The sequence below is a fragment of the Paraburkholderia sp. GAS333 genome (assembly GCF_050435665.1).
Taxonomy (GTDB): Bacteria; Pseudomonadota; Gammaproteobacteria; order Burkholderiales; family Burkholderiaceae; genus Paraburkholderia; species Paraburkholderia fungorum_A.
The window spans coordinates 1,434,823-1,492,493 of record NZ_JBNDKS010000001.1 but is presented as its reverse complement, the minus strand read 5'-3'; the positions used below and the strand labels follow the sequence as shown (position 1 = coordinate 1,492,493).

The following is a 57,671-nucleotide window of genomic DNA, read 5'->3' as shown; positions in this document are numbered from 1 at the left end:
TTTTAATATCGCTTTATCTATACCTGTACAAGGGTATTCACTCATTCCGACACATCTTTTCTGATCCGGGCATTCCGCTAATTCGGCGGCCGATTCCAGATCGGGAAATGGAAGGGCAATCGCACCGGTTCAATCAGTTTCGCGTGGCGTATTGATTTACGCGACGCGGATACCGGCGTTGCGCGCCCATCCGGCGGACTGACGTGCAACGTAATTTCAACCTGGCAACGGACGACACTTGACTGACGAACTGAGGGGCCGCGCATGCTGAGCGTTCTATCGAGAATCATCGACATCGCCATGGTCGCGCTTGGCGCCGCCATCGCGGCGGCCGTGCACAGCGGGAAAGTGGTGTGGCTGGACGACATGCAAAGCGTGTCGCTCGCGTTCGGCTGCCTGCTGATGGTGGTTTTTTTCCCGGCGCTGGGCATCTATCAATCGTGGCGCGGCAAGCCGCTCTACGACCTGCTGTCGCGCGTCACGGGCGGCTGGCTGATGGTGGAGATCACCGGCGTGCTGATCAGCTTCAGCCTGCACCGCTCGGACGGTCTGTCGCGTCTATGGCTCGTGTACTGGGCGCTCGCCACGGTGGTGCTGCTGATCATCACCAAGGTCATCGTCTATTCGATTCTGCGCGGGCTGCGGCGCGAAGGCTTCAACCAGCGCGCGGTGGCGATCGTCGGTGGCGCGCCGTATGGACGCTTTCTGATCGAGCAGATGCGCAGCCGCCCGGAAGCAGGGTTTAGTCCGGTTGTCGTGTTCGACGAGGACGGCACCATCAATCCGTACGAAGACCCGGATGCGGCCAACGCAATCGACGGCGTACCCGTCGAGCGCGACTATCAACGGATGATTCAACTCGTGCGTCAGCGTTCGATCCGCGAATTGTGGCTGGCGCTGCCGATTTCGAAAGAGAAGGCGATCCATCGCTTCGTGATGGATCTTCGCAACGACTTCGTCAATATCCGTTTCATACCGGACGTGCGCAGCCTCACGCTGTTCAATCAGCCGATGGTCGAATTGCTCGGCGTACCCGCGATCAACCTCGCCGCGTCGCCGATCACCGATCTGCGCGTGCTGCCCAAGCGTGTATTCGACCGGCTGTTCGCGCTTGCCGCGTTGACCGCGCTGTCGCCGCTGATGATCGTGATCGCCGTGATGGTGAAAGTCAGCTCGCCTGGGCCGGTGTTTTTCCGGCAGAAACGCAAGGGCATCGACGGCAATCAGTTCGAGATCTACAAATTCCGCTCGATGAAGATGCACAAGGAAGAGGCCGGCAAGATCACCCAAGCTACGCGCCGCGACCCGCGTATCACGGCGGTCGGCGCGTTCCTGCGGCGCACGAGCCTCGACGAATTGCCGCAATTCATCAACGTGCTGCGCGGCGAGATGTCGGTGGTCGGCCCGCGTCCGCATGCGCTCGAACACGACGACATCTACAAGGATCTGGTGAAGGGCTACATGCACCGCTACCGGATCAAACCAGGCATCACAGGCTGGGCGCAGATCAACGGCTATCGCGGCGAAACCGACCGCATCGAAAAGATGATGGGGCGCGTCAAGCTCGATCTGTACTACATGCAGCACTGGACCTTCTGGCTCGACATCAAGATCGTCGTGCTGACGCTGTGGAAGGGCTTCGCGGGCAGCAACGCGTATTGAGTCCAGGCCGTGCAGAACGCTTTACGCATGACTGCATGGGCCGTACTCCTGAATCAACTTCACCGAATCAACCCTTTTTTCCGAGGTGCAACACATGAACCTGACGATCATCGGTAGCGGCTACGTAGGCCTCGTGACGGGCGCATGTCTGGCCGACATCGGCCACGATGTGTTCTGTCTCGACGTCGATCAGCGCAAGATCGACGTGCTCAACGGCGGCGGCGTGCCGATCCATGAACCGGGTCTGCAGGAGATCATCGCGCGCAATCGCAAAGCGGGCCGCCTGAAGTTCTCGACCGATATCGAAGCGGCGGTCGCGCATGGCGATATCCAGTTCATCGCGGTCGGTACGCCGTCCGACGAAGACGGTTCCGCCGATCTGCAATACGTGCTTGCCGCCGCGCGCAATATCGGCCGGCATATGACGGGCTTCAAGGTGATCGTCGACAAATCGACGGTGCCGGTCGGCACCGCTTCGCGCGTGCGCGACGTGGTGGCCGCAGAACTCGCATCACGCAAGGTCGATCACATGTTCTCGGTGGTGTCGAACCCCGAGTTCCTGAAAGAAGGCGCGGCGGTCGAAGACTTCACGCGGCCCGATCGCATCGTGCTCGGTTGCGATGAAGATGTTCCCGGCGAGAAGGCGCGCGAACTGATCAAGCGCCTCTATGCGCCGTTCAACCGCAATCGCGAACGCACGCTGTACATGGACGTGCGCTCGGCGGAATTCACCAAATACGCGGCCAATGCGATGCTCGCCACGCGTATCTCGTACATGAACGAACTGGCGAATCTGGCCGATCGCGTCGGTGCGGATATCGAAGCGGTGCGTCGCGGTATCGGCTCCGATCCGCGCATTGGTTACGACTTTCTGTATGCCGGTTGCGGTTATGGCGGCTCGTGTTTTCCGAAGGACGTGCAGGCATTGATCCGCACGGCGGCCGACCAGGGCTCGAATCTGCGCATTCTCGAAGCGGTCGAAGCCGTCAACGACACGCAGAAAAAGATTCTCGCGAACAAGATCGTCGCGCGTCTGGGCGAAGACCTGTCGGATCGCACGTTCGGCGTGTGGGGCCTCGCGTTCAAGCCGAATACCGACGACATGCGCGAAGCACCGTGCCGTCCGCTGATCGCGGAACTGCTGCGGCGCGGCGCGACGGTGAAGGCGTACGACCCGGTTGCGATCGACGAAGCGAAGCGCGTGTTCGCGCTCGATCTGAAGGACGTGCCGCAACAGCACGCGCGCCTGCAGTTCGTGAACGACGAGATGGAAGCTGCCGACGGCGCCGATGCGCTGGTGATCCTCACCGAGTGGAAAGTCTTCAAGAGCCCGGACTTCGATTCGCTGAAGCAGATCCTGAAGACGCCGCTGATTTTCGACGGCCGCAACCTGTACGAACCGGATGCGCTGCTCGAACTGGGTATCGAGTATCACGCGATCGGCCGTCAGCACGCACTGCGCAACGCGCCGGCGCGAGTCGGCGCGAACGGCTTGCCGCTCGCGCACGCGGGTGTCGATGCCGATGCGCTGAAAGCCTCGGCGTTCAGCAACTGATCTCGTCGAGTCACATCGAGTGTTACCGGGTCGCCGCGCCACCATTCGCCTCACCAGGGAGCCTGCCATGTTCGCCAACGTTCTGATCGTCTGCCACGCCAACGTGTGCCGTTCGCCAGCCGCCGAGATGCTGTTCAAGGCTCGTCAGCGCGCGGCCGCGGAAGCGGGGCGGTCCACAGCGCCGATCGCGTTTCATTCGGCGGGCCTGCGTGCGATGAACGGTCACGGCATGGACCCGGTGATGCAACGCCTGCTCGCCGAGAAAGGCGTCGCCTCCGGCATTCACTACTCGCGGCGTCTCGACCGGCAACTCGTGCGTTCCGCCGATCTCGTGCTCGTCACCGAGCGTGCACAGGTGAGCCACGTCGAAGCGCTCGATCCGGCCTCACGCGGCAAGGTCTTTCCGCTCGGCAAATGGGAAGACGATTCCGATGTCGCCGATCCATACGGTGGCGAGGAAACCGCTTACAGGGAGAGTCTCGTGCTCATCGAACATCTGGTCATGGGATGGCTGAAAAAAATATGCTGATGAAAAAACTCATTGCAAACTCATTCGCGAATCGCGATTCGAAACCCGGTTCGCCGGTTCATTCGACCGTCGGATCGAAACTCGCCGCTACGCTTTTGCTGACGTCCTTTCTGTCGGCCTGCGCCACCGCACCGGGTAATTACCTCGACACGTCGCGTCTGCAGGACGATGGGCACGCGCCCACCGAGACCTACCCCGTTCATCTGATCGACGCGAATCTGATCGTTGCGCAGGCGCAAGCCGCTGCGTCGAAAACGCAGGTGCTGCCGACCTCGGCCATCAGCGATCCTTCGCAATACCAGTACAAGCTCTCACCGCAGGACATTCTCGGCATCACCGTGTGGGATCACCCGGAGTTGACGACGCCGCAGGGCAGCACGCTGTCGTCGGGCGGCAATACCACGCAGTCGATCGGCGGCGCTCTGCAGCAGCCGTACACGGCTGCGCTGCCCGGTCAGGCCGATCCGTACGGTCAAACCATTTCCTCCGACGGCACGATCTTTTTCCCGTTCGTCGGCCGGATTATGGCTGCCGGAAAAACCACCAGCGAGTTACGCGAGCAACTCTCGCGCGGCCTCGTGCGCTATATCCGCAACCCGCAGGTCGACGTGCGCGTGCTGTCGTATCGTGGGCAAAAAATACAGGTGACCGGCGAAGTGAAGACGCCCGGTCCGCTCGCGATCAGCGACGTGCCGCTCACGCTGGTCGACGCGATCACGCGTTCGGGCGGCACGAATTCGGACGCCGACATCCAGCGTGTGCGTCTTACGCGTAACAACAAGCTCTATGTGCTCGACGCCGACCGCATGCTCGATCGCGGCGACACCACGCAGAACGTGATGCTGCAAAACGGCGACGTGATCAACGTGCCGGACCGTACCGACAGCCGCATCTTCGTGATGGGTGAAGTGAAGACGCCGATCCAGTTGCCGATCATTCGCGGCCGCATGACGATTGCCGATGCGCTCACGCAAGGCGGCGGCATTCTCGACACCGACGCCAATCCGCGTCAGATCTTCGTGATGCGCGGCATGAAGGACCATCCGACCACGCCGGAAGTGTTCCGCCTCGACATGACGCAGCCGGACTCGATCATGCTGTCGTCGCAGTTCCAGTTGCAGCCGCTCGACGTCGTGTATGTCGGCACCGCCGCTTCGACCACGTTCAACCGTGTGTTGCAGCAGGTTCTGCCGAGCGTGCAGACGCTGTTCTATCTGAAACAACTGACGCGCTGAACGTCTGAGCCGTAGACAGGCCCGCATCGCATTGCCAGTCGAGGATGCGATGCGGGACCGAAGCAAACGCCGAGGCCGACCGCTGACGCACAACGCTGAAGCAGAAGCTTAAGCAACCGATACGGGATCGAATTGTGAGCAATCAAATCTCTCCACACATGGCTGCCGGTCCGATCAAGACCGAAGAAGAAGACATTGTCCTCGGACAACTGGTGCAGGTGATCATCGACGACATCTGGTGGTTGCTGGCCATTGCCGGGGTGATCGTCGCGCTGGCGGCGGCGTACTGCTACCTCGCCAAGCCGACGTATTCGGCTGACGCGCACGTGCGTGTCGAACAGTCCGACAACACGTCGCAGGCGCTCACGCAGACGCAAACGGGCGCCGCGATCAGCAGCGGTTCGACCTCGTTGCCGACCGACGCCGAAATTGAAATCATCAAGAGCCGGGGCGTGGTTGGACCTGTCGTGCAGCAGTTGAAGCTGAACTTCAGCGTCACGCCGAAGACCTTCCCGCTGCTCGGCAGCATCGCAGCGCGGATGGCGACACCGGGTCAACCTGCGCGTCCGTGGCTCGGGCTCAAGTCGTATGCGTGGGGCGGCGAAATCGTCGACCTCGATTCGATCGACGTGATCCCGGCACTCGAAGGCCAGAAGCTCACGCTGAAAGTGATCGACGACCAGCACTACGAATTGCGCGCGGAGAACGGCGCGTTGCTGCTGACCGGCCAGGTCGGCCAGCAGGTGCAGGGCGGCGGCGTCACGATGCTGATCAACAAACTGGTCGCGCGCCCGGGTCAGGAATTCACGGTGATGCGCGCGAACGACCTCGACGCGATCACCGCGTTCCAGTCGGCGATTACCGTGCAGGAGCAGGGCAAGCAGACCGGTGTGATCCAGATTTCGCTGGAAGACAAGAACCCCGAACACGCGGCGCTGGTTGCCAATGCGCTCGCGCAGTCGTATGTGCGTCAGCACGTCGAAAGCAAGCAGGAAGACGCGATCAAGATGCTCGCGTTCCTGAAGAGCGAGGAGCCGCGTCTGAAGTCCGACCTCGAACGCGCCGAAGCCGCATTGACCGCGTATCAGCGTCAGTCGGGTTCGATCAATGCGAGCGACGAGGCGAAGGTGTACCTCGAAGGCAGCATGCAGTACGAGCAGCAGATTGCCGGCTTGCGTCTGCAGATGGCGCAGTTGACCGAACGCTATGGCGACGACCATCCGACGCTGGTCGCCGCGCGCCAGCAGATGGCCGAGTTGCAGGCCCAACGCACGAAATACGCGGACCGTTTCCGCGATTTGCCCGCGACCGAAGTGAAAGCCGTGCAACTGCAACGTGACGCGAAAGTGGCCGAGGACATCTACGTGCTGCTGCTCAATCGCGTGCAGGAGTTGTCGGTGCAGAAGGCGGGCACGGGCGGCAACGTGCATATCGTCGATGTGGCGCTGCGTCCGGGCGCCCCGGTCAAGCCGAAGAAGATGCTGATCCTGTCGGCGGCGGTGATTCTCGGGCTGATCGCCGGAACCGGCTTCGTGTTCCTGCGCCGCAATATGTTCAAGGGCATCGACGACCCGGATCACATCGAACGCGCATTCCATCTGCCGGTGTTCGGTCTGGTGCCGCAAAGCGCGGAACAGGCACTCCTCGAAAGCGGCTTTGAGCGCGGCGGTGACCGTCTGCGTTCGGTGCTCGCCAGCGCGCGGCCGAAGGATGTCACGATCGAAAGTCTGCGCAGCCTGCGTACGTCGATGCAGTTCACGATGATGGACGCGCGCAATCGCATCGTCATGCTGACGGGCCCGATGGCCGGTGTCGGCAAGAGCTTCCTGACGGCGAACCTCGCCGTGCTGCTCGCGAATTCCGGCAAGCGGGTGTTGCTGATCGACGGCGATATGCGGCGCGGCGTGCTCGAACGCTACATGGGCGGGGCGCAGGATATCGGCCTGTCCGAGTTGCTGAGCGGCCAGATCTCGCTCGAAGAAGCGATCCGCAGCACGAGCGTGGAAGGGCTGAGCTTCGTTTCCTGCGGCCGCCGTCCGCCGAACCCGTCGGAGCTGCTGATGTCGCCGCGTCTGCCGCAATACCTCGACGGCCTCGCGAAACGCTACGACGTGATCCTGATCGACACGCCGCCTGTGCTGGCCGTGACCGACGCGTCGATCATCGGCGCCTATGCCGGCTCGACGTTCTTCGTGATGCGCTCCGGCATGCACAGCGAAGGCGAAATCGGCGACGCGCTCAAGCGTCTGCGTGCCGCAGGCGTGCATGTGCAGGGCGGCATTTTCAACGGCATGCCGGCACGCACGCGTGGCGGTTATGACCGTGGTTATGCAGCGGTTCAGGAATACCTGAGCACCTGATGAAGCACCTGGGCGCCCGCGCCCAGCACCCAGCGCAACGACGATAAAAAAGGACATCACGATGAAAGTGACGGTACTGGTTCCAACTTACCGCCGCCCGGCCGATCTGGCGCGCTGCCTCGCGGCGCTGCAACGGCAGTCGCGCGCGCCGGACGAAGTGGTGGTGGTCGCCCGCGCCGACGACGATGCAACGCATACGTGTCTGCGCGATCCGGCGGTGTCCGGCAAGCTGCCGCTGTCGGTGGCGCTGGTCGACGTGCCGGGTCAGGTCGCGGCGCTCAATCGCGGGCTGGACGCGGCCACCGGCGACGTCATCGCAATTACCGACGACGACGCCGCACCGCACGTCGACTGGGTCGGCCGCATTGCCGGCGCGTTCGAAAACGACGCGCGTCTGGGCGCCTTGGGCGGGCGCGACTGGGTCCACGAAAAAGGCCGCGTGCTGGACGGCGAGCGGCCGCTGGTCGGCAAGGTGACCGCGCACGGCAAGATCATCGGCAATCATCATCTGGGCGTGGGCGGCGCACGCGAAGTCGACATCCTGAAGGGCGCCAACATGAGCTATCGGCGCGACGCGGTGCGCAACATCCGTTTCGACGCGCGTTTGCGCGGCGCGGGCGCACAGGTTCACAACGACATGGCGTTCAGCCTCGCCGTGAAAAACGCCGGCTGGAAGTTGATGTACGACCCGCGCGTGGCCGTCGATCATTTCCCCGCCGAGCGTTTCGACGACGATCGCCGCGACGCGCAAACCATGAACGCATTGCGCAACGCCGCGTTCAATTTCCATCTGATCCTGCGCGACCAGTTGCCGCCGCTGCGCCGCGAAACCGCGTGGTGGTGGTGGACGCTGGTCGGCACGCGGGTGTATCCGGGGCTCACGCATGCGGCGCTCGGGCTGCTGTCGAAGCAGGCGGCGCTGAAGTTGTCGCGCTGGCGGGCGGTTCGCACGGGCGCGCATGAAGCGCGCCGTGCGCTGTCCTGACGCGCATGAGACCGGCTAACGCGTTCGTCACGCCCAATACGCCCACGACGTCCTCGACGTTCGCGCATCGGCACACGGCCCGCCCCAAGGCCGCCGATGCCCCTTTCCACCGGCAGAGCGGAGTGTCTGCATGAGTACGAAAGTTCACGTTCACCTGTTTTACGGCGCGGACCCGCGCTATTACCGGCCCGGCGACGATATCGGCTGCCTGTACGGCTATCACCACGCGCAGTCCGACGCGTTCGCGCTGACCTATTCGCAGGACGCCCGCGAGAGCAAGCCGGTGCGGTTGATCCGCCGCGGCCTGAAGGCGATGCTCGGATTCGACATCATCCATACGTGGCGCAACCGCGCCGAGATGCTGCGCTCGGACGTGATCTGGACGCATACGGAACAGGAATGGCTTTCCGCCGCGTTAATGCTGCTTCTGAGCGGCCGCAAGGCCGGGGTAGGGGCAAGCCCGCTGCTGCTAGCGCAAAGCGTGTGGCTGCTCGATAAGTGGCCTTCTTATGGAATCGTGCGTAGCTGGCTGTATCGCAAGCTGATGACTCGCGCCGATCAGCTGACCACGCTCGCCAGCGAAAACGCCGAACTGTGCCAGCAATATTTCAACCGCGACGCCAAGCCGCTGCTCTACGGGCTGAACACGCAGGACTTCCCGGTCAAGTCGCCGTCGGAGTGGAAGCCGCACTCGCCGATCCGCATCGCCGCAATCGGCAACGACCGCGACCGCGATTGGGAGACGCTGATCAAGGCGTTCGGCAACGATCCGCGTTATACGGTCAAGCTTGCGACGCGGCGGCGGATTCCGTCGTCGCTGCGTGCACCGAATGTCGAGATCGCGCTGTTCTCGGGCATCAAGAAGCAACATGAGCTTTACGACTGGGCCGACGTGATCGTCGTACCGCTGCGGCCGAACACGCACGCGTCGGGTATTACCGTGATGCTGGAAGCGGCGGCGGTCGGCAAGCCGATGGTGGTGACGAATGTCGGCGCATTGCAGGATTATTTTCCGTCCGATGAAGCGGCTTATATCCCGCCGTTCAATCCGCCGGCCTTGCGCGATGCGGTCGATCAGCTCGCGGCGTCGCCCGCCGAAGCGCTGCGCCAGGCGCAAGCCGCCGCAGCAGGTCTGCTCGCGCGCGATCTGACCACGCAGCACTACGCGATGCAGCACGTGCGCATCACGCAGGAGATGCTGCGCGCGCGGGCCCGGACCCAGCCTGAAGGGCAAGCCCAACAGCAAGCCCCGGCGCAACGTGCCGCCACGCGCGAATCGCGCGGAGGACTCTGAACGATGTCGACGATTCCGCGAGCCGAAGCCGCTGTCGCTGTGCGTGCCGCGTCCGGCGGTGCGCAGGAATGGCTGCCGCCGCTGTTGCTGTGGCTGATCACGGCGGTGCTGATCATCGCGCATCAGGGCACCGTGCTCACGCTCGCGTTTCCGGTGCTCGCGATCCTGACAGGCCTGTGGCTGTATTTCAAAAGCCCGGCACGCTACATCGGTTTCATGTGGTGGCTGTGGTTCCTGAGCCCGGAAGTGCGGCGTCTGGCCGACTGGTCGAAAGGCTCGTTTACGCCGACCAGTCTGATCCAGGTCGCGCCGCTCGCGGTCACGATGATCAGCGCGCTGTCGCTGCTGCGCTATTACCGCCTGCTTGCGCAACGGCGCGGTCTGCCCGTGCTGCTGATTCTGCTCGGCCTGATCTACGCGTTCATGATCGGCGTGATGTCGAGCGGGCCCCTCGCGGCCACTTATGACCTCGCGAACTGGCTCTATCCGATCCTGATCGGCTTTCACATCATGGCGAATACGCGGCAGTATCCGCAGTATCGCGACACTATCGTCAACACGTTCATCTGGGGCATGCTGGTGATGGGCGGCTACGGGCTGATCCAGTTCTTCATCATGCCGCCGTGGGACGCGTTGTGGATGCTCGGCTCGCAGATGAACTCGCAAGGCGATCCGGTGCCGATGGGCGTGCGCGTGTTCAGCACGATGAATTCGTCGGGACCATTCGCGTTTGCGATGATGGGCGCGATGGTGTTCGTGATGGCGGCCACGCATCGCGTACGGTGGATCGCCGCGGCGCTCGGCTTCTTCTCGTTCGCACTGAGCCTCGTGCGCTCGACGTGGGGCGGCTGGGTCATCGCGCTGCTGATCCAGCTCGTCAAATCCAACAACAAGGTCCGCGTGCGGATCGTCGCCAGTGCGGTGCTGCTCGCCGGATTGTGCGTGCCGCTGCTTGCGGTCGGCCCGGTCGCCGAACGGATGCAGGCGCGCCTGTCCACCATCGTCAACCTGAACGACGACCAGAGCTACGCGGCGCGCAACGAGTTCTACGCGACCTTCGCGAAAACCGCCTTTACCGACGTATCCGGCGAAGGCATGGGCGCGACCGGCACCTCCACCAAACTCTCGAACGACGGCGGCCAGCTCGGCCAGTACGGCAACTTCGACAGCGGCGTGATGAACATCCCGTTCGTGCTCGGCTGGCCCGGCACGCTGCTCTACATGTCCGGAATCATCTGGCTCGTGACGCGCGCGGTGCTCGCGTCGTTCAAGCTGCGCGACGACAAGTTCGTCTCAGCGTGTCTGAGCCTGAGCCTCGCGACGTTCGCGATGCTGGTGTTCACCAACTCGCTGGTGGGCACCGGCGGACTGCTGCTTTTCATGAGTGTTTTTTCGATTCTTTCCGCGGTTCATTACGAAAAGATGAACCGCCGACGCACGCTATTTCTCCACGGAGGCACTGATTGAGAGTCGCCATTGTCACGCACGTTGTGCGCCATAACGACGGCCAGGGGCGCGTCAACCACGAGATCGCGCGCGCGGCCCTCGACGAGAACATCGGCGTCACGCTGATCGCCTCGCATGTCGCGCCGGAATTGCTCGCTCATCCGAATGTCCGCTGGGTGCCGGTGAAAATCGGCCGCTGGTGGCCCACCAATCTGCTGCGCCAGCAGGTCTTCGCATTGAAGAGCGCGCTGTGGCTGCGCGCCCATCGCCGCGAATTCGACGTGCTGCACGTGAACGGCTTCATCACGTGGATGCCCGCCGATGTCAACACGTCGCACTTCGTGCATAGCGGCTGGTTCGGCAGCAAGTACTACCCGTTCGGTCTCACGAAGGGCGTGTGGTCCGCGTATCAGTCGGTCTATACGCGTTGCAATGCGTTGCTCGAAGGTTGGGCATACCGTCGCTCGAAGGTGATTACCGCGGTGTCGCAAAAGGTGGCCGACGAGATTCGCGCAATCGGACTCACGCCGGACAACCGCGTCGATGTGATTTACAACGGCGTCGATACGCAGGGGTTTGCTGCGGCCACCGGCAATCGCGAGAAATTCAATTTGCCGAAGGACGCGTTCCTGCTGCTGTTCGTCGGCGATCTGCGCACGCCGCGCAAGAACCTCGGCACGGTGCTGGCCGCGCTGAAGCATCTGCCCGAGCACGTGCAGATCGCAGTGGCCGGTTATCTGCCGGGCAGTCCGTATCCGGAACAGGCGAAGGCGCTGGGCATCGCGCATCGCGTGCATTTTCTCGGGCTCGTAAAAGAGATGCCGGTGCTGATGCATTCGGTCGATGCCTTCGTGTTTCCGTCGCGTTATGAAGCGATGAGTCTGTCGCTGCTCGAAGCGATGGCGGCAGGGCTGCCGGTGGTCACGGCACGCACGGCGGGCGGCGCCGAAATCATCACGCCCGATTGCGGGATCGTGCTCGACGATCCGGACGATCCGAAGGCGCTGGCCGGCGCGGTCGCCCGTCTCGCGGACAACGACGACGCGCGGCGCGCGATGGGCGTCGCCGCCAACCAGCTCGCCACCGGTTTCGGCTGGGCGCGGATGGCCGAGCAGTACATCGCGCTTTACCGGCAGTTGGCGGGGCAGCAGAAAAACCGCCTGCGTAGCGAGGCGGAAGCGTCGGCGGTTGCAAAGACCGACGCATTGACGCTGAACACGCTGGCCGGACAGAAGAGCGCCGACTGACAGCGCCGCCTTTTATACAGCTTGTTCAGCGCTTGATCCATACAACTCTCAGAACGCACAGGGGCAATAACCATGACGACTAGCTCAATCAAATCGCTGCAGATCGGGATGCACTGGTTTCCCGAGCGCGCAGGCGGCCTCGACCGCATGTACTACTCGCTGGTCGGTGCGCTGCCGGGCGCGGGCGTCGCAGTGCGCGGCGTGGTCGCGGGTTCGCCGAAAGTCGCGGCCGATACCGGCGGCGCAATCAACGGCTTCGGTTCGGCCGCGCAATCGCTGCCGTTACGTTTGATGGCGGCACGCCGCGCGCTGCGCCAGGAAATCAGCACGTCGCGTCCCGACGTGATTTCGTCGCACTTCGCGCTGTACACGTTTCCAGGTCTCGACGTGACGCGCGGCATTCCGCAGGTCTCGCATTTTCAGGGACCGTGGGCCGACGAGAGCCATGTCGAAGGCGCGGATTCGCTCGGCCAGCGCGCGAAGCGTTATCTGGAGCAATCGGTGTATGCACGTTCTTCGCGGCTGATCGTGTTGTCGGAAGCATTCGGCAAGATTCTGACTACGCGTTATCGCATTGCACCGGACCGCGTCCGCGTGGTGCCGGGTTGCGTCGACGTCGAGCAGTTCAATCTGCCGATCACGCCTGCTGAAGCGCGTCTGAAGCTACAGTTGCCGCAAGACCGGCCGATCGTGCTGGCGGTGCGGCGGCTGGTGCGCCGCATGGGTCTGGAAGATCTGATCGACGCGGTGAAGCTGCTCAAGCACACCGCGCCCGATGTGCTGCTGCTGATCGCGGGTAAAGGGCGGCTCGAGGGCGAGCTTCAGGCGCGCATCACCGAAGCGGGTCTCGAAGACAACGTGAAGTTGCTCGGCTTCGTGCCCGACCAGCATCTGGCGGCCCTGTATCGCGCGGCGAATATTAGCGTCGTGCCGACGGTCGCGCTCGAGGGCTTCGGTCTGATTACCGTCGAATCGCTGGCGTCGGGCACGCCGGTGCTGGTCACGCCAGTGGGCGGTTTGCCGGAAGCAGTGGCGGGTTTGTCGCCGAATCTGGTGCTGCCGGAGACGGGCGCGAAGGCGATTGCGGATGGACTGGCGGGCGCGCTGAGCGGCAAGCTCAAGTTGCCGGACGCCGAAGCATGCCGCCGCTATGCGCGTGAGAACTTCGATAATTCGGTGATCGCGAAGCGGGTTGCGTCGGTGTATAGCGAGGCGATTCGCGCGGGTGAGATGCATTAAAACCAATGACGTGCTGCGGAGTGATGCAGCACGCCTTCAGCAAATATTCATCGAATAAAAAATGGCCCGATCGTAATTCGATTCGGGCCATTTCTTTTGCGGCCACCTGCGTGGCCGCTCGCGTGATCTTGCTACTCGGAATCAGAACGTCTCGTGATGCTCGTTACGGCCGATATCCGCATGAACCATCATGTGGCAAAGCTGTTCCAGCGTGGTTTGCGGTTGCCAGCCGAGCGTGTCACGCGCTTTATCCGCGCAGCCGATCAGCAATTCGACTTCAGCGGGACGATAGAACTTCGGATTCACGCGCACCAGCGTCTTGCCGGTCGCCACGTCGATACCGGTTTCGCGTTCTTCCTTGCCCGACCATTCGATCTGATAACCCGCCGCGGCAAATGCCATGCGCACGAAATCGCGGACCGTTTCGGTGCGGCCGGTGGCGAGCACGAAAGTATCCGGCTGATCGGCCTGCAGCATGCGCCACATGCCTTCCACGTATTCGAGTGCAAAGCCCCAGTCGCGCTTCGCGCTCAGGTTGCCGAGTTCGAGCGAGTCCTGCTTGCCGAGCTTGATCTTCGCGACCGTGTCGGTGATCTTGCGCGTGACGAATTCGCGGCCACGTAGCGGCGATTCGTGATTGAACAGAATCCCGCTGCTCGCAAACAGGTTGTACGACTCGCGATAGTTGATGGTCGACCAGTGCGCGAACAGCTTGGCGACACCATACGGGCTGCGCGGATAGAAGGGCGTCTCTTCGCGTTGCGGCACCGCTTGCACGAGACCGAACATCTCCGACGTCGACGCCTGATAGAAACGCGTTTTAGGGCTCAGAATACGCAGCCCTTCAAGCAGATTCAGTGCGCCGATACCGGTCACTTCGGCGGTGGTCACCGGCTGATCGAACGACACACCGACGAAGCTCTGTGCGGCAAGGTTGTACAGCTCGTCGGCCTGGGTGTTCTCGAGCAGTCGCAGCGTGGAACCGAGGTCGGTCAGATCGTGTTCGACCAGACGCAGATTCGGATGATCGACCACGCCAAGCTCACGCATGCGCCAGAAATTGACGGAACTGGTGCGCCGGTAAGTGCCGGTGACGTGATAGCCCTTTTCGAGCAGCAGTTTGGTCAGATAGGCGCCGTCCTGCCCGGATACGCCGGTAATGATCGCTTTGCGTGGTTGGCTCATAGCTTGCCTTCAATATTGGTTAATTAAAAAAATATTCACGCCGTGCTGCCTGGCGCATTTCATCGGCACACCCGGAAGCGCATTTCAGAAGCGCGTTCAGCCAACTTTCGCTTCACTCACCGCGCTTGAAAAAGAGCTTCAGGGCGCACCGTCCAGCAGTCGCCGCACCAGCGGTTCGACGACCTCAAAATCCTGTTCCGCTTTCAACCGGTACAAATCCGGCTTCGGATGCGCGCCGTCGGACATCAGCGTCTTCCAGTCCGGCAGGCTGCTCACATAAGCGAACTGATCGACCAGCGGTACTTTCTGCTCGATGGCCACGCGCCGTGTCATCGCGACCATCGCGGCGAGCCGTGCGTTGAGCCGGTTATCGGGCATCGGATTCGATGTCTGCAAAACCGGCTGTTTGCCCAGCGCGAGAGCGGTTTTTACGAGCGACGTTTGCGTTGCGTAAAACTGCTCGGGCGTCTGGTTCTGCATGACTTCGTTAATGCCGTAATTGATCAATACGATTTGCGCCGGCGATGCCGCGAGACGCTGCGGCCAGGGCAAGCCCGCTGTCGGCCCCGCACGCCGGTTGCCCGTGCCGTCGCGCAACTGCGTGGCCGTCGTGCCGCCCACACCGTCATTCGTGACGCGTACCTGAGCGCCGTGACGTGCCTGCAATTCATCCTGCAGATACGACACGGCGTTTTGCGGCTGCGGGCCGCAATGTCCGTTGCTGCAGGTAATGCCGAGCGTGGTCGAATCGCCATACGCTTCGATCAGCACCTGCTTTGACGGTTTTTGCGCAGTATCCGCATGGGCGGCGAGCGTGGTGAGCGCCGACGCCGCCATGCAGATGCTTGCCGTCAACGTCGTCAATCCCGCCAGCCATTTTCGCCGCCTCATGCGCGGCTTTGCGGCGTTTGGCGCGCAACGCTTGCGGTGGCGACGCTTTCACTGGCGGCCCCGTGTACACGCGCCTGCGCTTTCTTCTGCGCCGAGCCGAAAATCAGGCGCTTTTCAAACGCGAACCACGTGATGGTTGCGTACAGCAGCGTGATCGCAAGCGCGAGCGCGGCGGTCGCATAGCGGTTCATATGCAGCGGCCACAGCATGTACAGCACGCTCAGGTGAATCAGATAAATCGTGTAGCTGATCGTGCCGATATAGACCAGCACCGGATTGCACAGCAGCCGTTTGACGATGCCCTTGCTTTGCAGGGCGATGACCACGACTGAAGTACAAAGCACCAACGAAACGCTGTAGAGACCCGCGTTCGACAGCGGCGTATTAGCCGCGCGAAAACGCGGGTAGTGCAGATGCAGCCACGCGAGCACGGCCAGCGCAGCGAAAAATCCGAGCACCGCGAGCCCTTTGAACGGCTCGAGTGCATTGCGATCGCGTCGCACCGCCACCGCCAGCAACGCACCCGCCGCTAGCAGATCCATGCGGAACGGCGTGAGGTAATAGATCGGCCAGAACGAATCGAACCATGGCGTAGCGACTGCGCGCAGCACCGGCACCAGCACGATCAGTGCGGCGGCGACGTAGCCGAGCACGCGCTCGGGCACCAGCAGGATCACGAACGGCCAGAAAATATAAAACTGTTCTTCGACGGCTAGTGACCACAGCACGTTCAGGCTGTCGTGGCCGCTCTGATTCAGCGCATCGCCGATATTGGTCGCGAAAAACGTGTACCAGTACCAGTGTTGCGCCCAGCCGAGGCCGAACAGAATCGACGACACCACCATCAGCAGCACATACGGCGGCAGGATGCGCCGTGCACGGCGTGCGTAGAAGTAGCCGAAATACGATTGTTCGCGAGCCTTGCGTTCGAGCAGGATGCCGCTGATCAGAAAGCCGCTCAAAACAAAAAACAGATCGACACCCATCCACAGCGGCGCTTTCAATGCGTGCTGCGCGAATACCGCGAGCACGGCGATGGCGCGCAGGCCGTCGAGTTGCACGATGCGCGAGTGGGTGGGCGCGAGGGGCAGTGCGCTAGCAGTCATGAACCGTCCATGGTGTAAAGCGGATGGGCCGGACGAGAGACCGCGCGAGTTCCCGGCATGGCGGGGAGCAGGCGCGCTCATTTCGCGTCGCAACAGAAGTGCAATCGATTCTAGGGAAAATAAAATCGCGAAAAAACGGGAATGAATTGGATAAATGAATCAGATTGCAACAGGGTGTTTCGTTATCCATTCAAAACGAATTTATATGCTTGCGCGAAGCCGATGTTGCAGTGCGTAATAAATTCTCGGATAGCGCGCCCAGATCGGTAAAGATGGGTTAAAACCGCCGCAGGACGATGCGATCCGCAATGCATTTCGTTTTATTCGATTTTTAAATCGATTTCTTTCACGTTGCCTGAAGCGCCGAATATTTTTGAATTATTTTCGATTTTCGTCGCGGTGTTTTTTCCGCGTAATGTGAGCCGTGCGCAAGGACGGCGATGGATGGCGCGTGGGCCGCATCTGGCGGCGTTGATGCCGGCTTCTTTCGCGCTGCATTGATGTGCTGTTGAAGCGCTGTTTTGCATACGTACCGTCCTGCACGAATCGGCCACACGTTCTTGCGTGGTCTCTGACGGATCGACCCGTCACATCACTGGATTTTTTAACCGCGCGGGCCTGGGCCCGACGCGCGACATGTCGTTGACTGGAGAACTTACTTTGCCCCGTTTCACGTTAAAGAGCTGGCTAGGAGTGCTCGCGTGTGCCACAGGACTGGCGGCCGTATCAGTCAGCTTCACGGCTCGCGCGGAGACGGCTTTGAACGCGAAGACGTCGTGGATCGGCAATACGTTCGGTTTCGGCGACGGCACGTGGGCGCAGATCAACATCACCGCGATTGCGGTCGCGCCTGACGGCAAGGTCTACACGAACGCACCGTGGGACGAAAGCGGCGCCGAGGCCAGCGTGTATCAGAACGGCAAGATGCTCGGCTTCGCGGGCGGCACGCATGGGTGGGGCAACGCCGGCGGCAGCGCGATCGCAGTGAATCGCAAGTACGCGTTCGTGGCGATCGCGGTCGGCAACGAAAAAGGCCGACTGGTGCAACAGGGCGTATGGCCGGAAAAGGGCAAACAGTGGTTCGGTATTTCGCGGCGGGACATCGCCGATATGAAACGCGCCGCGCCATTCCAGCCGGCGGCCGCGAAGGCCGATCCGCATGCGCAACTGGCGGCCGCGTTCCTGATGATGAACGAAGTGCCAACCGGTACGAGCGCGGAAATCGGCGGCCTCGCGGCGAACGACACCACGTTATTCGCGGCCAATACCGCACACGATCAGATCGAGGTGTACGACGCCGAATCGATGCAGCAGAAAGGCAAATGGAACGTGCATGAGCCTGGTCGCATCGCGCTGGCGCCGGATGGCACGCTGTGGGTGCTGAGCGGCACGCTCACCGATCGCTCGCCGAAGGTCGAGCATTACACGGCTGCGGGCAAACGCATCGACGAAAACTTCACGCTGCCGTCAGATACGGTGGCCGTCGACATTGCCGTGGATGCGCAAGGCCGCGTGCTGATAGCCGATAACGGCCCACGTCAGCAGGTTTTGTTCTTTGCGAAGGGCAATGGCGGTTACAAGGCGTCGGGTTCGTTAGGCGAGCGCGGCGGCATTTTCAGCGGCGTTGCAGGCAAGCCCGGACCGCAGCGTTTCAACGGACTGACCGGCGTCGGCGTCGATGCGCGCGGCAACGTCTATGTATCGACCAATGGCATTGGTCCGCGTTACGACCCGATCGGTGCGGGCCTCGGCGCGACACTCGAAAGCTATGCGCCGGACGGCAAGCAGAACTGGCAGGTGCAGGGGCTGCTCTTCGTCGATGGAGCGTGGATCGATCCGTCGCGGCCCGACAGCGTTTATACCGGCAACAAGCGCTTCGAACTCGATCTGTCGAAGCCGGCGGGACAGGACTGGAAATATGCAGGCTTTCTGTCGAATCGCTTCAAATATCCGGACGACCCGGTCTTTCATACCGATCAATATCCAGGCCTGCCGATCGCCCGCAAGCTCAAGGGCCGCACGTTCCTGTATCTGACGGACATGTACGCGGATCACCTGAAGATCTACCGCTTCGATCCGCAGCACGACGGCGAGACCGCGATTCCCTCCGGCTTTATCGCCGGACGCGAGCGCGCGGTCGCGAAGGTGCCGAATGCGCCTCCGGGCGGCGACTGGATCTGGCGCGATGCCAACGGCGACGGCAAGTTCGATACCGACGAATTCACACTCAACACCAGCGGCACCAAACTCGCGGGCGGCTGGGGCTGGTGGGTCGACACGGCCGGCGACATCTGGCGCACGCGCGATAACAAGGGCATCTATCGCTTCCGTTTCGGCGGACTCGACGCGAAGGGCAACCCGGTCTATTCGTATTCGAACATGACGCAGTACCCGGTGCCGCAGCCGTTCAACGAACTTCACCGCGCGATCTACGAACCCGAGACCGACACGATGTACGTCACCGGCTACACGCCGGAGATGCCGTTCGATCGCGGCTTCTGGAAAGAAGTGGGCCGCGTGCTGGTGCGTTACGACAAATGGTCGAGCGGCAACCCGGTGCAGCGCTACTCGATCACGTTGCCGTGGCAAACGCAGAGCAAACCCATCGCGACGATCATCGGCCTGACGGTCGAAGGTCAATACATTTTCGGCGTCGAACCGGTTGGCGCGGTGCACGTGTGGGACAAGGACAGCGGCCGCGAACTCGGTGTGATCCGGCCAGGCGCGGAAGTGGGACGCGCGTCCGGCTGGGTCGACGTGCCCAACGGTATCAGCGCGGCTAAACGCAGCAATGGCGAGTACCTCGTGTTCGTCGAAGAAGACGCGCGCGGGAAAGTGATGATGTACCGCTGGAAACCGTGAAGCACATGCACAAGCACATGCATCTGCACATGCTCCGGCAATGCGAACGCAAACGTAGTCAACCCCAAGGCATCCGATGGACAAAGGCATTCTCAAGAACGTAGCGATCAACTTCTTCGGGCTCGTACTGCCGACCTTCGTCTCGCTCGTGACCGTGCCGTCGTATATCAAGCTGCTCGGCGTCGAGCGCTACGGCGTGATCAGTCTCGTGTGGACCCTGATCGGCTACTTCGGGATTCTCGATCTCGGCATGAGCATGGCTGCGCAGAATCACATCTCGAAGGCGCGTGCATCCGGCGACAAGGAAGAAAGCGTGCGCGTGTTCTGGAGCGCGACGTGGCTCAATCTCGCGACCGGCGTGATCGGCGGATTGATCATTTATTTCGGCGCTTTTCTTTACACCGCGTATTTCACGAAGGTGTCTCCCGAGTTGCAGCACGAGGTGTACATGGCGCTGCCATGGCTCGCAGTGGCGATTCCGATTGCCAACGTGTCGTGGGTGTTTGCCGGGGCGATCAACGGCGCTGAACGATTTGGCGTCTACAACACGAATCAGACGATCGGCACATTCCTGTTCCAGTTGCTGCCGCTCGGCGCAGCGTTGTGGCTGGGCGCGACGTTGCAAAACGTGCTGGCTGCGGCGGTATTCGCGCGAATTCTCGCCGCGATTCTGTTGGGCCGGTCCGCATTGAAGGTATTGGAAATCCGTCGCGTCATGCCGCCGCAATTCGGCGTGGCGAAGGGGCTGTTCAACTTCGGCGGCTGGATGCTGATTGCCAGCGTCACCACGATGATCGCCGACTCGCTCGATCGCGTGATGCTCGGCACGAGCCTCGGTGCGCGTTTCGTCACGTACTACACGGTGCCGCAGAACCTCGTGACGCGTCTGAACATCGTGCCGACCGCACTGGTGCGCACACTGTTTCCGCGTCTTTCTGCAGTAGGGCGCGCGGATGCCGACACCATCACGCAGCAATCGCTCGAGTTTCTGAACGGCGTGTTCACGCCTGTCGCGCTGGTCGCGATGCTGGTGCTCGAACCGTTTTTGCACCTGTGGGTCGGCAATGAAATCGCGACCGTGGCCGCGCCGGTGGGCCGCATCATGATCGTTGCCGTGTGGCTCGTCGGTCAGGCGAACGTGACGCGAATCCTGATCCAGTCACAGGTTAATCCGGCCACGGCCGCCAAGGTCGGCCTGTTCGAATTGCCCTTATTTGCGGGGGCTTTGTGGTTCGGCATCACGCATTTCGGTCTGACCGGCGCAGCGGTGGCGGTCGCCGCGCGCGCGCTGTTCGACTACGCGGTGCTGCTGCATTTCTCGGCGATCCGCGCCCGCCAGATCGCGCTCGACATGCTCGCGCACCTTGCTTTCCTGCTGGCCAGCCTGTGGCTCGCCAGCTTCCTCCCGAGTCTTGCCATGGCGATTGCCGCCGGCCTTCTGATGGTTGCCGCCAACGTCGCCTGGTCGATCACGATGACTCCCGCCTTGCGCAATCTTGCGCGTTCACTGCTGTTGCGACTGAATCCGAGGAAAAGCGCATGAACCACGAAGTCCTTGAAGAAGCCGTGCTGAGACCCGCGACGCGCAGCGCCCTGAGCGAACTCACGAGCGTGCCCTGCGTTCAGCCGACGACCCGCCGCGCCGCGATGCGCGCCGATAAAACCGTGCGCATTGCAATCGTGCACGACTGGCTTGTCACCTATGCCGGTGCGGAAAAAGTGCTGGAGCAGATCGTCGCGTGTTTTCCAGACGCCGATCTGTTCAGCCTCGTCGATTTTCTCGACGACCGCAGTTTCCTGCGCGGCAAGTCTGTGACGACTTCGTTCATCCAGAAGCTGCCGATGGCGCGCAAGAAATACCGTTCCTATTTGCCGCTGATGCCGCTCGCGATCGAGCAGCTCGACGTGTCCGCGTACGACGTGGTGATCTCCAGCAGCCATGCGGTTGCGAAGGGCATTCTCACCGGTCCCGACCAGGTGCATATCAGCTACGTGCATTCGCCGATCCGCTATGCGTGGGATTTGCAGCATCAGTATCTGCAGCAGTCGAAGCTGACCAACGGCCCGAAATCCGCACTGGCGCGGCTGATTCTGCATTACATCCGCAACTGGGATATCCGCACGTCGAATTCGGTGGATGGCTTCGTCGCCAATTCCGAGTTCATCGCGCGACGCATCAAGAAGGTGTATCAGCGCGAGGCACAGGTGATTTTCCCGCCGGTCGATGTCGAAGCGTTTTCGCTTTGCACGGAGAAAGAGGACTTTTATCTGACCGCGTCGCGGATGGTGCCGTACAAGAAAATCGATCTGATTGTCGAAGCGTTTGCACAGATGCCGGAGCGCAAACTGGTCGTGATCGGCGATGGCCCCGACATGGAAAAAATCCGTGCGAAGGCGGCGCCGAACGTGGAGATCATGGGCTATCAGCCGTTCAAGGTGCTGAAGGACCGGATGAGCCGCGCGAAAGCCTTCGTGTTCGCCGCCGAGGAAGACTTCGGCATTTCGGTCGTCGAAGCGCAGGCGTGCGGCACGCCGGTGATTGCGTATGGCAAGGGCGGGGCGCTCGAAACCGTGCGCGATCTGTCCGAAACGCGGCCAACCGGCATGTTCTTCGACGAGCAGAATACCGACTCGATCATCTCGGCCGTCAAACGTTTCGATGACAACATCAAGCGTTTCTCCGCGGCAGACTGCCGTGCCAATGCCGAGCAGTTCTCCGCCGCGAATTTCCGCGAACGCTTTTTCTCGCATGTGCGCGCGGCGGTGCCCGCGTTGCGCGGCGCGAAGCTGCCCGCGTACGTGCCGTATAAAGCCGCACCTGTTGCCAGTGCGCCGCGCATTCTCGCCGTCGATCAAAGCGGCGTGCTAGGCGGCGCCGAACTGTCGCTGCTGGAAATCGTGAAGGCGCTGCGCTCGCGCATCGAGGTCGTGCTATTCGACGATGGCCCGTTTCGCACGGCGCTGGATTCGGCGGGCGTCACTGTGAACGTGCTCGATGCGGGCGCGCTGAAAAATGTCCGCAAACAGGGCGGTTCGCTGCCGAAGGGGCAGGCGATCAAGGGGTTGTTGTCGCTCGTGCGCGCGACCGCGCGACGCGCGCGCAACGCCGATGTGATCTACGCGAACACACAGCGCGCGATGGTGATCGGCGCGGTTGCGGGCAAGCTGGCGAGGCGGCCCGTGGTGTGGCACCTGCGCGATATCGTGAGTCCCGAACATTTCGGCAGCAAGCAACTGGCCATCATCAAATGGTGCGCGCGGCTCGGTCTCTCGCATGTGATCGCCAATTCGGCGGCGTCGGCGCGCGCGTTTGCTGAACTCACCCAGTTCGATGAAAAGCGTATCGACGTGGTGTTCAACGGCATTTCGTCGGAGCCGTTCGACGCGTTGCAGAACGTGCCGCAAGACGAACTGCGTGAATTGCTCGGGCTGCCGCAAGACGCGTTTCTGGTCGGCTCGTTCAGCCGACTCGCGCGCTGGAAAGGGCAACACGTGCTGCTCGAAGCGATGGTTCTGAATCCGCAGATGCACGCCGTGCTGGTTGGCGCGCCGCTGTTCGGCGAGGATCAGTACGAGGCTGAGCTGCATGCGTTCGTTGCCGAGCACAATCTGGGCGACCGGGTGCATTTCCTCGGCTTCCAGCACGATATTCCGGCCTGCATGTGTGCGGTCGATGCAGTCGTTCACACGTCCATCACGCCTGAGCCGTTCGGTCGCGTGATCGTCGAAGGGATGCTGGCCCGGCGGCCGGTTGTGGCGGCTCGCGCGGGTGGCGTGCTGGAGATCATCGACGACTACGAAAACGGTGTGATGTGCACGCCGGGCGATGCGCACGGTCTCGCCGACACGCTCGCGGAACTGCGCTCGAACGACGAACTGCGTAACAGGCTGGTCAGGAACGGCTACAAGACGGCGCTGAGCCGCTTCGGCACCGGAACCTATGTCGAAGGCGTCGCGCGGATTCTGAAGGGCGTGGCGGGGCGTTAAACGGATTTTGGGGGGGCTCTTGACGGGCCCTTCCGTGAATTTCTTTCCGTGTGGCGCGGCGATCTCGCCGGAGAGGTATCGGAGGCAAGCACCGACCGTGCTTCACGTCGATGTGAACGGTTTTACGCGGGGGTAGGCAGGGGCTCGGCCAGTTCTTGTCGTTGGCGCAGCGGAGCGAAGATCCATGGACCTTCGCTCCGTTTTTTTATTGCCGTGATCGGCGGTTGTGATCAAGGGCCGAGGTTCGGGGCTGTAAATCGGAACTGCAATTCGGGGCCGAGGTTCAGCCCCGCAATGTCAGGCCGCTTTCTTCGCGGCCTTCGGTTTGAAACTGGCCGACCACTTCATCGCCGGCAACTCCACCAGCCGGTAGAACACGTAGGCAACCGGCACAGCCACCAGCATGTAGGCGAACGACGGCCAGATCGACATCTGCAGCGACGAGCGGAACAGCAGCGACGACAGCAAGACGAATATCGGCAGATGGATCAGGTACAGCGAGAAGCTGAAATCGCCGAAACGCGACAGCAGGCGCGTGCCGAACGTTTCGCGCCGGGTGCCGCTGGGCCGCTCGAGCGCCTTGTAGAGATAGAACGCGAAACCGAGCGCCCACAACTGGAACGCACCGTACTGGCCGAAATGGAACGCGACGCAGCCGAGCACGATAAAAGCCGCGGCCAGCACGTAGAGCCAGATCGACGAACGGGCTTCCGGCGCGCGGCGGGTTCGGGCGTCGGCGATCCATGCACCCAGCGTCCACGAAAACCAGTACGACGTGAAGAACTGGATGTCGTGGCGTTCCAGCACGTAGGCGGACACGACATTGACGACGGCGACGATCGCCAGCACCGAGGTCATGCCGATGCGTCGGCGCAATGCGAATAGCAGCGGATAGATCGCGTAGAACTGCACTTCGAGCGAAAGCGTCCAGAGCGCGCCGTTCGATCCATACGTTTTACCCGCCACGCCTTGCAGCGAAAACAGATTGACCAGAAACGACTGCAAGCCGATCTCGCGAATCTTGTGACTGACAGGCGGCAACTGCAGACTGAACCAGTCGAGCGCAAAAGTCAGCACCAGCGCCGCGAGCAGCACCGGATAGATGCGCGCAAAGCGGCGCACCCAGAAATTGCCGGTATCGAGCCGGTAAGCCGGATTGGCGGCGAGACGCAACGCACCGCCACGGTGAATGCAATAGCCGCTAATCACGAAGAAAATCGGCACACCCGCCGAGCCCCATGCAATCGGAAACGTCAGATAGGCAGCAAGGGCGCCGAGGCTCAGCGAATGGCCGACGCTCTGATGAAACGCCTGCATGCCGACCCACGCAACCTGGCGGCAATGAAAATACGCGACCAGTAGCGCGGCGAAACCGCGCATGGCATCGATCACGTGCTCCTTGCCGGCGCTCTCCGCGCGCACGTCGCTGTGGACGCGCACTGCGCTCGTGCTACGGGGTGGAGAGAGGGGCAGGGATGAGCCGGCGGCATCCAGTGCTGAGTCGCTCATGCGCGGTCCTTATCTTTCTGACGGAGGAAAAAGCGGATTCCCGGACGCCATGCGCGCCCGCGGTGCCTGACATCCTAGTTCAGCACGCGGGTAAAAAATCGATAAAAAAATGCCGTATCAATTCTATTTGAGTAACCATTTTGTGACGAATTGTAATTGATGATAAGCAGATGCGGCGTCGAATTATTTACCCCTTTTGTCATGCTAATTTTAGTCACGGATTTTCTTGACCAGAGGTGAAGTCATGAACCTGCATTTACTCGCCGGCATTGCCGTGCTGCTGATCCTCGTTGCCGCCTCCGCCTACCGCGAAGCACTGCGCAACGAGCCGATCCGCCGTTACCGGATGAATCCCGGCAAGCTCCCGCCAGTCGACGAAAGCGAATAACGCTTACGTCGCACGCATCACGCACGCCAGTGGTTTTCCCATTGGCGTGCATGGCGCTGCACGTCGAAAACGCGCAGCGCCGTCCCCCGGATATGGCAAAAATTTCAGGGTTTTCGTAAAATAATTCAATTGGAATAAGTCATTATTTCCTGACGTCCGCGTCGGATTATTCATAGTCTGGAATATTGAAGTCGAAACTGAATTATTTATTTCGACGGCGAAATTTTCCTGGATGAACCAGGCTGAAATTTTTGCTAGTCTTTTCCAGCGACATCGATTGGCCGCAAGGCCCGCGACTACACTAACTTCTAACCGATGTGGGAATGCCTACCATGCTGAAAGTCACCAAAGCCGTGTTTCCCGTAGCGGGCCTCGGGACACGATTCCTGCCGGCTACCAAAGCAAGTCCGAAGGAAATGCTGCCGATCGTCGACAAGCCGCTGATTCAATACGCGGTTGAAGAGGCGATTGCCGCCGGCATCACTGAGATGATTTTCGTGACGGGCCGCAGCAAGCGCGCGATCGAAGATCATTTCGACAAGTCGTACGAGATCGAAGCCGAACTCGAAGCACGCAACAAGCAGAAGCTGCTGGATCTGGTTCGCAGCATCAAACCGGCCAACGTCGACTGTTTCTACGTGCGTCAGGCCGAAGCGCTCGGTCTGGGCCATGCCGTGCTGTGCGCCGAAAAGCTGGTCGGCGACAGCCCGTTCGCCGTGATTCTCGCCGACGATCTGCTGCATAGCTCGAAGCCGGTGATGAGCCAGCTGGTCGATACGTTCAACCACTATCACAGCTCGGTGATCGGCGTCGAAACCATTGCTCGCGAAGAGAGCCGCTCGTATGGCGTCGTCGATGGCCGCGAATGGGAAGACAACGTGATCAAGATGTCGGGCATCGTCGAGAAGCCGTCGCCGGAAAATGCACCGTCGAATCTCGGCGTGGTCGGCCGCTATGTGCTGATGCCGACAATCTTCAAACATATCCGCGCGTTGAAGCCAGGCGCGGGCGGCGAACTGCAATTGACCGATGCAGTGCAATCGCTGCTGACCGAAGAGCAGGTGCTCGCGTATCGCTATTTCGGCACGCGTTTCGATTGCGGCAGCAAGCTTGGGTATCTGAAGGCGACGGTGGAATTCGCGCTGCGTCACCCGGAAGTCAAGGCGGATTTTGAGGCTTATTTGCAGGCATATATGCAGAATAATGCGCTGGTGAACGAGTCTGCCCAGTACACGGCCGAAGCCGCTTGAAGCAACGTTTATAAGTTGGGCTGGGGCATTCCGTCGTGGCCTCCGGCGGACATGCCCCGCCAGTTGCAAGGCGCGAGCAATCGCGCTTTTTTTCATTCGCAGGTGTACTGGCGTGCTGAAGGCTATCAGGGTTTCACTACTGCCTGTTCGCACTGGTGAAGCTTCTGTGCCGGTAGCGCCATTCAGTAAAAAGGGCGCCGCATAAGCGGCGCCCTTTCTCATTTCAAACCAGCTCTCGCGCCTCAAACGCGGGGCGGCAGCCTCAGCCCAGCTTCTTCACTTCGAGCCGGAACTTGTGCAGCAACGGTTCCGTATAACCGCTCGGTTGCTGACGCCCTTCGAACACCAGTGCTTGCGCAGCCTTGAACGCAATCGTGTCGAAACCCGGCGCCATCGGCTTGTAATGCGGGTCGCCCGCGTTCTGCCCGTCGACCACCGCAGCCATCCGCTGGAACGTCTCTTCGACCAGCTCGCGCTTCACCACACCGTGATACAGCCAGTTGGCAATATGCTGGCTCGAAATACGCAGCGTCGCGCGGTCTTCCATCAGACCGACGTCGTGAATGTCCGGCACCTTCGAACATCCCACGCCCTGATCGATCCAGCGCACCACGTAGCCGAGAATGCCTTGCGCGTTGTTGTCGACCTCACTGCGAATTTCGTCGTCGCTCCACTTCGCCGATTCGACCACGGGAATCGTCAGCAGCCCGCTGAGCAGTTCGTCGCGCACGTTGGCATAGTCGGTACGCTCCAGCTGCTGCTGGACCGCCTGCACGTCGATCTGGTGATAGTGCAGCGCATGCAGCGTCGCGGCGGTCGGCGAGGGCACCCATGCGGTGTTCGCACCCGCCTTCGGATGAGCGATCTTCTGTTCGAGCATCGCGTGCATCAGGTCGGGCATCGCCCACATGCCCTTGCCGATCTGCGAGCGGCCGCGCAGGCCCGCGCTCAAACCGACCAGCACGTTGCTGCGCTCATAGGCGGTAATCCATGCGCTCGACTTCATGTCGCCCTTGCGCATCATCGGGCCGGCTTCCATTGCCGTATGCATCTCGTCGCCGGTACGGTCGAGGAAACCCGTGTTGATAAACGCAACACGCTCCGACGCTTCGGCGATACAGGCGAGCAGGTTGACGCTGGTGCGGCGCTCCTCGTCCATGATGCCCATCTTGATGGTGTTGCGCGGCAACTGCAGCAGGTCTTCGACGCGTGCAAACAGTTCGCTCGCAAACGCGACTTCGGCCGGGCCGTGCATTTTCGGTTTGACGATATAAATCGAACCGGTGCGCGAATTCAGCTTGTGCTTGCGGTCGTGCAGCGCGCACAGCGACGTGATCACGGCATCGAGAATACCTTCGGGGATCTCGTGGCCGTCCTGGGTCAGCACCGCCGGGTTGGTCATCAAATGACCGACGTTACGGATGAACAGCAGCGAGCGGCCATGCAGCACGACCGGCGCAGTGCCGTTTGCTGCCACATACACGCGATCTTCGTTCAGACGACGCGTGAAGGTCTTGCCGTTCTTCGTGACTTCTTCAGTCAGGTCGCCGGTCATCAGGCCGAGCCAGTTGCGATACAACAGCACCTTGTCGTCCGCATCGACGGCGGCCACCGAGTCTTCACAGTCGATGATCGTGCTCACCGCCGCTTCGACCACCACGTCCTTCACATGCGCGGAATCGGTCTTGCCGATCGAGTCGTTCGCGTCGATCTGAATCTCGAAGTGCAGACCGTTGTGCTTCAGCAGCACCGCCGACGGCGCGTTTTCTGCACCCTGATAGCCGATGAATTGCGCGGGCGTCTTCAGTTCGCTCCTGCCGCTTTTCAGCGTGACGACCAGCTTGCCGCCTTCGACGCCGTAGTGCGTTACATCGGCATGTGAGCCGTTGGCGAGCGGCGCAGCCTGATCGATAAACTTGCGTGCGTAGGCGATGACCGCCGCGCCGCGCACCGGATTGAACGCCGCCTGTTTTTCGGCGCCGTTCGTCTCGGGAATCGCGTCGGTGCCGTACAGCGCGTCGTACAGGCTGCCCCAGCGCGCGTTCGCCGCGTTCAGTGCGTAGCGCTGGTTCGACAGCGGCACGACCAGTTGCGGGCCGGCCTGCTCGGCGATTTCGGTATCCACGTCCGATGTCGTGGCCTTGACGCTGGCCGGCACCGGCACGATATAGCCGATGCCTTCGAGAAACGCACGGTAGGCGTGCAGGTCGCGCACCGGGCCTGGATTCGCGCGATGCCAGCCGTCGAGTTCGGTTTGCAGGCGATCGCGCTCGGCGAGCAGTGCCCGGTTTTTGGGCGCCAGCTCGTGGACGAGGGCGTCGAAACCCGACCAGAATGCGGCGCTGTCGATTCCGGTGCCGGGCAGGGCTTCGGTTTCGACGAACTGGTCGAGATTGGCGGCGACCTGCAGTGCGCCGCGCGGGTTCATCTGAGTCATCGACTGCTCCATCTGTCTGATGGGACCGATGAGGGGGCATCGGTCCGCGTTGTTGCCGGTTAGCTTCGTTATGGCGGAACTGCCGTGGTTACTTTTCTGTATTGCTGGTTCTACTTTCGCGGGTCGTGGCCGGACCCGGCGCTCACGCAGCGATAGCCTGGATACCGGCCTTGGCGACCTGCGCGTCCTGATCCGACTTGACGCCCGACACGCCGACCGCGCCGACCACCTGGCCTTCGACGATCACCGGCACACCGCCTTCCAGCGTACCTTGCAGCGGTGCGCTCAGGAAAGCTGTGCGGCCATTGTTGATCATGTCTTCGTAGACTTTGGTCTCGCGACGGCCGATTGCCGCCGTGCGGGCCTTTTCCGTCGCGATGTACGAGGTGGACGGTGCCGCGCCGTCAAGACGCAGCATGCCGAGCGGATGGCCGCCGTCGTCGGTCACCACGATTGCGACGGCCCACTGATGCTTCTCGGCTTCCGCGCGGGCGGCATCGAGGATTCGGGTCGTTTCGGCAACGGTCAGCACGGGTTTGCTCAGCATAATAAATTTCCTGTCTCGGTGATGGGAGGGATGCTTCTACAAGTTCTGCCCAGTGATTTTATCCAGCGACGTCGCGGTATGAGTTCACCGCTGCCCCGGTGTGCATGGCCAGGCGAGGGGATACCTGTCCACCTGGGTTGCCGCCGGTCCGTCACGCGGCGAGCGGATCACGCGCCGCTTCGCTAAAGGTGTCGTGCCGGTCGCGGGCTCGCTGCGCGATGAACGTATAGTGCGGATTGCGGTCTGCCGGGTAGGCGCCGTGCCAGAGGATTTTACGTCCAAGCGCGCCGGGAAGAAACGACGGCCTCGCGGCAGATTATTGATGCGCCTTACAATCACGCCTTGAACATAAAAATTCGCGCGCTTCCCACGCGCTCCCCGACCATGCCGACCATCAGCGAGCTTTTCGTCTATCCGATCAAATCCTGCGGAGGTATCGCGCTGCGCGAGGCGCGGCTGCTCGCGACCGGCCTCGAATACGACCGCTACTGGATGCTCACCCACCCGGACGGCGAGATGCTCACACAGCGCGCGTATCCGCGAATGGCGCTGATCAAGGTCGAGATCGGCGCCGACATGCTGATCATCCGCGCGCCCGGCATGAGCGAATTGCGCACGCCGCTCGATGCAGCCCGGCTCGACGCGCCGTTCAAGGTGCAGACCAAGGTGTGGCGCGATGCGGCCTACGGGCTCGACACCGGCGACACTACGGCCGGATGGTTTTCAAGCTTTCTCGGCTTTCCCACGCGGCTTCTGCGTTTCGATCCGCAGCGCGAGCGTCAGGTCGACCCGGACTACACGGGCAGCGTCGGCGGCGCCACGACATATTTCGCCGATGGCTTTCCGCTGCTGGTCGTCGGCCAGGCATCGCTCGACGACCTGAACACGCGCCTGACCAGCAAAGGCGCGCCGTCCATTTCAATCGACCGCTTCCGTCCCAATGTCGTGCTAACCGGACTCGATGCGTACGAAGAAGACTATGTGGAGACGCTGAATATCGACGGTGCGACGCAGGCGGAGCAGGGCGTGCAATTGCAGCTGGTCAAGTTGTGCGCGCGCTGCCCGATGCCGACCGTCGATCAGCAGACGGGTGCGCCGAACCCCGACTGGCCGAACGAACCCACCGACACGATGACCACGTACCGCGCGAAGCGACAGTTCGACGGCGCGGTCACGTTCGGCAACAACGCGCTGATTTCGAGCGGCGCGGGGGCCTGGCTGCGAGTGGGACAAGAGGTCGAAGCGGAAATCGGTTTCGGCGATTGAGAGGATTTGAGGCCGTACACGAAGCAGGATATGCAACCCTGTCCCTCCTGTTGCGCCTCGTTTAGCGCTTCACGTCTGCTTCATCCGCGCGATCAACGCCGCAAGAATCACCGGCATCGGCGTGGGTTTGACGAAGTGGTGATTGAAGCCCGAACGCAACGACTCGTTGGTTTCCTCGGCGCGTCCGAGCCCGCTGACCGCCACCAGCACCGGCGCGGGCGTATCCCCAACGTAGCGGATACGGCGTGCGACACTGCGCCCATCGAGGCGCGGCATTTCGACATCGAGTAAAGCGGCCTGCGGATGCCACGCGCAATATTCGGCGAGCGCGTCCAGCCCGTTGCGCGCGGTGCGGATATCGAAACCGTGCGCGCTGAAGTAGAGCGAGTAGGCTGCCAGCAGATCGGCGTCGTCGTCCGCGATCAAGAGGCGAGCGGCTTGGTGAGTGTGCATCCGGCCTCCCAGTTTGTGTTCCTCGTACTGAGCAATTTGAAGTCCCGATAGAATCGAGGCACACAAGTCTCTGTTTTTTCAGGCCATATCGGCAAGGGTAACCGGCAGCGCCGTCTTATGAAAAATTTACCGTCTGGAAATAACAGCGACAGCAGGGACGCGGATCTCGCGCGCGATATCGAAGCGGTGCAGCGCATCGACGCGGTGCCGTCGATCCTGCGGCTGATCTGCAAGAACACCGGCATGGGCTTCGCCGCCGTCGCGCGCGTGACGGACGAAACGTGGACAGCCTGCGCGGTTCAGGACGAAGTGAATTTCGGCCTCGCCGCCGGCGGTCAGCTCGAACTGCACACCACGCTGTGCTTCGAGTCGCGTGCCGCGCGAGCGTCGATCGTGATCGACAATTTCGGCAAGGATCCTGTCTATCACAGCCACCACACGCCGCGAATCTACAACCTCGGTAGCTATATTTCCGTGCCGATCATTCTTCCCGACGGCAGCTACTTCGGTAATCTCTGCGCAATCGATCCCTCTCCGGCGGATCTGTCGAATGCGCGCGTTGTGAGCATGTTCGAAGTGTTCGCCGATCTGATTGCGTTCCAGCTTGCCAGCGAGGGGCGTCAGCGGGCCGCGGAAACTGCGTTGCTTCGCGAGCGCGAAACCTCCAATCTGCGCGAGCAGTTCATCGCCGTGCTGGGACACGATTTGCGCAATCCGTTGTCGGCGGTGAGCGCGACGGCGGAACTTCTGGCGCTGCGCAAGAGCGAGCCGGATCTCGTGAAAATCGGCCAGCGTCTGAAGGCGACCACGTTGCGAATGGCGCGTCTGATCGACGACGTGATGGATTTTGCGCGAGGCCGGTTGGGATCGGGCATCGGCGTGTCGATCAACGAGGTCGACGATCTTGAGATAGCGCTGCGCGTGGTGATCGCCGAGGCGCGAGAGGCGAATCCAGACCGCGTACTCGCCGACGACATTGCGATCAACGTACCGGTGCGTTGCGATCGCACGCGGGTTCAGCAGTTGCTGTCGAACCTGCTGGGCAATGCTGTCACGCATGGCGCGGCGGAGTTTCCGGTGCGGGTGCAGGCACGGATCGACGGTGGCGAGTGGGTGCTGACCGTGGTGAACGGCGGGAATGCGATTCCGCCGGATGCGTTGAGCAAGGTCTTCGAACCATACTGGCGGCCGCCTACCAGCAAGCCGGGTGGCGGCCTCGGGCTGGGTCTGTATATCTGCAAGCAGATTGTGCTGGCGCACGGCGGCACGCTGGAATTGAGTTCGTCGGCGGAGATGGGGACTTCCTTTGTCGCGAGACTGCCTACCGGGGTTTGACGCTCCGGCGGCGCTTCAAACGGCGTTCAGGCGCGTTCCGGCGACCACGGCAGGGGTTGCCTACACCTCGCCTTACGACCTCGCGTCAGGCTGCCTGAGCGACGACTCCGCCGTCTACTTCTGCTGCGGCGCTTAACGCTGTCGTGACGTCTTCATTGCGCAGCGCCCATTCCGGTTCCACGCTCTCACCAATCGCACTGCCGACCAGAATCACGGCGGGACTGTCGAAACCTGCGTCGACGGCATCGGTCGCGAGTCGGCCAAGGCGTGTGAGCAAGCGCCGTTCGTCGATTCCGCCCGCCCACTGAACGACGGCCGCGGGGGTATTGGCGGGCAGACTTGCCAGCAAGGCGCTCGCGATTTTCTCGATACGCCGCATGCCCATATAGATGGCCAACGTGGTGCGGGTCGCGGCCAGCGCGGCCCAATCCGGCTCGCCGTGGTCTTCCGTGTGCGCGGTTACGAAGGTGACGCCATGACAATGCCGCCGATGCGTCAGCGAAATGCCCAGCCCCGCCGCCGCTGCGAATCCCGATGAAACGCCATTGATTATCTCCACCGCGATTCCGGCTTCGCGCAAGATCGCAATTTCTTCACCGGCCCGGCCGAACAACAGCGCTTCGCCGCCTTTTACCCGCACTACGTGCAGACCTTTGAGCGCATAGCGCCGCATCAGACGCTCGATGAACGCTTGTGGCGTCGAGCGGCAACCACCGCGTTTGCCGACCCGAATCACACGAGCCTGCGGCGCGAGTGTGGCGATGTCGGGATTGGCGAGGTCGTCGAGCAGCACGACGTTAGCGGCTGCGAGCGCTTTGGCGGCTTTGAGCGTGAGCAGATCGAGATCGCCGGGGCCTGCGCTCAATAACGTGACCTTGCCAATGTTCGTGTTCATCGCGGAGTCCTTCGCTTGCTGAATGTTTTTTGCACGGCCCGGCAATGGCCGTATTGCCGGTGCCAAATAAAAACGGCGTCCGCTCGCGATGCTCGCGAGGGGACGCCGTTGTCCGTTGCTGCTATTTGTTAATGGCTACGCGTTGGTCGCGCGCCTGGTTCGAGCCTGTTCAAGCCACTTCGATACATACAAAGCGCAGCGTTGTGCTTCGTATAGATGATGCGATTGCGTCACGTCATTGCGACCTCATTGCCGCAGTGACTCGCGTCGAACAATGCAAGGACCACGCCACCTGTCACGCACCTATGCGCGAATCGTTGCGGCGATTGGTTTGTATTGCCAGGAGCGTACCGTCGACGCACCGCCCGCGCGCATCGCTCCGCACGCGGGCAGTGCTGCGCCGCACCAGCCAAGTGCCTCGCTGCATCAAAACGCGTCGCGCACCTTCACCGCAACACACCCGTTTCATTCACCTCTAAGCCCCGCGCGACGGCCTTGTCACGCGTATTTCGTGTGCTTGGCACAGGCTTTGCATAAGCCTTGCCATCGGACCAACGTGGGTCCGGCGCGGGTGCAACACAAAGTACTCGCTGTAGCACAGGTCAGGACAATGGCGTCCCCCGAATCCAGTCGTCGACTGGGTTTGCGGGACGCCATTTTTATTTCCGGAACCGTTTCGCCAGCTATCACATGGCGACGCCCGACGCCCCAGTACATTGAGGACACCGCGCTCATGAAAATCATCGTTATCGGTCACGGGATGGTCGGCCACAAACTGATCGAGAGCCTCGCGCAAGACGCGGCGCATGGTCTCGACATCACCGTGCTGTGCGAGGAATCGCGGCCGGCCTACGATCGCGTGCATCTGTCCGAGTTCTTCGCGGGCAAGACGGCGGACGATCTTTCGCTGGTCGAGCCGGGCTTTTTCGAGCGGCAGAACGTGCTGCTCAAGCTGAATGCGAAGGCCGTTGCGATCGATCGCGATGCGCGCACGGTGACGGTATCGACCGGCGAAACGTTGCCGTACGACAAGCTCGTCTTTGCGACTGGCTCGTATCCGTTCGTGCCGCCGGTGCAGGGACGTGAGCGCAAAGATTGCTTCGTGTACCGAACCATCGACGATCTCGAAGCGATGCAGGAATGCGGCGCACGTTCGAAAACGGGCACGGTGGTCGGCGGCGGACTGCTCGGACTCGAATGCGCGAAAGCGTTGCGCGACATGGGTCTGCAAACGCACGTGGTGGAATTCGCGCCGCGCCTGATGGCCGTGCAAGTGGACGACGGCGGTGGCCGCGTACTGCGCACCAAAATCGAAGAACTCGGCGTGACGGTGCACACGCAGAAAAACACCACGGCAATCGTCGACGGCGAAGCGGGCACGCACCGCATGCAATTCGCGGACGGCACGCATCTCGACACCGACATGATCGTGTTTTCCGCAGGCATTCGTCCGCGCGACGACCTCGCGCGCGAATGCGGACTGACGCTTGGCGCGCGTGGCGGCATCGTGATCGACAACGCCTGCCGCACCAGCGATCCGCATATCTACGCAATCGGCGAATGTGCGCTGTGGAACGGCCAGTTGTTCGGCCTCGTTGCACCTGGCTATGAAATGGCACGTGCGGTAGCGAAGCAACTGCTTGGCGACTCCGCCGAATTTGCCGGTGCCGACATGAGCACGAAGCTCAAGCTGATGGGCGTCGACGTGGCGAGCATCGGCGACGCGCACGGCAGCACGCCGGGCAGCCGCGCCTATCAGTTCAGCGACGAACGCAAACAGGTCTATAAAAAGCTGGTGGTGTCGGAGTGCGGCAAGTATCTGCTCGGCGGAGTGATGGTCGGCGACGCGAGCGAGTACGGCACCCTGCTGCAGATGATGCTGAACCGCATTGAACTACCCGCGTCGCCGGAATTCCTGATCCTGCCGCAAGCCGACGGCAACGCAAAACCGGCGCTCGGCGTCGAGGCGTTGCCTGCTGCCGCGCAAATCTGCTCGTGCAACAACGTGTCGAAAGGGGATCTGTGCGCGGCCGTTTGCGCGGGAGCGACCGACATCGGCGCACTGAAATGCGCAACCAGCGCCGGTACGTCATGCGGCGGGTGCGTGCCGCTCGTGACGCAGGTGATGAAAGCGGAGATGAAAAAGCAGGGTCTCGCGGTCAACAATCATGTGTGCGAGCACTTCGCGTATTCGCGTCAGGAGTTGTATCACATTGTGAGGGTCGAGGGCGTGCGCAGTTTCGGCGAGTTGATCGCCAAGCACGGCCATGGACTCGGCTGCGATATCTGCAAGCCGGTTGTGGCGAGCGTTCTCGCGTCGTGCTGGAACGAATTCGTGCTGAAGAAAGAGCATGCGTCGTTGCAGGACACCAACGACTATTACCTCGCGAATATCCAGCGCGACGGCACGTATTCCGTCGTGCCGCGTATGGCAGGCGGTGAAGTGACGCCCGACGGTTTGATCGCGGTCGGGCAGGTCGCGAAGAAATACGGCCTCTATACGAAGATTACCGGTGGTCAGCGGGTCGATCTGTTCGGCGCGCGCGTCGAACAATTGCCGCTCATCTGGGAAGAACTGATCGCCGCCGGCTTCGAATCGGGGCATGCCTATGGCAAGTCGCTGCGTACGGTTAAGTCGTGCGTTGGTTCGACATGGTGCCGCTATGGCGTCGGCGATTCGGTGGGTCTCGCGGTCGAGATCGAGAACCGCTACAAGGGTCTGCGCACACCGCACAAGATCAAGTTCGGCGTGTCCGGCTGCACACGCGAATGTGCGGAAGCGCAGGGTAAGGACGTCGGCATCATCGCGACGGAAAAGGGCTGGAATCTGTATGTGTGCGGCAACGGCGGGATGAAGCCGCGTCACGCCGAACTACTCGCGACGGACCTCGATAAGGAAACGCTTGTCCGTTATATCGACCGCTTCCTGATGTTCTACGTGCGCACCGCCGATCGCCTGCAACGCACCAGTGTGTGGCGCGACAACCTCGAAGGCGGCCTCGAGTATCTGATCGACGTGGTCGTCAACGATCGCCTCGGCGTGGCGGACGAACTCGAAGCGGAAATGCAGCAGGTGGTCGACACCTATGAATGCGAGTGGAAGAAGGCGGTCACCGATCCTGAAACGCGCAAGCGCTTCCGTCATTTCGTCAACAGCGGCGAGTCCGACAGCAACGTCACTTTTGTCGAAGAGCGCGGCCAGATTCGTCCGGCGACACCGGCGGAACGGGAATCGAAGCAATCGGTGCTCGCGGCGATTCCGGTTGTCGTCGAAATGGTCTGACTCGTTTTTCCACCTACCTGTACCCCTTATCTGGATCTTCGTCATGAACAACGATCGTGTGCCTCGCCCCTGGACGCCCATCTGCCAGATCGACGACATCGTGCCCAACACCGGCGTCTGCGCGCTGGTCAACGGTGAGCAGGTGGCGATTTTTCGCGTGAATAGCAGCGATGACACTCAGTCTGTCTACGCGATCGAAAACTTCGATCCGGGTTCGCAGGCTGCGGTACTTTCGCGCGGGCTGATCGGCAGCCTCGGTGAACGGATCGTGGTCGCGTCGCCGATCTACAAGCATCACTTCGATCTGCGCACCGGCGAGTGTCTGGAAACACCGTCGTATTCCGTCAGCGCGTTCGCGGCGCGAGTGGAAAACGGCCAGGTGTGGGTCGCGGCGTAAAGCACTGATTGACTGATTTCCTTTAACCACATCGTCCGATATGTCCTCCTCTAGCGTAAAAACCGTGTGTCCCTACTGCGGCGTTGGCTGCGGAATGGTGCTGCACGTCGAGGACGGACAGGTCGTGAAAATCTCCGGCGACAAGGAGCATCCGTCCAATTTCGGCCGGCTGTGTACGAAAGGGCAATCCGCTCATGTCGCGTTGCGAAAATCGGGCCGCCTGGAAGGCGCGTTCGTCCGCCATGCACGAGATGCCGATCCGGTACCGCTGCCCATGGCGCAGGCAATCAGCACGACCGCCGCGCGTCTTCGCGGATTGCTCGATCAACATGGACCGGACGCGTTGTCGTTTTACGTCTCGGGACAGATGTCGATCGAAGCGCAGTACCTGATCAACAAACTCGCGAAGGGCTTTGTCGGCACTAACAACATCGAATCGAATTCGCGCCTGTGTATGGCGAGCGCGGGTAGCGGTTACAAGCTCTCGCTCGGCGCGGACGGTCCACCGGGATCGTACGAAGACTTCGATCACGCCGATCTGTTTTTCGTGATCGGCGCGAATATGGCCGACTGTCACCCGATTCTGTTTCTGCGCATGATGGACCGCGTGAAAGCGGGGGCGAAACTGATCGTCGTCGATCCGCGCCGCAACACGACTGCGGAGAAGGCCGATCTGTTCATGCAGATCAAGCCGGGCACCGACCTCGCATTGCTGAATGGCCTGCTGCATCTGTTGCACGAAAACGGCCATACGGATGCCGCTTTTATCGCCGACGCCACCGAAGGCTGGGACGCGATGCCGGAGTTTCTCTCGGCGTACACGCCGGAAAACGTTGCGCAGATTACAGGCCTTGCCGCCGACGATATCCGCCGCGCGGCGCAGATGATCGGTTCGGCCAAAGAGTGGATGAGTTGCTGGACCATGGGCCTGAATCAGAGCACGCACGGTACGTGGCACACCAACGCAATCTGCAACATTCATCTCGCGACGGGAAAAATTTGCCGTCGTGGAAGCGGCCCGTTTTCGCTGACGGGACAGCCCAACGCAATGGGCGGCCGCGAAATGGGCTACATGGGGCCCGGTTTGCCGGGGCAGCGTTCCGTGCTGGTGGAGGCCGACCGCGCGTTTATCGAAGACATGTGGTGCATTCCGAAGGGGACGTTGAAGACCGAAGTCGGCAAGGGCACGATCGACATGTTCACGCGGATGGCCGCAGGCGAGATCAAGGCATGCTGGATCATCTGCACGAATCCGGTGGCGAGTGTCGCGAATCGGCAGAACGCCATTGCCGGATTGCGCGCGGCCGAACTCGTCATCGCACAGGACGCGTTCCTCGACACCGAGACCAACCGTTACGCCGACGTGTTGTTGCCCGGCGCGCTGTGGGCCGAAGCGGAGGGCGTGATGATCAACTCCGAGCGCAATCTCACGCTGATGCAAAAGGGCGTCGAGCCGCCGGGCGCTGCGTTGCCGGATTGGCAGATCATTGCGCGCATCGCGTGTGAAATGGGTTTCACCGACGCGTTCACCTACGCGAGCGCCGAGGAAGTTTTCGCGGAAATCACCCGCGCTTCGAACCCGAAAACCGGCTACGACCTGCGTGGTGCGAGCCATCATCGGCTGAAGGAAACGCCTTTGCAGTGGCCGCTTTCTTCCAGCGAATCGAGCGATCGCAATCCCGTTCGCTATCTCAACGACGGTGTGAGTCAGACGCTCAAGGCGTTCGAAGACGGCAGTCGCCCGCGACTCGTGTTTCCGACGGGCAGCGGCAAAGCCATGTTTTTCGCCCGCACGTATGCACCGCCCGCCGAATTGCCCGATCGCGAATTTCCGATCGTACTGAACACGGGCCGCTTGCAGCATCAATGGCACACGATGACCAAGACCGGCAAGGTCGCGATGCTCAACAAGCTGAACCCGGGGCCGTTCGTCGAGATTCATCCCGAAGACGCCGCGACGCTCGGCATCAAGGCGAAGGCGCCCGTCGAAATCCGCTCGCGCAGAGGCCGTGCGGTACTGCCCGCCGTCATCACCGAACGCGTGAGCGCAGGCAACTGCTTTGCGCCGATGCACTGGAACGACGTTTTCGGTGACGACCTGTGCATCAACGCGGTGACAAGCGATGCGATCGACCCGGTCTCGCAACAGCCCGAACTGAAGTTCTGCGCGGTCGCACTGAGTCCGGTCACAGTCGACGCGATCGAGCCGCTTACGGATGACGACGAGTTGTCGACTGATGCACCCCTAGCCGTTGCCGCCAGCGCGGCACAAACCAGCGCTCTAACGGCAAGTGTCGAGGATCAGGTTATGCCCCGTATCGAAGCACTCAACAATCTTCTGCAATTGCCGCCCGTGCCCGTGCCGTCGTTCAGCGAAACGGAAAAAGCCTACCTGGCCGGGTTTGTTGGCGGATTGCGTTCGGTGGAAGCGCAGGGCGGCGATAGCGTGCCGGTGTTGCCCGCCAGCGCGCCGTTCGATGCCAGCCATCGCCTGTATGTGGATGGTCTGCTGGCGGGGCTTTACAGCCGTAGCAGGACTGCGGCGGCATTGCCTGCTGCTGCCTCGCAACTCGAAGCAGCATCGGCATCCGGCGTGCGTATCGTGCGCGCGCGGCCCAAGGTGACCTTGCTGTGGGCCTCGCAAACCGGTAACACCGAATCGCTCACCGAACGCTATGCCACTCGTCTGATGGAGTCGGGCTTTGAAATCCGCACGTCCTGCATGGACGATTATCAGGCGGCGTCGCTCGCGAAAGCGCAATACGTGTTGCTGATGACGAGTACTTTCGGCGACGGCGATCCGCCCGACAACGCGCAGAGTTTGTGGACCCAATTGAGCGCCGACGATGCACCGCGTCTCGACGGCGTGCGTTTTGCGGTGCTCGCGCTCGGCGACCGCAACTACGATCAGTTCTGCGGCCACGGACGTCGCCTCGATGAACGACTCGCCGCGCAAGGTGCACTACGCCTGATGGACCGCGTCGATTGCGACGGCGAGTATCAGGAAAGCGCGGACGCCTGGCTCGAACGCATCATCGTGCGGATCAATGAAGAGGATGCCGCTCTGCATGCGGTGCCGCCGGGCGGAATGATCAACGCGGTCGTGCCCGGTGCCGTGCCGACCAAGACGCGTCCGGCCGCTTCGCGCGTCGTCGGCAATCTGCGGCTGAACCGGCAGGGCGCGGCGAAAGATACGCGCTATGTTTCTCTGAATACAGGCGACGCCGGCCTCGAATACGAAGCAGGCGATGCACTTGGCGTGTGGCCCGTGAATTGTCCCGAACTGGTGAGCGAGTTGATCGACCTGAGTGGCGCGAGTGCGGACGCGCCCGTGCAGGTGCCAGGTGCGGGCGAGATGCGTCTTGCCGATGCGCTCGGCAAACACTACGAAATCGCTCGACCGGGTAGCGACGCACTCGCGTTTATCGCAGCGCGCAGCAGCAATGGCGCACTACGCGATCTGCTGACGCCGGAGCGCAAGGCCGATCTCAAGCAATGGCTGTGGGGCCAGCAACTCGCAGACGTATTGCACGAATTTCCGCTCAGCCTCAGCGCTGCCGAATTGACCGGCATGCTCAAACGGTTGCAACCGCGTCTTTATTCGATAGCGTCGAGCCCGAAAGCACATCCTGGCGAAGTTCATCTGACGGTTTCTGCCGTGCGCTACAGCAATGGCCGTCGTCATCGCAAAGGCGTGTCGTCGACGTTTCTCGCCGACCGCGCGGGCGATATCGACGTACCTGTATTCGTGCAGAAGTCCGCGCATTTTCGGCCGCCTCATCAATCCGGCACGCCGATGATCATGGTGGGCCCCGGCACCGGCATCGCACCGTTTCGCGGCTTTCTGCACGAGCGTCGTGCACGCGGCGATCAGGGACGCAACTGGCTGTTCTTCGGCGAGCAGCACGCTGCCACCGATTACTACTATCGCGACGAACTCGAAGCCATGCGGGACAGTGGCGTACTGACCCGCCTCGACGTCGCGTTCTCGCGCGATCAGGCAGAAAAGATCTACGTACAGGACCGGATGCGCGAGCAGGGTGCGCAACTGTGGGCATGGTTAGAAGAGGGCGCGCACTTCTACGTATGCGGCGACGCGAACCGGATGGCGCGGGACGTCGATGCTGCGCTTAAGGAAGTGGTCGCCACACACGGCGGCATGAGTGATGAAAAAGCACTCGACTACGTGAACCGTCTATCGCGAGAAAAGCGCTATGCGCGCGACGTTTATTGATCGCATCAGCGCTTTGAAATAGCGCTTTAAACACGCGGTCGTTGAGCTTTAAAGAGTACGCAATCGAGTTTCAAAAAGATGGACCCGGATGGCATGGAGGTTGCATGTTAAAGCCGGTATTTTCAATAACGTGACATGCCGGTGCATCGCAATCAACGCCATTGCCGGACAGTCGAAAAATCAGTTTTGTGAGGATGTCTGATGAAAAACGTAATGACCTCGCTGAAGAGCGGAGACTGGCGCGCGCTAGTGGCGTGCTTCCTCTATTTCGACACCGGTTTCACCGTGTGGGTGCTGTATGGACCGCTCGCGCCGTTCATCAGCAAGAGCATCGCGATGACACCCGCACAACAGGGTTTGCTGGTCGCCGTACCAGTGTTGTCGGCGGCGATTTTGCGCGTGACACTCGGCAATCTCTATCAGTCGGCGCATGGCAAACGCATTGCGCTGATGGGCGTGTTGCTGTCTGCTGTGCCGACCATCGTGCTGCCGGCCATGCAGTCGGTGCCGTCGTATAACGTGCTGCTGGTGCTGGGCGTATTCCTCGGCGTGGGCGGTGCGAGCTTCGCAGTCGCGTTGCCGATGGCGGGCAGCAACTATCCGCCAAAGGTTCAGGGTCTCGTGCTGGGCCTCGCTGCTGCGGGGAACATCGGCGCGGTGCTCGACGGTTTCCTGTTCCCGCAACTGGCAACGCATTATGGTTGGCAGATGGCCGCAGGCGGCGCCTTGCCGTTGCTCGCGATCGCTGCGATCACGCTGTATTTCTGGGCAAACGATACGGGCATCAAGTCCGGTAGCGCATTGCGCGCATTCGGCAGTTTCGCGGTCACGCTAGTCGGTTTGATCGTGCTGGTGCTGCTGGTTGAAGCGGGTCTGTTCGGTTCGGGAAAAACGGGCGTGCTGCTGTTGCCGGTGATCGGCGCGCTGCTCGCGATTGCAGTGTTGCCGAAACGCTATCGTTCGGTACTCGGTGAGCGCGATACGTGGGCAATCATGCTGGTGTATAGCATCACGTTTGGCGGTTTCGTCGGCATGTCGTCGTATGTTTCGCTGTTGCTGACCAACCTGTATCAGTTGTCCAAGATCGACGCAGGTCTGTTCATGGCATTGCTCGCTGCGACAGGCGCAATGGTGCGTCCGCTGGGCGGCCTCGTCGCCGACAAGGTGTCCGGCGTACGCGCGCTGACCTTCCTGCTCGCGATCATTTCGCTGTGCGACTTCGTGTTTGCCGCCGCCATGCCGTCGATGGCGGGCGGTATCGCGCTGCTGTTGTGCATGTACGTGGCGTTCGGCCTCGGCAATGGCGCAACGTTTCAACTGGTGCCGCATCGCTGGGCGGGGCGCACGGGCTTGATGTCGGGTATTGTCGGCGCGGCGGGCGGCATTGGCGGCTTCTATCTGCCGGTCGTGATGGGCATTGCGAAGGAAAGCACCGGCAGCTATCAGATGGGCTTTGCGACGTTCGGCGCCCTGGCCGCGTGCGCGTTTGTGGCGATCGTCGCGCTGCGTCGTCCGTGGATGGCGTGGTCGATGCACACGGGCGTCGTGCACGCGCATGCTACGGAGTGATACGGCGCTCGCCAGCGTGCGCATGCGCTGGCGGCACTCGTGCATCTGGAGCAGCGGGGCGCCGGGCAACGCAGGTGACTAACGATAAACGCGGAATCGCTGGTCGTAAAAATAGGCAGTCAACTCCTTGCATATTGCCGATGAGGTTTCTAATATGCAGTCAGGAGGCTGCATATGACCACATCGACCGATCGCATCGAAAAGCAGATTCTATTAAAGGCGCCACGCTCCAGAGTGTGGCGCGCGTTGTCCAATGCCGAGGAATTCGGCACCTGGTTCGGCGTGAAGCTCACCGGCAAGCAGTTTATCGCGGGACAGAAGACGGAAGGCACGCTCACGTACGCGGGCTACGAGCATATTATCGTGACCGTATTTATCGAGCGGGTCGAGCCTGAGCATCATCTGTCGTGGCGCTGGCATCCGGCCGCGATCGATCCATCATTCGACTACGCGTCGGAGCCGACCACGCTGGTGGTATTCGAATTGACCGAAGTCGAGTCGGGCACCTTGCTGCGCGTCGTCGAATCGGGCTTCGACAACATACCCGCGTCGCGGCGCGAAGAAGCGTTCCGTATGAATAACGGTGGCTGGGACCATCAGATCACCAACATCGAAAAGCATGTCGCCAACGGATAAATCGAAATCGGGCAAAGCCGGCGGAAAACTGACTGCGTCCGCGCTGCGAAAATCCGCACCGATTTTCGCAGCGCTCGGCGACGAAACGCGTCTGCGGCTCATTGCGGTCTTATGCGCGGGCAGCGCGATGTCGATTGCGCAATTGACCGCCGGCACGGACATTACGCGGCAATCGGTGACGCAGCATTTGCAGGTGCTGGCCAACGCGGGGCTGGTGCGGGATGTGAAAGTGGGGCGTGAGCGGCTGTGGGAATTCGAAGCCGCTCATCTCGACGAAGCACGCCGCGCGCTCGATGTGATCTCGCAGCAATGGGATCAGGCGTTGGCGAGATTGAAGGCGATGGTGGAGGAGTAGGAGCCGGCCTTCGCCAAAACCGGCGAGCGTTTAACGCGCCGGCTTTAACTAAAGCACGTTAGAACTTGTGACGCAGCGCAACCCGCACGGCAACCTGCGTATCCGTCGATGAAGGCGCCTGGGTGCCCGGAATAAACGCGTTGTCGAGAATCGAATTAGTCGAGTCGCCCGCGACCTTCTGATAAACGCCCTGTACATACACATCGGTTCGCTTGCTGATGTTGTAATCCGCCATCAGACCCGCCGAGTGAATCTTCGGCTTCACGCTGCCCGACGACGCGTCGTAATTCACCATCGAATACACGTACTGCGCGCCGACAAAGAACGCTGGCGTGATCTGGTATTTGCCATTCAGCTCGAAGTTCTGGTACTTCAGCGTATTCAGTTGCACGCCAGCCGCAGCCAGCGGAAGACCGATGTAGCCATTGCCGGTCGGGTCGTTATAGGTCGAATTGGTGTACGCGAAACCGGCGGTTGCGGAACCGAACGTGTAATTCACGCCGCCGCCGAACACGCGCATGCGTCCGGCGATAAAGCTCGCGTCGTTCGCGGTGATCGCGCCAGTCGAGCCCACGCCCGGGTTGTTCGCCTGCATGTAGGCGGCCGCGACCAGCAGGCCGCCGTTCACATACTGGCCGCCGAAGCTGTACGCGCGGTTGTTCGCGAAGTTGGTGTCGTTGCTGAAGCTGTAGACGCCGCCAAACTGGAAGCCCGCAATGTCCGGGCTCGCGTATTTCACGCTATTGCTGAGCCGGAACGAGTTGTCGGTGTTGTCGTTGTCATACGGATGCGCGAACAGGTAGCCGGCCCAGTTGCCGTTCGCCGTGGTCTGCGCCAGGTAATCGACCACCGAGTCGTATTGCCGGCCGAGCGTCAGCGTGCCGTAGCTGTCGTTGCTCAGACCGACGTAAGCCTGGCGGCCGAACATGCGGCCACCCTGGCCGAGCTTGCCCGAGCCCACGTCGAAGCCGTTTTCGAGCTGAAACACGGCCTTGTTGCCGCCCCCCAGATCCTCCGAGCCCTTCATGCCCCAGCGGCTGCCTTGCGCATAGCCGCTAGCCATTTCCCACACTGATCCGCCTTTGGCGTTGTTGGTGTAGTCGATCCCTTCGTCGAGCACGCCGTACAGGGTCACGCTGCTTTGCGCGAACGCCGACGTGGCCGACAGCGCTGCGAATACGGCGAGAGTGGCGCGGGCAAGTTGGTTCCTTTTCATTTCAGAGCTCCAGATGTTGGTATGAGCGGTCTTTCCGGGTCGATTGGGTCGACTTCGGAAGGCCGCTGTTTTTTTGGCGAAGCCCGGATTCTGCATATCGAGATGGGTTTCACGTATGAGGCAAATCCCTGAATAACCATGATTTTTTCGAATGTTTGTCCTCAAAATTATTCGCTTGTGGCCCGTGGCAACGAGGAGAAAAATTCGAATCATTCACCTTTGGCATGAAATCGATAGCTGAAGGCCATGCGGTTTTTGTACCCAGCATCTCAGGAGACGACATGCGACTCGATCGGAATTTTGCTAACGGCCGGTTTATCGACCCTTCGACCGAACCCGCCGGCAACGAGCACATCGCCGTCTACAACCCGGCCACAGGGGCCGCGATTGCCCACGTCACGGGTGCGACGCAAGCCGAGGCGATCGCCGCTGTGGACGCCGCTGCCGTCGCACAGAAAGCCTGGCGCAAGCTGCCGTCCGCCGAGCGCGCCGTGTATCTGCACAAGCTCGCGGATGCACTGACCGAATGCGCGCCGAGCATCGGCGCAGCGCTCGCGCTGGAGTCGGGCAAGAGCGTTGCCGACGCGACCAACGAAGCGATTTACGCAGGCCAGATCACCCGTTATCACGCCGAATGGGCACGCCGCATTGAAGGCGAAGTGATTCCGAGCGATACGGCCGACGAAAATCTCGTGCTGCACCGCGAGCCGATCGGCGTGGTGGCGTGTCTGATTCCGTTCAACTACCCGGTCTATACGTTCATGCGCAAGGTCGCGCCTGCGTTGATTGCCGGTAACACGGTGGTGGTGCGTCCGAGCAACAACACGCCGACCTCGGCATTCGAAATCGCCAAAGCAGTCGAAAAAGCCGGCTTGCCCGCGGGCGTCGTGAATATTCTCGCGATGAATCATGCGACCGCCGAAGCGCTTTGCACGCATCCAAAGGTCGGCATGATCACGTTGACCGGCAGCGTCGGCGCGGGGCGCAAGGTGCTCGATTACTGCAAGGCGAACATCGCGAAGCCGTCGCTCGAACTGGGCGGTAAAACGCCCGCGATTATCGAAGCCGATGCCGATCTGGATAAAGCCGCGCGCGATCTGGTTGCGTCGAAAACCACTCACTGCGGGCAGCTTTGCACGGCAATCGAACGAGTCTATGTGCATGAAAGCGTGCACGACCGTTTCGTCGCGTTGCTGAAACAGCACATGAGCGCAGTGGAATCCGGCGACCGCAGCGAACAGCCTTCGCTGATGGGTCCGCTCGTCAACGAAGCATCGCGTCAATCTATTCACGCGATGGTCGAGCGAGCTGTCGCGGCAGGCGCCAAACTCGAAACCGGCGGCAAACTGCCTCAAGGCAAGGGCTTTTTCTATCCGGCGACGTTGCTGACGAATTGCCGTCAGGACATGGAAATCATCCAGGAAGAAACCTTCGGCCCGATCATGCCGGTCGTCAAATACAGCACGCTCGACGAAGCGCTCGAGATGGCGAACGATCACCAGTTCGGTCTGTCGTCGGTGTTGTATACGGAGAACTATCGCGCTGCGATGAAGATCGCCAACGGTATCGAAGCGGGCGAGTTGTATGTGAACCGCACGCCGGCCGACCCGTATCAAGGCTTTCACGCAGGCTGGAAACGTTCGGGTCTCGGCGGCGACGACGGCAAGCACGGCATGCTCGAATTCACGCAAACCCGTCTCGTGGTCATGAAGTACTGAAGTTGAAAACCGAAGCGGCGCGCGTTGCACTTCAATCACACCAATCCCGACGCGCGCTTTCTCTTTAGCCCAAAAAAGGCAGCACACACGCTGCCAATCCATAACAAAACATATTGGAGACCCGGCGGCCCGGTGGACCGGCGCTGCGTCTCTCAGGAGCGCTCACGTGTCGTCACAGCCCGTTCAAACCCATGCCGCGTCCGCATTAGGCGACGCACAAGCCGCGTTGGACAAAACCAAGGCGCAACGTTATATCCAGTTGATGCTGCTGGTGCTGGCCGCCGGCGCGATCTATCCGATTCTGTATCTGCGGCAGGTGTATCAGCCGACGATGCTTGAGGTGTTCCACATCACCGATAGTCAACTGGGCTATCTGTATTCGTCGCTGGGCACGATTTTTCTGCTGAGTTATCTGCCGAGCGGCTGGCTTGCCGACCGTATCGCGCCGCGTCTGCTGATCTGTTTTTCGCTGATTGCAACGGGCCTGCTGGGACTGCTTTATTCGACCGCGCCGTCGTTTCATATTCTGATGTTGATCTTCGGCGGCTGGGGTTTGTCGACGGGATTGACGTTCTGGGCCGCCGTCATCAAACGCGTGACGATGATTGCCGGTTCGCAGGAGCAGGGCCGTTTCTTCGGTTTGCTCGACGGCGGACGCGGACTCATCGAAGCGATGCTTGCCACCATCGCAATCACTTTGTTCGCGTGGGTCACGCAGACCAAGGGCGAGCCGGTTGCAGTCGGCTTCAGAATGGTCGTCTACCTGTATGCGTTTCTTTGCATTGCGCTGGGTGTCGTGCTCGCTCTCGTCAAGGACCCGCAAGGCACCGACGACGCTGTTGCCAATCGCGCGGCACGCAAGCGCAGCAACGTGCTGGTCGAGTTGAAAACGCTCGCGGCTATTCCCGAGTTGTGGCTGGTCGCGGCAATCGTGTTCTGCGGTTATCAGGTGTTCTGGGCAACCTACAGTTTTTCCGCGTATCTGCACGAAGGCGAAATCGGCCTCACGGTCGTGATGGCCGGCACGATCACTACGCTGAAATTGTGGATGCGTCCTATTGGCGGCATTGGCGGGGGCTTTCTCGGCGACCGTTACTCGAAGGTGTCGGTGCTGGTCATCGCGCTCTTTCTCGCTGCACTGTCGCTGCTCGGTCTGATGGCGGCACCGCGCATTTCGAGTCACGTGCTGCTGGTTTTCCTCGTGCTGTTCATCGGCATTCTGACTTACGCGATTCGCGGGCTGTACTGGTCACTGCTCGATCGCTGCAATATTCCGGCTACCACGATGGGTCTCGCCATCGGCCTGATCTCGGTACTCGGTTATTCGCCTGATGTGTTCCTGCCGTTGATCAACGGCTATCTGACGCAGACGTTCCCGGGCGTCTTCGGCTATCAACTGTACTTCGGCTATGTAGCCGCAATGGCGGCGCTCGGCGGTTTCGCCGGGCTCGCGCTGAGAAACATGCTTAACCGTAAAGAGGGTGCGTAAATGAAAGTTGTCTCGCTCGAAACGCATATCGTCGCTGTACCGCCGCCGCACGTTGGCGGCATGTACTGGATCTTCGTCAAACTCAAGACCGATTGCGGTATCGAGGGTGTCGGCGAAATCTATTCGGCGACGTTCCATCCGAAAGCGATGACCCACATCATCGACGATGTATTCGGCCGCTATCTGCTCGATCACGATCCGCATCATATCGAGCGGCTCTGGCGCGAAGCGTATTCGAGCGGCTTCACGCAACGCCCCGATCTGACGATGATGGGCGTGGTCAGCGGCCTTGAAATGGCGTGCTGGGACATCATCGGCAAAGCGGCGAACAAGCCGGTGTATGAGCTGCTTGGCGGTATGGTGAATCAGCGGCTGCGTTCGTACACGTATCTGTATCCGAAGAACAGCCGTGGCGAATACGACTACGACGATCCCGATCTTGCAGCCGAATGTGCGCTTGAAAACGTCAAGCGCGGCTTCACGGCGGTGAAGTTCGATCCGGCCGGTCCGTACACCGCGTATTCGGGTCATCAACTGTCGATGGAAGTGCTCGACCGTTGCGAAACTTTCTGCCGCCGCGTGCGTGAAGCGGTGGGCAGCAAGGCCGACCTGCTGTTCGGCACGCATGGGCAGATGGTCCCGTCGTCCGCGATCCGGCTTGCGAAACGGCTCGAAAAATATGACCCGCTGTGGTTCGAAGAACCCGTGCCGCCTGGACAGGAAGGCGCAATGGCGCAGGTCGCAAAACACACCAGCATTCCGATTGCCGCTGGCGAGCGTCTCACCACCAAGTATGAATTTTTCAAGCTGCTCGAAGCGGGCGCTGCATCGATTCTGCAATTGAACGTGGCGCGCGTGGGCGGTCTGCTCGAAGCGAAAAAAGTCGCGACGCTGGCTGAGGTGTATTACGCGCAAATCGCGCCGCATCTGTACAACGGGCCGATTGGCGCAGCCGCGAGTATTCAGCTTGCAACGTGTACGCCGAACTTCCTGATTCAGGAAAGCATTGGCACGTGGGACGGTTTCCACGCAGCCGTATTGAAGAAGCCGATTCAATGGGAAGACGGTTACATCATTCCGTCGCAGGAACCGGGCTTGGGTGTCGAGTTGAACATGGAAGTGGTGCGACAGCACACCCCGTACACCGGCGAGCGTTTGCATCTGCAAATGGCCGCACAACCTGCTGACGTGAAAGATCTCGCGCCAGCCAGGGGATGAAGCCAGTCCACGCTTTTATACGCATCCAATAGATTGAGCGCCTGCGGGCGACATAGAGCATGAATTACGACTACATCATTGTCGGCGCGGGATCGGCGGGCTGCATTCTCGCCAATCGTCTGTCGGCGTCGGGCCAATATTCGGTGCTGCTGCTCGAAGCGGGCGGCAAGGACAGTTCGTTCTGGTTCAAGATTCCAGTGGGTTTCACGAAGACGTACTACAACGAAACCTACAACTGGATGTACTACAGCGAACCGGAAAAAGAACTCGACAACCGGCCGATTTATTGTCCGCGCGGCAAGGTGCAGGGCGGTTCAGGCTCGATCAATGCGATGATTTATGTGCGCGGCCAGCCGCACGATTTCGACGATTGGGCGGCGGCCGGCAACACCGGTTGGGCATTCCGCGACGTGCTGCCGTATTTCCGCAAGCTGGAGTCGCATCCGCTCGGCAATACGGAATATCACGGTGCTGACGGCCCCATCCGCATCTCGCCGATGAAAGACGCGGTGCATCCGATTTGCCATGTATTTCTGAAAGGTTGCGATCAGGCGGGCTACAAACGCAGCGACGACTTCAATGGTGCGCAATTCGAAGGAGCCGGCATTTACGACGTGAATACGCGTAACGGTCAGCGTTCGTCGAGCAGCTTCGAGTATCTGCACCCGGCGCTCTCACGGGAGAACCTGCGCGTCGAGCGTGATGTGCTGGTGAACCGCGTGCTATTCGACGGTAACCAACGCGCGATTGGTGTGAGCGTCATGCAGAACAGTGTTGCGCGTCGCTTCGTCGCGAATCGCGAGGTGATTCTGTCCGCAGGCGCGGTCGATTCACCGAAACTGTTGCAGTTGTCCGGTGTAGGTGACAGCTCGTTGCTGGCGAAGCATCGCATTGCGCTCGTCAAGGAACTGCCGGCGGTCGGCCAGAATCTTCAGGACCATTTGTGCGTGAGCTTCTACTATCGTTCGAGCATGAAGACACTGAACGACGAAATGCGTCCGCTGCTTGGCAAGCTCAAACTCGGTCTGCAATATCTGCTCACACGTAAAGGGCCGCTTGCGATGAGCGTGAACCAGTCGGGTGGATTCTTTAAAGGAAGCGATAAAGAAGCGCAACCGAATTTGCAGTTGTACTTCAATCCGCTGTCGTACCGGATTCCGAAGAGCAATAAGGCGAATCTCGAACCCGAACCCTATTCAGGCTTTCTGCTCGCGTTCAATCCGTGCCGGCCGACCAGTCGAGGTTCGATCGAAATCGCGTCGAATCGCGCGGAAGACGCCGCGAAAATCCGCATCAACGCACTGACCACGGAGAAGGATATCGACGAGGTGATTCAGGGTTGCGAACTCGTGCGCAAGGTGATGTCGTCAGCGGCGTTGAAGGCCGTCACGGTCGAGGAAATCTCGCCGGGGCCGCAGGTGAATACGCGTGAAGGCTTCCTGCAGTACTTCCGCGAGCAATCGGGCTCGATCTATCACCTGTGCGGTTCTTGCGCGATGGGTGACGATCCGCGTACGTCGGTGGTCGACGCGCGTTTGCGCGTGCATGGAATGACGGGTTTGCGCGTGGTCGATGCGTCGATCTTCCCGAACATCACGTCGGGCAATATCAACGCGCCGACCATGATGGTGGCGGAGAAGGGCGCGGAGATGATTCTCGACGATGCGGCGAGTCAATCCGCGTATCAACCGGCGGTAGCCGAGATGGCAACAGCCGCCTGATAACGCACGTAACGCACGTACGCACGCGTCACTTCACGAGGTTGACCGAACTCAAGGGCGCCGATTCCGACGAATCGAGCGCCCTTTCGCTTAGCCAGATCTCCTGTTGCAACCAGTCGCGAAACAGCGCGACGTGCGGCAATTCTTCCTGTTTGTGCTTCTCACGCGTGACGAGCCAGTACGATTGATGTCCGTCGACGTGCGTGTTCAGTACCTGCACAAGCTGACCCTCGGCCAGTTCCCGCGCAATCATATGACGATCGGCAATGGTCACGCCAAGCCCGTCGATAGCCGCGCAAATCGCGTGGTCCAGCAGATCGAACTCGTAACCGCCGCGCGTATCCACGTTGTCGATGCCGGCCGCCTTCAGCCAGTGCTGCCACGTGAGATAACGCTGGTCCGCGCTCGCGAGTACATGCAGCAACGTGAACTGGTTCAGATCGATCGTCGCGCGGCCTGCCTGACGGGCGAGCAGGCCTGGCGCGCACACGGCGACATGCCGCTCGTTCATTAGCAGACGGTTATCGAAGCCTTCCCATTCGCCATTGCCGAAGCGGATCGCGCAATCGAGCACGCCGGATTCGGCGAGATTGTCGTCGATGCGGGTTGACAGGCTGAGTTCAAGATGCGGATACGCGTCGCGCAAACGCCCAAGGCGCGGCATCAGCCAGCGGCTGGTGAAAGTAGGGGGCGCATTGATGCGCAGCCGGTTACGGTGCGTTTTCTCCTGCAAACTGCGCACAGTCAACTCGATACGGTCGAACGATTGCTGCAGTGCCTGCAGCAGAATGCGACCCGCCACCGACAGTTCCAGATGATGATGGTGACGCTGCAACAGCGTCTCGCCGAGTTGCGCCTCGAGTTGCCGCACTTGCCGGCTAACCGCGCTTTGCGTGACGTTCAGCAATTCCGCTGCACGAGTAAAGCTGCCCGTGCGGCCAGCCACTTCGAAGGCTTTTAGCGCATTCAGCGCGGGCATTTTGCGTTTCAAGATGTTTTACGGAAAGGTGGCGCGCGACGGCGCGAGGTTCCCGTATTTTACTGCTTGCCCGTGCGGCATTTGACGGACATATGCCGCGTGTTGCTCATGCGCAGCACAGTCCGACACTTCTTACACCGCACGGATAACGCGCACTCAATAAGCAATACAGACCGACTTGCTCTCCGTATAGGAATCGATGATCGCCTTACCGTGCTCGCGGCCGATTCCCGATGCCTTGAAGCCGCCGAACGGCATCGCCGGATCGACCATGTTGTGCGTATTGACCCACACCGTGCCCGCTTCGATTCCGTCGACGAGTCGCAGTGCCTTGTCCAGTTGATTGGTCCACACGCTCGCGCCCAACCCGTATTCGGATGCGTTTGCCTGAGTCAGCACCTCGTCGATATCGTCGTACGGCATCGCGACGAGAACCGGGCCGAACACTTCTTCCTTCACCACCGACAGCGGTTTGCACGCGCGATTGGCAATCACGGTCGGACGCACGAAATAGCCGTTACTGTCCACCCGCGCGTCGTTGGACAAAATCTCGCCGCCTTCCTGCTTGCCTTGCGCAATCATGCCGACCACTTTGTCGCGATGTCGAGCAGAGACCATCGGGCCCATTTGCGTCGCCGCGTCGAAGCCCGAACCGAGTGAGATGCTGTCGGCCACTGCCGCGATGCCTTGCACGACTTCGTCGTAGATCGAACGTGCGACGTACAGGCGCGAGCCTGCGGTGCAAACCTGTCCGTGATTGAAGAAGATCGCGCCTGCCGCGCCCTCGATCGCTTTACGGGGATCGCAGTCATCGAGCACGATCACGGGACTCTTGCCGCCCAATTCGAGCGACGCGCGTTTCAGATCCTGCGCACATTGACGGCCGATAATACGGCCCACTTCGGTCGATCCCGTGAACGTGACCTTGTTCACCAGCGGATGCCTGACCAACGCAGCGCCGGCTGTTTCGCCCCGTCCGGTGACCACGTTGAACACGCCAGCAGGGAAGCCCGCTTCGTGCGCCAGTTCGGCGAGGCGGATCGCGGTCAAAGGTGTTTCTTCGGCGGGCTTGAGCACGACCGAGCAGCCGCATGCGAGCGCCGGAGCGATTTTCCAGACAGCCATCAGCAGCGGGAAATTCCACGGAACGATCGCGGCGACGACACCTGCGGGAACGCGCCGGGTCGACGCGTTGTAGCGTGTGCCAGGAGGAAACGGAATCGACAGATCGAAGGTCGTGCCTTCGATTTTGGTCGCCCAGCCCGCCATATAACGCAGCCATTGCACGCTGCCAGATACTTCGAGCATCTTCGAAAAGCCGATCAGCTTGCCCTGGTTCAAGGTTTCCAATGTCGCGAGTTCGTCGGTGTGCTGCTCGACGAGATCGGCGAGTTTCAGCAGCAGACGCTCACGCGCGGCTGGCGGCATTCTGCGCCACGCATCGGATTCGAATGCCGCCTTCGACGTTCTGACCGCATGATCGATATCCGATTCCGACGCGTCGGGAATCTGCGCGAGTTCTTCCGACGTCGCAGGATTGAACACCGGAAAAGTTTTACCCGAAGTGCCGTGCGTTTTTTCGCCATTGATAAACATGGTTTGCGGCAAATTCACAGCAGGATTGTGTTCGCTCATGGTGCTTTGTCTCCGTTGAATCGGCTGTAGATAAATGACGTGTTGCTAACGCGAAGCGTGTGCTTCATGGTGATAGCGATGTGCCTGCGGGCGACGTGCGCTGCCGAGCCGATGAGTGACTAACGACGCAGCACATATCAGATTCGCTGCCGCGCTGAGCGCGAACAGCACGACGAAACCGTCGCCGAAAAAATAAGGAGACGTCGATAACGCTGCCCCCGTTACCATCCCGATGTGATGTGCAATACCGAGACATGTCGCGTTTAACGGGCTATTTACGTTGCCGCGCAAATTCGCGAGTGCGGGAATCGTCAGGCAGTCAAGAAGCAGGAATACTTTTGATGCGAACGGTGCGAGAGTGGGGTTGTCAGCGCTTGCGAGCAAGCCGATAAATACGGCTCTCGTGAGGTACAGCGCGATCAGCATGCCGTTGCTGCCGCTACGCGAGCGGTCCGCTACGCAGGCCAATGTGCAGACTGCAAGGAACAGAAGCGCGATCTGCCACAGCGGCTGCGCGCCGCTCGCGCCGCATAGCGCGAATAGCTGGAAACGCGCAAGGCTGCCGCTCGATATTCCCGCGAGCAATGCGAGTGCCGCGGGCATGGCAGTCGAACCTGTGTAGCGAATCGTTGCAGCGGATGCGTCGACATGACGATCTTCGTTGACGTGCGTTCGATTCGAGCGGTGCCCGTAAAGCAGCAGAACGCCGCCCATCACGATCATCCACACGGCGGCGGCATTGCCGTGCTGAACGCCGTTCAGATACGTGGGCAGCGCATTCATCGCACACATCGTGACGATCAGCGTGGCAGCGGTTTTAAGCGTGGTGTATCGGCTCGATAAACGTGCCATCAGCAAGGGCACGCCCATCATCGCGGCGAGCGCCAGCGCACTCATCCACACCGCGCCCGCTTGCTGGCTCAAGCCTGCCTGCATCGACAGCGCAGCAGCGCCGCCAGCAACGAGCACGCACGCCGCACCGGCCGCGCAAGCGGCCAGCACGCCCGAGTCGCAAGGAGCACGCTGAGCGTCGCGCATCGCGTTCGAATCAGTGCTTGCAGCAGCCATGATCCGCGGACTTGCCATCTTCGACGCTCTTCATATCGCGCTCGGCCGGCAGGTCCATCGTCGGGTTGGCCGAGAAGAAGTTGTTTGGCTTGAGCATGAAACCCGCGTACTCGACCGGCATCACCGGAAAGTCTTCGGGCTTGCACACATGCGTATGACCGAAGCTGTGCCACAACACGAGGTCTTCGTTCTCGATGTTGCGATTGGCCTCGATATAGCGCGGCAGCCCGTCGCCGCCCGAATGCTGGTTCGGGTAATCGCCGCTTGCATAGCGCTCGGCCGGGTCGAACGGCGTGACCCACACGTGACGCGTAGCAAAGCCGCCACGTTGACGAACCTTCGATTTTTCGTCGGCTAGCATCAACGGCGAATCGTTGACGATCAGCTTGTAGCCCGGATTTGCACCGACTGCATTCTTCACATTCGGATTGGTGACTTTCCAGTAACGGCCCGTCCTGCCGTTCGCGAGTCGCGCTGCTTCGCTCTCAGTCCTGAACACCTGTTTCGTGGTGTCGAACACGTTGCCGTACGGATTCGATTCGCCCATTGGACGCGGCACGAATTCATGTTCGGAGACGCTGTTGCGCTCGCCGTCCACCATCATGTGCATGCGTGCATTGAAGAAGTGCTGGTGCGTCGGGCCGCCGAGATTTGGCGTGATCATGCCGCCCCACGAATACGTGTCGCCGTCTGCGACTGCGGACGTTTGCACGATGCCGGTCAGCTTGCATTCGAGTTGAATCGTACCGTCCTGGTACAGATACCAGTAGAAGCCATAGTCGTAGTTGCCGACGGTAGCGAAGAAAGAAATCACGAGGCGCCGCGAACGGCGCATTTCGAATACGCCGGTGCGGAATTCGTAGTGTTTCCACAGCGTGCCGTAATCTTCTTCGTGCATGCACACCGCGTTTTTCATCACAAACGCATTGCCGAAATCGTCAGCGGAAGGAATGTCGAAATAGCGGATCGTGCCCAGACAGTCACAACCGAGTTCAAGCTGGTTCGCCAGTTTGCCGAGACCGTATTCGCCTGCGTCGAATGCACTTTTCCAGTAGTGATTCGTGGTCGGATCGGAATAGGGCACGCACATTTCGGTGACGCTCGCGCGATAGATAATCGGCCGCGTGCTCTTGCCGTCGTCCCACGACAGTTGATGCAGTACCAGCCCCTCGCGCGGGGTGAAGCCGACGCGGAAATTCCAGTTCTGCCAGTTCACGTGCCAGCCGTCGATCTTGAAGCTCGGGCCGTCGGGTTGATCGATCGACAGCGGCTTCAGCGACTTGCGCGGCTCGCCGAGACTCGGCGTGTCGTAGTTGTGTTTCGCGCGCGGAATCGGAATGATGCGGCCGTCGTCGACCAGTTCGATCACTTTCTTTTCCAGCAGATCGACCACGGCCATCACGCCTTCAATCGGATGCGCGTAGCCGTTGTCGGTCAGCGTCTCGCGGTAGTAGCTCACGCAACGCACCAGACGCCGGCCGTTTTCGTTTTCACGGTCGAATGCGCCCGCAGAAAACGGATCGACCTGCACGCGTTCCAGATCTTTTTCGCTGAGGCCGCGCTTCATGATCGCCACGCGCCATGCTTCGTCGTTCTTGACGATCTGCTCGGCGTTCATGAAGTCGTCGATCATGATCGGCGGCTGCCCATAAGGTGCTTTATCGAACGGCATCACACGGCGTGACGCGATTCTTTTTTCTCTCAGGTCCACATCGAATTCAATCGTTGCACCATTGGAGCGATCGATCGCCAGCACGAAAGCCGTGCGCGAAAAGTACTCGCCGGTCTTGAACGCGACCACTTCCGCTTTCGGCGGCTCGCGCAATTCGACCATCGGAAAACGCGCGTGACTATCGAGTTTTTCGGCTGCCTTGACGAGGTCGCAGGCAAGCTGCATTTCCTCGCCGCTCAACGGATCGAGCGGATGAACGGGGTTGTGAGCAGCTTTCGTGGCATTCGTGTTCATAAGGTTCCCGTAAGGAAGTTTGCTGGACCGTACAGCGCGCTCGCGGACCTGAGCGACGAGCGGCAAACGCTGAGTCGATGGCAAATCGTAGGAACCCAATAATATTTTCGCGCTTGCTTATCGCGCCATTTGGACGATAAAGTGCGCCAGGAAGGGATGACCCTGGCATCTTGAAAGCGAAGACTGAGAGGAGACGCTCGATATGAAAAAAGTCACGCTCAACGGCAATTTCCCGATGGTTCGCGCGGCGGTCATGGGACCGGTGGTGCGCGCACTGGATCAATCAGGCGCCGATTGCGATGCGCTGCTGGAAGCATTCGGCATGAGCCGGCGGCTGCTATCCAATCCGTATGAGATCTTGCCGCTCACGCGATATGTGGCGGCATTCGAGCGCGCGGCGGAAGTACTGGACGAAGCGTCGCTCGGCTTGCGATTGGGCAGCGAGTTGCAATTGACAGAACTCGGGCCTGCGGGCCTCGTGTTTCTTTCTTCGCCGACGCTGAACGCGGCGATGCGAAAATTCA

The 57,671-nt window shown here is 61.0% G+C and carries 42 protein-coding genes (1 of these 42 running past the window's edge); 28 read left to right on the top strand and 14 right to left on the bottom strand.

Annotated elements, in window-relative coordinates:
* The first annotated feature begins 264 nt into the window (after nt 1-264).
* From ABH945_RS06640 to ABH945_RS06595, 10 genes are all read left to right on the top strand, one after another.
* The gene (locus ABH945_RS06640) at nt 265-1,662 is read left to right on the top strand and encodes an undecaprenyl-phosphate glucose phosphotransferase (RefSeq protein ID WP_074763990.1); all 1,398 of its coding nucleotides are present in this window, start codon (nt 265-267) and stop codon (nt 1,660-1,662) included.
* A 94-nt stretch (nt 1,663-1,756) separates the two neighbouring features.
* Entirely contained in the window at nt 1,757-3,217 is a 1,461-nt protein-coding gene (locus ABH945_RS06635) for a UDP-glucose dehydrogenase family protein (protein WP_429250071.1), read from the top strand.
* 67 nt (nt 3,218-3,284) lie between these two features.
* Complete coding sequence (locus ABH945_RS06630) at nt 3,285-3,746, top strand: exopolysaccharide biosynthesis protein (protein ID WP_074763992.1); 462 nt, start codon at nt 3,285-3,287, stop codon at nt 3,744-3,746.
* Nucleotides 3,740-4,981 carry a polysaccharide biosynthesis/export family protein gene (locus ABH945_RS06625; RefSeq protein ID WP_074763993.1) on the top strand — a complete coding sequence of 414 codons (1,242 nt, stop codon included), beginning with the start codon at nt 3,740-3,742 and terminating at the stop codon, nt 4,979-4,981. Before ABH945_RS06630 ends, ABH945_RS06625 begins: the two co-directional genes overlap by 7 nt.
* A gap of 158 nt (nt 4,982-5,139) precedes the next feature.
* Nucleotides 5,140-7,341 (top strand): polysaccharide biosynthesis tyrosine autokinase, encoded by a 2,202-nt coding sequence (locus ABH945_RS06620; protein ID WP_074763994.1) that lies wholly within the window; start codon nt 5,140-5,142, stop codon nt 7,339-7,341.
* Between the two features lie 61 nt (nt 7,342-7,402).
* The gene (locus ABH945_RS06615; protein WP_429250070.1) at nt 7,403-8,326 is read left to right on the top strand and encodes a glycosyltransferase family 2 protein; all 924 of its coding nucleotides are present in this window, start codon (nt 7,403-7,405) and stop codon (nt 8,324-8,326) included.
* A gap of 130 nt (nt 8,327-8,456) precedes the next feature.
* Nucleotides 8,457-9,620 (top strand): glycosyltransferase, encoded by a 1,164-nt coding sequence (locus ABH945_RS06610; protein WP_429250069.1) that lies wholly within the window; start codon nt 8,457-8,459, stop codon nt 9,618-9,620.
* Nucleotides 9,621-9,623: 3 nt separating this feature from the next.
* Complete coding sequence (locus ABH945_RS06605; protein ID WP_074763997.1) at nt 9,624-11,087, top strand: glucose-6-phosphate isomerase; 1,464 nt, start codon at nt 9,624-9,626, stop codon at nt 11,085-11,087.
* Entirely contained in the window at nt 11,084-12,313 is a 1,230-nt protein-coding gene (locus ABH945_RS06600) for a glycosyltransferase family 4 protein (RefSeq protein WP_429250068.1), read from the top strand. Before ABH945_RS06605 ends, ABH945_RS06600 begins: the two co-directional genes overlap by 4 nt.
* A gap of 72 nt (nt 12,314-12,385) precedes the next feature.
* Entirely contained in the window at nt 12,386-13,552 is a 1,167-nt protein-coding gene (locus ABH945_RS06595; protein ID WP_429250067.1) for a glycosyltransferase family 4 protein, read from the top strand.
* A 141-nt stretch (nt 13,553-13,693) separates the two neighbouring features.
* On the opposite strand, the gene gmd is transcribed toward ABH945_RS06595, so the two are convergent.
* The 4 genes from gmd to ABH945_RS06575 all read right to left on the bottom strand — a co-directional run bounded on the left by gmd (nt 13,694) and on the right by ABH945_RS06575 (nt 17,261).
* Nucleotides 13,694-14,737, bottom strand: coding sequence for a GDP-mannose 4,6-dehydratase (gmd, locus tag ABH945_RS06590; RefSeq protein ID WP_074764000.1), 1,044 nt, complete (start codon nt 14,735-14,737; stop codon nt 13,694-13,696).
* 138 nt (nt 14,738-14,875) lie between these two features.
* Nucleotides 14,876-15,628, bottom strand: coding sequence for an SGNH/GDSL hydrolase family protein (locus ABH945_RS06585; protein ID WP_429250066.1), 753 nt, complete (start codon nt 15,626-15,628; stop codon nt 14,876-14,878).
* On the bottom strand, nt 15,625-16,734 hold the full coding sequence (locus tag ABH945_RS06580) for an acyltransferase family protein (protein ID WP_429250065.1): 1,110 nt from the start codon (nt 16,732-16,734) through the stop codon (nt 15,625-15,627). The genes ABH945_RS06585 and ABH945_RS06580 overlap by 4 nt, the downstream gene beginning before the upstream one ends.
* A 320-nt stretch (nt 16,735-17,054) precedes the next feature.
* Entirely contained in the window at nt 17,055-17,261 is a 207-nt protein-coding gene (locus tag ABH945_RS06575; protein WP_143026236.1) for a hypothetical protein, read from the bottom strand.
* 133 nt (nt 17,262-17,394) lie between these two features.
* Here ABH945_RS06575 and ABH945_RS06570 point away from each other — a divergent pair, with 133 nt between their 5' ends.
* The 3 genes from ABH945_RS06570 to ABH945_RS06560 all read left to right on the top strand — a co-directional run bounded on the left by ABH945_RS06570 (nt 17,395) and on the right by ABH945_RS06560 (nt 23,583).
* Entirely contained in the window at nt 17,395-19,596 is a 2,202-nt protein-coding gene (locus ABH945_RS06570; RefSeq protein WP_429250064.1) for a hypothetical protein, read from the top strand.
* Between the two features lie 76 nt (nt 19,597-19,672).
* Nucleotides 19,673-21,139 carry a flippase gene (locus ABH945_RS06565; protein ID WP_429250063.1) on the top strand — a complete coding sequence of 489 codons (1,467 nt, stop codon included), beginning with the start codon at nt 19,673-19,675 and terminating at the stop codon, nt 21,137-21,139.
* On the top strand, nt 21,136-23,583 hold the full coding sequence (locus ABH945_RS06560; protein ID WP_429250062.1) for a glycosyltransferase family 4 protein: 2,448 nt from the start codon (nt 21,136-21,138) through the stop codon (nt 23,581-23,583). Before ABH945_RS06565 ends, ABH945_RS06560 begins: the two co-directional genes overlap by 4 nt.
* Before the next feature lie 297 nt (nt 23,584-23,880).
* Here the strand turns inward: ABH945_RS06560 and ABH945_RS06555 are convergent, their stop codons facing one another.
* Nucleotides 23,881-25,092 (bottom strand): acyltransferase family protein, encoded by a 1,212-nt coding sequence (locus ABH945_RS06555; RefSeq protein WP_429250061.1) that lies wholly within the window; start codon nt 25,090-25,092, stop codon nt 23,881-23,883.
* A 244-nt stretch (nt 25,093-25,336) separates the two neighbouring features.
* On the opposite strand from ABH945_RS06555, the gene ABH945_RS06550 reads away from it, so the two are divergent.
* Nucleotides 25,337-25,480, top strand: a complete 144-nt coding sequence (locus tag ABH945_RS06550; protein WP_171910212.1) for a hypothetical protein — start codon at nt 25,337-25,339, stop codon at nt 25,478-25,480.
* Nucleotides 25,481-25,812: 332 nt separating this feature from the next.
* The gene (galU, locus tag ABH945_RS06545) at nt 25,813-26,730 is read left to right on the top strand and encodes a UTP--glucose-1-phosphate uridylyltransferase GalU (RefSeq protein ID WP_074764007.1); all 918 of its coding nucleotides are present in this window, start codon (nt 25,813-25,815) and stop codon (nt 26,728-26,730) included.
* Between the two features lie 262 nt (nt 26,731-26,992).
* Here galU and ABH945_RS06540 read toward each other — a convergent pair whose 3' ends face one another.
* Together ABH945_RS06540 and ABH945_RS06535 are read right to left on the bottom strand one after the other, a co-directional pair.
* Entirely contained in the window at nt 26,993-29,167 is a 2,175-nt protein-coding gene (locus ABH945_RS06540) for a malate synthase G (RefSeq protein ID WP_429250060.1), read from the bottom strand.
* 142 nt (nt 29,168-29,309) lie between these two features.
* A complete protein-coding gene (locus tag ABH945_RS06535; protein ID WP_074764009.1) occupies nt 29,310-29,714 on the bottom strand; it encodes a heme-binding protein in 405 nt (134 codons plus the stop codon).
* Between the two features lie 384 nt (nt 29,715-30,098).
* Here ABH945_RS06535 and ABH945_RS06530 point away from each other — a divergent pair, with 384 nt between their 5' ends.
* Nucleotides 30,099-30,980 (top strand): MOSC domain-containing protein, encoded by an 882-nt coding sequence (locus ABH945_RS06530; RefSeq protein WP_429250059.1) that lies wholly within the window; start codon nt 30,099-30,101, stop codon nt 30,978-30,980.
* Between the two features lie 69 nt (nt 30,981-31,049).
* Here ABH945_RS06530 and ABH945_RS06525 read toward each other — a convergent pair whose 3' ends face one another.
* Nucleotides 31,050-31,433 (bottom strand): response regulator, encoded by a 384-nt coding sequence (locus tag ABH945_RS06525; protein WP_074764011.1) that lies wholly within the window; start codon nt 31,431-31,433, stop codon nt 31,050-31,052.
* Between the two features lie 117 nt (nt 31,434-31,550).
* Between ABH945_RS06525 and ABH945_RS06520 the strand changes: the two genes are divergently transcribed.
* Nucleotides 31,551-32,768 carry a sensor histidine kinase gene (locus ABH945_RS06520; protein ID WP_429250058.1) on the top strand — a complete coding sequence of 406 codons (1,218 nt, stop codon included), beginning with the start codon at nt 31,551-31,553 and terminating at the stop codon, nt 32,766-32,768.
* Between the two features lie 85 nt (nt 32,769-32,853).
* On the opposite strand, the gene cobA is transcribed toward ABH945_RS06520, so the two are convergent.
* The gene (gene cobA, locus ABH945_RS06515; RefSeq protein ID WP_429250057.1) at nt 32,854-33,663 is read right to left on the bottom strand and encodes a uroporphyrinogen-III C-methyltransferase; all 810 of its coding nucleotides are present in this window, start codon (nt 33,661-33,663) and stop codon (nt 32,854-32,856) included.
* 733 nt (nt 33,664-34,396) lie between these two features.
* Here cobA and nirB point away from each other — a divergent pair.
* The 6 genes from nirB (at nt 34,397) to ABH945_RS06485 (ending at nt 44,137) form a co-directional block, all read left to right on the top strand.
* Nucleotides 34,397-36,946, top strand: a complete 2,550-nt coding sequence (gene nirB / locus ABH945_RS06510; protein ID WP_429250056.1) for a nitrite reductase large subunit NirB — start codon at nt 34,397-34,399, stop codon at nt 36,944-36,946.
* Between the two features lie 43 nt (nt 36,947-36,989).
* Complete coding sequence (gene nirD, locus ABH945_RS06505; RefSeq protein ID WP_429250055.1) at nt 36,990-37,343, top strand: nitrite reductase small subunit NirD; 354 nt, start codon at nt 36,990-36,992, stop codon at nt 37,341-37,343.
* 40 nt (nt 37,344-37,383) lie between these two features.
* On the top strand, nt 37,384-41,577 hold the full coding sequence (locus tag ABH945_RS06500) for a molybdopterin-dependent oxidoreductase (protein WP_429250054.1): 4,194 nt from the start codon (nt 37,384-37,386) through the stop codon (nt 41,575-41,577).
* A 201-nt stretch (nt 41,578-41,778) separates the two neighbouring features.
* The gene (locus tag ABH945_RS06495) at nt 41,779-43,146 is read left to right on the top strand and encodes an MFS transporter (RefSeq protein WP_074764016.1); all 1,368 of its coding nucleotides are present in this window, start codon (nt 41,779-41,781) and stop codon (nt 43,144-43,146) included.
* A 174-nt stretch (nt 43,147-43,320) separates the two neighbouring features.
* Nucleotides 43,321-43,782 (top strand): SRPBCC family protein, encoded by a 462-nt coding sequence (locus ABH945_RS06490; protein WP_429250053.1) that lies wholly within the window; start codon nt 43,321-43,323, stop codon nt 43,780-43,782.
* The gene (locus ABH945_RS06485) at nt 43,766-44,137 is read left to right on the top strand and encodes an ArsR/SmtB family transcription factor (RefSeq protein ID WP_429250052.1); all 372 of its coding nucleotides are present in this window, start codon (nt 43,766-43,768) and stop codon (nt 44,135-44,137) included. Before ABH945_RS06490 ends, ABH945_RS06485 begins: the two co-directional genes overlap by 17 nt.
* Before the next feature lie 58 nt (nt 44,138-44,195).
* Here ABH945_RS06485 and ABH945_RS06480 read toward each other — a convergent pair whose 3' ends face one another.
* Nucleotides 44,196-45,353: a porin gene (locus ABH945_RS06480; protein ID WP_429250051.1), complete on the bottom strand. Its 1,158-nt coding sequence runs from the start codon at nt 45,351-45,353 to the stop codon at nt 44,196-44,198.
* 281 nt (nt 45,354-45,634) lie between these two features.
* Here ABH945_RS06480 and aldA point away from each other — a divergent pair, with 281 nt between their 5' ends.
* The 4 genes from aldA to ABH945_RS06460 all read left to right on the top strand — a co-directional run bounded on the left by aldA (nt 45,635) and on the right by ABH945_RS06460 (nt 51,499).
* Entirely contained in the window at nt 45,635-47,071 is a 1,437-nt protein-coding gene (gene aldA / locus ABH945_RS06475) for an aldehyde dehydrogenase (protein WP_074764020.1), read from the top strand.
* Between the two features lie 166 nt (nt 47,072-47,237).
* Entirely contained in the window at nt 47,238-48,560 is a 1,323-nt protein-coding gene (locus ABH945_RS06470) for an MFS transporter (RefSeq protein ID WP_074764021.1), read from the top strand.
* Nucleotides 48,561-49,778: a mandelate racemase/muconate lactonizing enzyme family protein gene (locus ABH945_RS06465; protein WP_429250050.1), complete on the top strand. Its 1,218-nt coding sequence runs from the start codon at nt 48,561-48,563 to the stop codon at nt 49,776-49,778. It begins immediately after the preceding gene.
* A gap of 59 nt (nt 49,779-49,837) precedes the next feature.
* Nucleotides 49,838-51,499 carry a GMC family oxidoreductase gene (locus tag ABH945_RS06460; protein ID WP_429250049.1) on the top strand — a complete coding sequence of 554 codons (1,662 nt, stop codon included), beginning with the start codon at nt 49,838-49,840 and terminating at the stop codon, nt 51,497-51,499.
* Nucleotides 51,500-51,527: 28 nt separating this feature from the next.
* On the opposite strand, the gene ABH945_RS06455 is transcribed toward ABH945_RS06460, so the two are convergent.
* From ABH945_RS06455 to ABH945_RS06440, 4 genes are all read right to left on the bottom strand, one after another.
* Nucleotides 51,528-52,478 carry a LysR substrate-binding domain-containing protein gene (locus tag ABH945_RS06455; RefSeq protein ID WP_429250048.1) on the bottom strand — a complete coding sequence of 317 codons (951 nt, stop codon included), beginning with the start codon at nt 52,476-52,478 and terminating at the stop codon, nt 51,528-51,530.
* A 156-nt stretch (nt 52,479-52,634) separates the two neighbouring features.
* On the bottom strand, nt 52,635-54,113 hold the full coding sequence (gene styD, locus ABH945_RS06450) for a phenylacetaldehyde dehydrogenase StyD (RefSeq protein WP_429250047.1): 1,479 nt from the start codon (nt 54,111-54,113) through the stop codon (nt 52,635-52,637).
* Between the two features lie 45 nt (nt 54,114-54,158).
* Nucleotides 54,159-55,181, bottom strand: coding sequence for a hypothetical protein (locus ABH945_RS06445; protein WP_429250046.1), 1,023 nt, complete (start codon nt 55,179-55,181; stop codon nt 54,159-54,161).
* Complete coding sequence (locus tag ABH945_RS06440; protein WP_429250045.1) at nt 55,162-57,147, bottom strand: primary-amine oxidase; 1,986 nt, start codon at nt 57,145-57,147, stop codon at nt 55,162-55,164. The genes ABH945_RS06445 and ABH945_RS06440 overlap by 20 nt, the downstream gene beginning before the upstream one ends.
* 202 nt (nt 57,148-57,349) lie before the next feature.
* Here ABH945_RS06440 and ABH945_RS06435 point away from each other — a divergent pair, with 202 nt between their 5' ends.
* A protein-coding gene (locus ABH945_RS06435; RefSeq protein WP_074764028.1) for an AraC family transcriptional regulator crosses the window boundary here: on the top strand, nt 57,350-57,671 show its beginning. It continues 674 nt past the right edge of the window; only the first 322 of its 996 coding nucleotides appear in the window; its start codon is at nt 57,350-57,352; its stop codon lies beyond the right edge, outside the window.

Coding starts and splice junctions, on each gene's coding strand:
- ABH945_RS06445 (WP_429250046.1), bottom strand. CDS start 55,181: ATGGCTGCTGCAAGCACTGATTCGAACGCGATGCGCGACGCTCAGCGT.
- ABH945_RS06460 (WP_429250049.1), top strand. CDS start 49,838: ATGAATTACGACTACATCATTGTCGGCGCGGGATCGGCGGGCTGCATT.
- ABH945_RS06490 (WP_429250053.1), top strand. CDS start 43,321: ATGACCACATCGACCGATCGCATCGAAAAGCAGATTCTATTAAAGGCG.
- ABH945_RS06560 (WP_429250062.1), top strand. CDS start 21,136: ATGAACCACGAAGTCCTTGAAGAAGCCGTGCTGAGACCCGCGACGCGC.
- galU (WP_074764007.1), top strand. CDS start 25,813: ATGCTGAAAGTCACCAAAGCCGTGTTTCCCGTAGCGGGCCTCGGGACA.
- ABH945_RS06465 (WP_429250050.1), top strand. CDS start 48,561: ATGAAAGTTGTCTCGCTCGAAACGCATATCGTCGCTGTACCGCCGCCG.
- ABH945_RS06580 (WP_429250065.1), bottom strand. CDS start 16,734: ATGACTGCTAGCGCACTGCCCCTCGCGCCCACCCACTCGCGCATCGTG.
- ABH945_RS06480 (WP_429250051.1), bottom strand. CDS start 45,353: ATGAAAAGGAACCAACTTGCCCGCGCCACTCTCGCCGTATTCGCAGCG.
- nirD (WP_429250055.1), top strand. CDS start 36,990: ATGAACAACGATCGTGTGCCTCGCCCCTGGACGCCCATCTGCCAGATC.
- ABH945_RS06500 (WP_429250054.1), top strand. CDS start 37,384: ATGTCCTCCTCTAGCGTAAAAACCGTGTGTCCCTACTGCGGCGTTGGC.
- ABH945_RS06565 (WP_429250063.1), top strand. CDS start 19,673: ATGGACAAAGGCATTCTCAAGAACGTAGCGATCAACTTCTTCGGGCTC.
- ABH945_RS06540 (WP_429250060.1), bottom strand. CDS start 29,167: ATGACTCAGATGAACCCGCGCGGCGCACTGCAGGTCGCCGCCAATCTC.
- ABH945_RS06455 (WP_429250048.1), bottom strand. CDS start 52,478: ATGCCCGCGCTGAATGCGCTAAAAGCCTTCGAAGTGGCTGGCCGCACG.
- ABH945_RS06525 (WP_074764011.1), bottom strand. CDS start 31,433: ATGCACACTCACCAAGCCGCTCGCCTCTTGATCGCGGACGACGACGCC.
- ABH945_RS06575 (WP_143026236.1), bottom strand. CDS start 17,261: ATGCAAAACAGCGCTTCAACAGCACATCAATGCAGCGCGAAAGAAGCC.
- ABH945_RS06605 (WP_074763997.1), top strand. CDS start 9,624: ATGTCGACGATTCCGCGAGCCGAAGCCGCTGTCGCTGTGCGTGCCGCG.
- ABH945_RS06485 (WP_429250052.1), top strand. CDS start 43,766: ATGTCGCCAACGGATAAATCGAAATCGGGCAAAGCCGGCGGAAAACTG.
- ABH945_RS06555 (WP_429250061.1), bottom strand. CDS start 25,092: ATGAGCGACTCAGCACTGGATGCCGCCGGCTCATCCCTGCCCCTCTCT.
- ABH945_RS06440 (WP_429250045.1), bottom strand. CDS start 57,147: ATGAACACGAATGCCACGAAAGCTGCTCACAACCCCGTTCATCCGCTC.
- nirB (WP_429250056.1), top strand. CDS start 34,397: ATGAAAATCATCGTTATCGGTCACGGGATGGTCGGCCACAAACTGATC.
- ABH945_RS06630 (WP_074763992.1), top strand. CDS start 3,285: ATGTTCGCCAACGTTCTGATCGTCTGCCACGCCAACGTGTGCCGTTCG.
- styD (WP_429250047.1), bottom strand. CDS start 54,113: ATGAGCGAACACAATCCTGCTGTGAATTTGCCGCAAACCATGTTTATC.
- ABH945_RS06615 (WP_429250070.1), top strand. CDS start 7,403: ATGAAAGTGACGGTACTGGTTCCAACTTACCGCCGCCCGGCCGATCTG.
- ABH945_RS06585 (WP_429250066.1), bottom strand. CDS start 15,628: ATGAGGCGGCGAAAATGGCTGGCGGGATTGACGACGTTGACGGCAAGC.
- ABH945_RS06610 (WP_429250069.1), top strand. CDS start 8,457: ATGAGTACGAAAGTTCACGTTCACCTGTTTTACGGCGCGGACCCGCGC.
- ABH945_RS06520 (WP_429250058.1), top strand. CDS start 31,551: ATGAAAAATTTACCGTCTGGAAATAACAGCGACAGCAGGGACGCGGAT.
- ABH945_RS06595 (WP_429250067.1), top strand. CDS start 12,386: ATGACGACTAGCTCAATCAAATCGCTGCAGATCGGGATGCACTGGTTT.
- ABH945_RS06495 (WP_074764016.1), top strand. CDS start 41,779: ATGAAAAACGTAATGACCTCGCTGAAGAGCGGAGACTGGCGCGCGCTA.
- cobA (WP_429250057.1), bottom strand. CDS start 33,663: ATGAACACGAACATTGGCAAGGTCACGTTATTGAGCGCAGGCCCCGGC.
- ABH945_RS06550 (WP_171910212.1), top strand. CDS start 25,337: ATGAACCTGCATTTACTCGCCGGCATTGCCGTGCTGCTGATCCTCGTT.
- ABH945_RS06620 (WP_074763994.1), top strand. CDS start 5,140: ATGGCTGCCGGTCCGATCAAGACCGAAGAAGAAGACATTGTCCTCGGA.
- gmd (WP_074764000.1), bottom strand. CDS start 14,737: ATGAGCCAACCACGCAAAGCGATCATTACCGGCGTATCCGGGCAGGAC.
- ABH945_RS06535 (WP_074764009.1), bottom strand. CDS start 29,714: ATGCTGAGCAAACCCGTGCTGACCGTTGCCGAAACGACCCGAATCCTC.
- ABH945_RS06640 (WP_074763990.1), top strand. CDS start 265: ATGCTGAGCGTTCTATCGAGAATCATCGACATCGCCATGGTCGCGCTT.
- ABH945_RS06530 (WP_429250059.1), top strand. CDS start 30,099: ATGCCGACCATCAGCGAGCTTTTCGTCTATCCGATCAAATCCTGCGGA.
- aldA (WP_074764020.1), top strand. CDS start 45,635: ATGCGACTCGATCGGAATTTTGCTAACGGCCGGTTTATCGACCCTTCG.
- ABH945_RS06635 (WP_429250071.1), top strand. CDS start 1,757: ATGAACCTGACGATCATCGGTAGCGGCTACGTAGGCCTCGTGACGGGC.
- ABH945_RS06625 (WP_074763993.1), top strand. CDS start 3,740: ATGCTGATGAAAAAACTCATTGCAAACTCATTCGCGAATCGCGATTCG.